The sequence below is a fragment of the Limnohabitans sp. Rim8 genome, assembly GCF_943326455.1.
GTDB lineage: Bacteria > Pseudomonadota > Gammaproteobacteria > Burkholderiales > Burkholderiaceae_C > Limnohabitans_A.
The window spans coordinates 110,184-164,737 of record NZ_CALPTI020000007.1 but is presented as its reverse complement, the minus strand read 5'-3'; the positions used below and the strand labels follow the sequence as shown (position 1 = coordinate 164,737).

At 59.3% G+C, this 54,554-nt stretch carries 49 protein-coding genes and 1 riboswitch (1 of these 50 only partly in view); of the genes, 26 read left to right on the top strand and 23 right to left on the bottom strand.

Annotation, left to right across the window (positions count from 1 at the left end; genetic code table 11):
- On the bottom strand, positions 1 to 1,523 hold a 1,523-nt coding region (locus Q1M54_RS07335), incomplete at its 3' end, for a hypothetical protein (RefSeq protein ID WP_300555754.1).
- A gap of 296 nt (positions 1,524 to 1,819) precedes the next feature.
- Here Q1M54_RS07335 and Q1M54_RS07330 point away from each other — a divergent pair.
- From Q1M54_RS07330 to Q1M54_RS07310, 5 genes are all read left to right on the top strand, one after another.
- Entirely contained in the window at positions 1,820 to 3,223 is a 1,404-nt protein-coding gene (locus Q1M54_RS07330; RefSeq protein ID WP_300555752.1) for a Crp/Fnr family transcriptional regulator, read from the top strand.
- A gap of 64 nt (positions 3,224 to 3,287) precedes the next feature.
- The gene (locus Q1M54_RS07325) at positions 3,288 to 4,292 is read left to right on the top strand and encodes an aldo/keto reductase (RefSeq protein WP_300555750.1); all 1,005 of its coding nucleotides are present in this window, start codon (positions 3,288 to 3,290) and stop codon (positions 4,290 to 4,292) included.
- A 468-nt stretch (positions 4,293 to 4,760) separates the two neighbouring features.
- Positions 4,761 to 5,171 (top strand): hypothetical protein, encoded by a 411-nt coding sequence (locus Q1M54_RS07320; protein WP_300555748.1) that lies wholly within the window; start codon positions 4,761 to 4,763, stop codon positions 5,169 to 5,171.
- Positions 5,172 to 5,538: 367 nt separating this feature from the next.
- Positions 5,539 to 5,937 carry a high-potential iron-sulfur protein gene (locus Q1M54_RS16400; RefSeq protein WP_366146252.1) on the top strand — a complete coding sequence of 133 codons (399 nt, stop codon included), beginning with the start codon at positions 5,539 to 5,541 and terminating at the stop codon, positions 5,935 to 5,937.
- A 38-nt stretch (positions 5,938 to 5,975) separates the two neighbouring features.
- Positions 5,976 to 6,794: a M48 family metallopeptidase gene (locus Q1M54_RS07310; protein ID WP_300555747.1), complete on the top strand. Its 819-nt coding sequence runs from the start codon at positions 5,976 to 5,978 to the stop codon at positions 6,792 to 6,794.
- A 43-nt stretch (positions 6,795 to 6,837) separates the two neighbouring features.
- Here Q1M54_RS07310 and maiA read toward each other — a convergent pair whose 3' ends face one another.
- From maiA to Q1M54_RS07290, 4 genes are read right to left on the bottom strand one after another with little or no spacing between them, the layout of a single operon-like run.
- Positions 6,838 to 7,476 carry a maleylacetoacetate isomerase gene (gene maiA, locus Q1M54_RS07305; protein WP_300555745.1) on the bottom strand — a complete coding sequence of 213 codons (639 nt, stop codon included), beginning with the start codon at positions 7,474 to 7,476 and terminating at the stop codon, positions 6,838 to 6,840.
- Between the two features lie 4 nt (positions 7,477 to 7,480).
- On the bottom strand, positions 7,481 to 8,182 hold the full coding sequence (locus Q1M54_RS07300) for a fumarylacetoacetate hydrolase family protein (RefSeq protein ID WP_300555743.1): 702 nt from the start codon (positions 8,180 to 8,182) through the stop codon (positions 7,481 to 7,483).
- A gap of 18 nt (positions 8,183 to 8,200) precedes the next feature.
- Positions 8,201 to 9,238: a cupin domain-containing protein gene (locus Q1M54_RS07295; protein ID WP_300555741.1), complete on the bottom strand. Its 1,038-nt coding sequence runs from the start codon at positions 9,236 to 9,238 to the stop codon at positions 8,201 to 8,203.
- A gap of 14 nt (positions 9,239 to 9,252) precedes the next feature.
- Positions 9,253 to 10,467 (bottom strand): 3-hydroxybenzoate 6-monooxygenase, encoded by a 1,215-nt coding sequence (locus tag Q1M54_RS07290; protein WP_300555739.1) that lies wholly within the window; start codon positions 10,465 to 10,467, stop codon positions 9,253 to 9,255.
- Positions 10,468 to 10,675: 208 nt separating this feature from the next.
- On the opposite strand from Q1M54_RS07290, the gene paaZ reads away from it, so the two are divergent.
- From paaZ to Q1M54_RS07275, 3 genes are read left to right on the top strand one after another with little or no spacing between them, the layout of a single operon-like run.
- Positions 10,676 to 12,721, top strand: coding sequence for a phenylacetic acid degradation bifunctional protein PaaZ (gene paaZ / locus Q1M54_RS07285; RefSeq protein WP_300555737.1), 2,046 nt, complete (start codon positions 10,676 to 10,678; stop codon positions 12,719 to 12,721).
- 25 nt (positions 12,722 to 12,746) lie between these two features.
- Positions 12,747 to 13,151: a YkgJ family cysteine cluster protein gene (locus Q1M54_RS07280; protein WP_300555735.1), complete on the top strand. Its 405-nt coding sequence runs from the start codon at positions 12,747 to 12,749 to the stop codon at positions 13,149 to 13,151.
- A 3-nt stretch (positions 13,152 to 13,154) separates the two neighbouring features.
- The gene (locus tag Q1M54_RS07275) at positions 13,155 to 13,961 is read left to right on the top strand and encodes an alpha/beta fold hydrolase (RefSeq protein WP_300555733.1); all 807 of its coding nucleotides are present in this window, start codon (positions 13,155 to 13,157) and stop codon (positions 13,959 to 13,961) included.
- An 18-nt stretch (positions 13,962 to 13,979) separates the two neighbouring features.
- Here the strand turns inward: Q1M54_RS07275 and Q1M54_RS07270 are convergent, their stop codons facing one another.
- From Q1M54_RS07270 to rpoD, 6 genes are all read right to left on the bottom strand, one after another.
- Positions 13,980 to 16,607, bottom strand: a complete 2,628-nt coding sequence (locus tag Q1M54_RS07270; RefSeq protein ID WP_300555731.1) for an EAL domain-containing protein — start codon at positions 16,605 to 16,607, stop codon at positions 13,980 to 13,982.
- Between the two features lies 1 nt (position 16,608).
- Positions 16,609 to 17,844: an ABC transporter substrate-binding protein gene (locus Q1M54_RS07265; protein ID WP_300555729.1), complete on the bottom strand. Its 1,236-nt coding sequence runs from the start codon at positions 17,842 to 17,844 to the stop codon at positions 16,609 to 16,611.
- Positions 17,837 to 19,771, bottom strand: a complete 1,935-nt coding sequence (locus tag Q1M54_RS07260) for a glycosyltransferase (protein ID WP_300555727.1) — start codon at positions 19,769 to 19,771, stop codon at positions 17,837 to 17,839. Before Q1M54_RS07260 ends, Q1M54_RS07265 begins: the two co-directional genes overlap by 8 nt.
- 8 nt (positions 19,772 to 19,779) lie before the next feature.
- Positions 19,780 to 21,003 carry an HlyD family efflux transporter periplasmic adaptor subunit gene (locus Q1M54_RS07255; protein ID WP_300555725.1) on the bottom strand — a complete coding sequence of 408 codons (1,224 nt, stop codon included), beginning with the start codon at positions 21,001 to 21,003 and terminating at the stop codon, positions 19,780 to 19,782.
- Between the two features lie 29 nt (positions 21,004 to 21,032).
- On the bottom strand, positions 21,033 to 21,692 hold the full coding sequence (locus Q1M54_RS07250) for a Crp/Fnr family transcriptional regulator (RefSeq protein ID WP_300555723.1): 660 nt from the start codon (positions 21,690 to 21,692) through the stop codon (positions 21,033 to 21,035).
- A gap of 257 nt (positions 21,693 to 21,949) precedes the next feature.
- The gene (gene rpoD / locus Q1M54_RS07245) at positions 21,950 to 24,220 is read right to left on the bottom strand and encodes an RNA polymerase sigma factor RpoD (protein ID WP_300555722.1); all 2,271 of its coding nucleotides are present in this window, start codon (positions 24,218 to 24,220) and stop codon (positions 21,950 to 21,952) included.
- Between rpoD and Q1M54_RS07240 the strand changes: the two genes are divergently transcribed.
- A complete protein-coding gene (locus tag Q1M54_RS07240; protein WP_300555720.1) occupies positions 24,195 to 24,506 on the top strand; it encodes a hypothetical protein in 312 nt (103 codons plus the stop codon). The two genes, rpoD and Q1M54_RS07240, sit on opposite strands and share 26 nt — an antisense overlap.
- A 340-nt stretch (positions 24,507 to 24,846) precedes the next feature.
- On the opposite strand, the gene mog is transcribed toward Q1M54_RS07240, so the two are convergent.
- Complete coding sequence (mog, locus tag Q1M54_RS07235; RefSeq protein ID WP_300555718.1) at positions 24,847 to 25,443, bottom strand: molybdopterin adenylyltransferase; 597 nt, start codon at positions 25,441 to 25,443, stop codon at positions 24,847 to 24,849.
- Positions 25,436 to 26,095: a ribosome biogenesis factor YjgA gene (gene yjgA / locus Q1M54_RS07230; RefSeq protein WP_300555716.1), complete on the bottom strand. Its 660-nt coding sequence runs from the start codon at positions 26,093 to 26,095 to the stop codon at positions 25,436 to 25,438. Before yjgA ends, mog begins: the two co-directional genes overlap by 8 nt.
- Before the next feature lie 103 nt (positions 26,096 to 26,198).
- Here yjgA and pmbA point away from each other — a divergent pair, with 103 nt between their 5' ends.
- Complete coding sequence (gene pmbA / locus Q1M54_RS07225; RefSeq protein WP_300555714.1) at positions 26,199 to 27,596, top strand: metalloprotease PmbA; 1,398 nt, start codon at positions 26,199 to 26,201, stop codon at positions 27,594 to 27,596.
- A 13-nt stretch (positions 27,597 to 27,609) separates the two neighbouring features.
- Positions 27,610 to 28,500, top strand: coding sequence for a DMT family transporter (locus tag Q1M54_RS07220; protein ID WP_300555712.1), 891 nt, complete (start codon positions 27,610 to 27,612; stop codon positions 28,498 to 28,500).
- A 37-nt stretch (positions 28,501 to 28,537) separates the two neighbouring features.
- Here Q1M54_RS07220 and Q1M54_RS07215 read toward each other — a convergent pair whose 3' ends face one another.
- The 5 genes from Q1M54_RS07215 to Q1M54_RS07195 all read right to left on the bottom strand — a co-directional run bounded on the left by Q1M54_RS07215 (position 28,538) and on the right by Q1M54_RS07195 (position 32,382).
- Positions 28,538 to 28,984 carry a GatB/YqeY domain-containing protein gene (locus Q1M54_RS07215; RefSeq protein WP_300555710.1) on the bottom strand — a complete coding sequence of 149 codons (447 nt, stop codon included), beginning with the start codon at positions 28,982 to 28,984 and terminating at the stop codon, positions 28,538 to 28,540.
- A 113-nt stretch (positions 28,985 to 29,097) separates the two neighbouring features.
- Positions 29,098 to 29,310 carry a 30S ribosomal protein S21 gene (gene rpsU, locus Q1M54_RS07210; protein WP_019428257.1) on the bottom strand — a complete coding sequence of 71 codons (213 nt, stop codon included), beginning with the start codon at positions 29,308 to 29,310 and terminating at the stop codon, positions 29,098 to 29,100.
- Positions 29,311 to 29,462: 152 nt separating this feature from the next.
- Positions 29,463 to 30,728: an NAD(P)/FAD-dependent oxidoreductase gene (locus Q1M54_RS07205; RefSeq protein WP_300555708.1), complete on the bottom strand. Its 1,266-nt coding sequence runs from the start codon at positions 30,726 to 30,728 to the stop codon at positions 29,463 to 29,465.
- Positions 30,729 to 30,779: 51 nt separating this feature from the next.
- Entirely contained in the window at positions 30,780 to 31,565 is a 786-nt protein-coding gene (cobA, locus tag Q1M54_RS07200; RefSeq protein WP_300555706.1) for a uroporphyrinogen-III C-methyltransferase, read from the bottom strand.
- Positions 31,566 to 31,692: 127 nt separating this feature from the next.
- Complete coding sequence (locus Q1M54_RS07195) at positions 31,693 to 32,382, bottom strand: substrate-binding domain-containing protein (RefSeq protein WP_300555704.1); 690 nt, start codon at positions 32,380 to 32,382, stop codon at positions 31,693 to 31,695.
- Positions 32,383 to 32,483: 101 nt separating this feature from the next.
- On the opposite strand from Q1M54_RS07195, the gene tsaD reads away from it, so the two are divergent.
- From tsaD to Q1M54_RS07155, 8 genes are all read left to right on the top strand, one after another.
- The gene (tsaD, locus tag Q1M54_RS07190) at positions 32,484 to 33,533 is read left to right on the top strand and encodes a tRNA (adenosine(37)-N6)-threonylcarbamoyltransferase complex transferase subunit TsaD (protein ID WP_300555702.1); all 1,050 of its coding nucleotides are present in this window, start codon (positions 32,484 to 32,486) and stop codon (positions 33,531 to 33,533) included.
- 119 nt (positions 33,534 to 33,652) lie between these two features.
- Positions 33,653 to 34,945, top strand: a complete 1,293-nt coding sequence (locus tag Q1M54_RS07185) for a branched-chain amino acid ABC transporter substrate-binding protein (RefSeq protein ID WP_300555700.1) — start codon at positions 33,653 to 33,655, stop codon at positions 34,943 to 34,945.
- Between the two features lie 68 nt (positions 34,946 to 35,013).
- A riboswitch (TPP riboswitch) is annotated at positions 35,014 to 35,123 on the top strand.
- Positions 35,113 to 36,495 carry a sodium:solute symporter gene (locus Q1M54_RS07180; protein ID WP_300555698.1) on the top strand — a complete coding sequence of 461 codons (1,383 nt, stop codon included), beginning with the start codon at positions 35,113 to 35,115 and terminating at the stop codon, positions 36,493 to 36,495. (Overlaps the previous riboswitch by 11 nt.)
- A 183-nt stretch (positions 36,496 to 36,678) precedes the next feature.
- Positions 36,679 to 38,124, top strand: a complete 1,446-nt coding sequence (locus Q1M54_RS07175) for an aldehyde dehydrogenase family protein (RefSeq protein ID WP_300555696.1) — start codon at positions 36,679 to 36,681, stop codon at positions 38,122 to 38,124.
- 8 nt (positions 38,125 to 38,132) lie between these two features.
- A complete protein-coding gene (locus tag Q1M54_RS07170; RefSeq protein WP_300555694.1) occupies positions 38,133 to 39,875 on the top strand; it encodes a thiamine pyrophosphate-requiring protein in 1,743 nt (580 codons plus the stop codon).
- A gap of 31 nt (positions 39,876 to 39,906) precedes the next feature.
- Complete coding sequence (locus tag Q1M54_RS07165) at positions 39,907 to 40,908, top strand: tripartite tricarboxylate transporter substrate binding protein (protein ID WP_300555693.1); 1,002 nt, start codon at positions 39,907 to 39,909, stop codon at positions 40,906 to 40,908.
- Positions 40,905 to 42,101, top strand: coding sequence for an FAD-dependent monooxygenase (locus Q1M54_RS07160; RefSeq protein ID WP_300555691.1), 1,197 nt, complete (start codon positions 40,905 to 40,907; stop codon positions 42,099 to 42,101). The genes Q1M54_RS07165 and Q1M54_RS07160 overlap by 4 nt, the downstream gene beginning before the upstream one ends.
- Positions 42,098 to 43,771, top strand: coding sequence for an FAD-dependent monooxygenase (locus tag Q1M54_RS07155; RefSeq protein ID WP_300555689.1), 1,674 nt, complete (start codon positions 42,098 to 42,100; stop codon positions 43,769 to 43,771). Before Q1M54_RS07160 ends, Q1M54_RS07155 begins: the two co-directional genes overlap by 4 nt.
- On the opposite strand, the gene Q1M54_RS07150 is transcribed toward Q1M54_RS07155, so the two are convergent.
- Positions 43,758 to 44,717, bottom strand: coding sequence for a tripartite tricarboxylate transporter substrate binding protein (locus tag Q1M54_RS07150; protein WP_300555687.1), 960 nt, complete (start codon positions 44,715 to 44,717; stop codon positions 43,758 to 43,760). The genes Q1M54_RS07155 and Q1M54_RS07150 overlap by 14 nt on opposite strands.
- 30 nt (positions 44,718 to 44,747) lie before the next feature.
- On the bottom strand, positions 44,748 to 45,698 hold the full coding sequence (locus Q1M54_RS07145) for a 4-hydroxythreonine-4-phosphate dehydrogenase PdxA (RefSeq protein WP_300555685.1): 951 nt from the start codon (positions 45,696 to 45,698) through the stop codon (positions 44,748 to 44,750).
- A gap of 121 nt (positions 45,699 to 45,819) precedes the next feature.
- On the opposite strand from Q1M54_RS07145, the gene Q1M54_RS07140 reads away from it, so the two are divergent.
- Together Q1M54_RS07140 and Q1M54_RS07135 are read left to right on the top strand one after the other, a co-directional pair.
- Positions 45,820 to 46,482: a GntR family transcriptional regulator gene (locus Q1M54_RS07140; protein WP_300555683.1), complete on the top strand. Its 663-nt coding sequence runs from the start codon at positions 45,820 to 45,822 to the stop codon at positions 46,480 to 46,482.
- 154 nt (positions 46,483 to 46,636) lie between these two features.
- Positions 46,637 to 47,794, top strand: coding sequence for an MFS transporter (locus Q1M54_RS07135; protein ID WP_300555764.1), 1,158 nt, complete (start codon positions 46,637 to 46,639; stop codon positions 47,792 to 47,794).
- 24 nt (positions 47,795 to 47,818) lie between these two features.
- Here the strand turns inward: Q1M54_RS07135 and Q1M54_RS07130 are convergent, their stop codons facing one another.
- Positions 47,819 to 49,318, bottom strand: coding sequence for a M81 family metallopeptidase (locus tag Q1M54_RS07130; RefSeq protein ID WP_300555681.1), 1,500 nt, complete (start codon positions 49,316 to 49,318; stop codon positions 47,819 to 47,821).
- A gap of 152 nt (positions 49,319 to 49,470) precedes the next feature.
- On the opposite strand from Q1M54_RS07130, the gene Q1M54_RS07125 reads away from it, so the two are divergent.
- A complete protein-coding gene (locus tag Q1M54_RS07125) occupies positions 49,471 to 50,667 on the top strand; it encodes a C45 family peptidase (RefSeq protein ID WP_300555679.1) in 1,197 nt (398 codons plus the stop codon).
- A 16-nt stretch (positions 50,668 to 50,683) separates the two neighbouring features.
- Here the strand turns inward: Q1M54_RS07125 and Q1M54_RS07120 are convergent, their stop codons facing one another.
- Complete coding sequence (locus Q1M54_RS07120; protein WP_300555677.1) at positions 50,684 to 51,058, bottom strand: hypothetical protein; 375 nt, start codon at positions 51,056 to 51,058, stop codon at positions 50,684 to 50,686.
- A complete protein-coding gene (locus Q1M54_RS07115) occupies positions 51,055 to 51,732 on the bottom strand; it encodes a transglutaminase family protein (protein ID WP_300555675.1) in 678 nt (225 codons plus the stop codon). Before Q1M54_RS07115 ends, Q1M54_RS07120 begins: the two co-directional genes overlap by 4 nt.
- 94 nt (positions 51,733 to 51,826) lie before the next feature.
- Between Q1M54_RS07115 and Q1M54_RS07110 the strand changes: the two genes are divergently transcribed.
- The 4 genes from Q1M54_RS07110 to cho form a co-directional block, all read left to right on the top strand.
- Positions 51,827 to 52,720: an MBL fold metallo-hydrolase gene (locus Q1M54_RS07110; protein WP_300555673.1), complete on the top strand. Its 894-nt coding sequence runs from the start codon at positions 51,827 to 51,829 to the stop codon at positions 52,718 to 52,720.
- Between the two features lie 32 nt (positions 52,721 to 52,752).
- Positions 52,753 to 53,568 carry a fumarylacetoacetate hydrolase family protein gene (locus tag Q1M54_RS07105; protein WP_300555671.1) on the top strand — a complete coding sequence of 272 codons (816 nt, stop codon included), beginning with the start codon at positions 52,753 to 52,755 and terminating at the stop codon, positions 53,566 to 53,568.
- Positions 53,569 to 53,739: 171 nt separating this feature from the next.
- Positions 53,740 to 54,171 carry a translesion error-prone DNA polymerase V autoproteolytic subunit gene (gene umuD / locus Q1M54_RS07100; RefSeq protein WP_300555669.1) on the top strand — a complete coding sequence of 144 codons (432 nt, stop codon included), beginning with the start codon at positions 53,740 to 53,742 and terminating at the stop codon, positions 54,169 to 54,171.
- Between the two features lie 21 nt (positions 54,172 to 54,192).
- On the top strand, positions 54,193 to 54,554 hold the start of the coding sequence (gene cho / locus Q1M54_RS07095; RefSeq protein ID WP_300555667.1) for an excinuclease Cho. It continues 514 nt past the right edge of the window; the window shows 362 of its 876 coding nt (coding positions 1-362); its start codon is at positions 54,193 to 54,195; the stop codon falls past the right edge of the window.

Here is a 54,554-nt window from a genome sequence, read left to right as displayed (position 1 = left end):
TTGAGGATGGGCGAACCTGCGTCGATCTCCGCTTGCGTGACCACGTGGCTGGCGGTGTAAGACCAGGTCTCACCCACATCCAGCTCGCCATCTTCAGAAGCGGCATCGATCACCAGGGTGGGGGCTCCGATGAAGGGATCGGACACGACCACACCGGTGAGGGTCTGGTTGCCGGTGTTTTGTACGGTGATGGTGTAGCTGATGACTTCACCCGCCACGTTGGCGGTACCGCCAGGGACTGTGGCATCTTTGACAATGTTGAGCGCAGGCATCAGCTGCTGGTTGCCAAAATCCACATCCATGAATTTGGGGGACATGGCAGTGATCACAATGCCAAGGGGGTTGGGTGTGGTTTGCACCCAACCCGTTTGCTGGACTTCTCGCACCACATAGGCGTCGTTATCAGGGTCCGTTGGATCGGCATCGGGTGTGACCGAGAAGCTGTAACGGCCTTGTGCATCTGTGATGGTGGAGCGCTCGCCAGCGTCCAGCACGCCATCGGCATCCTTGTCTAGGAAGATGGTCCAGCTGGCCATACCGACTTCGTCGTCTGCTGTGCCTGCAACATTGTCGATGCCATCGGCATCCCGGGCGCCGTTACCGTCCATGTCATTGAACTTCATGCCGCTTATTTCGCCATCGATGATGGCGGAGGGCATGAGCTGGATGGATGTGGCCCCTTTGCCGCCGATGTCCACGGTGGTTTGGAGCGAGCCACCGCTCCAGGCTGTGGCACCCAGAGTCGGTCCAAAGCCTTGGGCAGGCACATCTCCGGGCGCGGCAATCATCAGGCCGTACTGGATTTCGGCACCACCGTTTTGTGTGGTGGATCCGGTGTAAGTGAAGGTGATGGTGACTTGGCCATCCATTGTTCCACCCCCTCGGGTGATGTAAGCAACATCACTCACACCGGTGATGTTGGCATTGACCGTCTGGAAGTCACCTTGCATGCCGCCGCCGTTTGAAAAACTGCCGTCGATTGATGTCGAGGCGCCCGCAAAGTTGCTGGGGTCGCGGTCCACATCGGGCGAGGTCATGAACAAAAATCCACCGGCGTTGGTGTTGGCCTGGTAGTAGTTGTAGGTCACATTGAAGGAGTAGCTCTGACCGTTGACCAGCGGTTGACTGTTGCTGGCTTTGTAATAAAAGACGTGGGGAACGACTTCACCCTCGAAGTAATTCGATTTGCTGTCGGACAAGATGTTGTTGTTCCATTCTGCCGATGTGCCCTGCGCAGCATCTCCATCGGCCCAGTGTTGGTAAACCTTGCTGACGTTGGGTGTGGGCAGTGGGGCGGCCAGTGCTGTGCTTGTCAATTGCACAGGGCTGCTTGCAGACGATTCCTGGCTTGCCGTATCCGTCGACACAAATTGCTGGCTGGCCCTGCTCTGAGAAAAGCTTGCGGCATTGTCTTGACTGCTCAATGCATTGACTTGACCGTAAAGCGTGTTCGATGTATTGCCGCTGTCATCGTTGAATTTATCCTGAAAAGTACTTTTCGAGGAAGTGGTTTTCTTAGCCATGGTGAACTCCAGTAGCCAACCATTTGCATGGCCGACATGTGTTGATTTGCTTCCCAAGAGGGAGCTGCAAACTTCTGATTTGCAGACCAACCATGGTGCTGAAACGTCTGGTGATAAGCCATCAATCAATATGTTTGTTTTGATTGACCTGTAGGCCTATTCCAACGATAGGTATCGATCGAGGTGTTTGAAGGCGTGACTTCTGCCACTACCCGTTTGTGTATAGACCGTATGGGCACCACAAACAAACCGTTGGATAAATCGACTTGCTTCGATGATTCTTGGAGCATGAGTCCATGGCCTTGCTGCAATGGTTGCGGCGGCTTCTCGAAATGGAGCAAATCGTGTGGAACTCATTGCATAACGCCAAGACTCTTACATCCCGATTGGTCAGCGACAACGAACTGCAAGCCTTGATCGGCGACCCGGATGAGGAGGTCAAAAATCCCTATGCGCAATCCCTGCCCATGCATGACATTTGGCATGGAAATTCCCGTCGAAATCTTATTCTTGCGGCATTGTCCGAGGACAACTATGACGCCATAAAGGGCAGCTTGGAGGCGGTCAAGCTGAGCGCCGGACAGGTCATTTATGAGGGCGGTCGCGCATTGCAGCATGTTTACTTTCCCACCACTTGCACCGTCTCCTTGTTGTCCAGCACCATGGACGGCGAGACGGTCGAGGTGGCGTTGACAGACCGCAATGGCTTCGTCGGTGTACCGCTTGTTTTGGGTGCAACGTCTATGGCGACCAGTGTTCAGGTTCTGTGTGCAGGGCAGGCTTATCGCATGTCGGCCGATCGCTTTATGTCTTTATTGCGAGATGGCGATCAGCTGCAGCAGTTGGCCATGAGTTATGCGCAGTCTTTGATGATGCAAATGGCCCAGAGCATTGTGTGCAGTCGCCACCATTCCGTCAGCGAACGACTGAGCCAATGGATCCTTCGGAACTCGGACGGGTTGGGCAGCCATGAGTTGATGGTGACCCACGAGACCATTTCCAATATGTTGGGTGTTCGTCGAGAGTCGGTCACACAGGCGGCTGGAAAATTTCAGTCTGCCGGCTGGATCCGAAACAGCCGTGGAAGAATTGCCATCCAAGACCGTTCAGGCCTGCTTCGATCGGTTTGTGAGTGCTATGCGCGTATACAGGACGATTCAGCGCAATATGCGCATCGTTTGGGCCTGTTGTCTGAACGACCCCGTTACAACGGCGCTCAATACGTCATGCACATGGATTCGGAGCCGGTGCACGATGGACAGCAGGATTTGCATAAGTATGTGGATGTCTATGACTTTGCACCCGTGGGCTTTGTGACTTTGAACGCGCAGGCCCTGGTGACACAAACCAACTTGTCTGCGGCGATCATGCTCGACATTCAGCGTTCGCAATGTCAACACAAGCCTTTCCTTGGCTTCTTGGATGAAGCGTCGCGAAATCTTTTCATGGCGTTTCATTGGGAGGTGTTGAGTGGGCAATGTCGCCGGTTTTGTGTGGTGAATTTGCCAGCGACAGCACACCGTGCGGCGATGACCTTGCGCATTGATGCCACGGCGGACGAGTCGGGTGAGGAGAACCGCATGGTGTTGATCGATTTGGGTTCAGATCAACAGAGCCCAGTGCATCACGGAGTGCCGGAGGTTTCGGTTTGGCAGTTCGGTGCCGCGGCCAGGCCTGCATTGGGGGCTTTCAAGGCTTGAAGACTCGGTTCTGACTTTGTGCAGCTGGCATGCTTGGCGGTCTCTGAGCGTCTAAGATAGAGGCATGAAAAAAAGATCCATTGCCTCCTTCGACGTCAGCGCCATCGGCCTGGGCTGCATGAACCTCAGCCACGCTTATGGCGCACCTGTTTCGGCCCAGCAAGCCGAACGCGTGCTGCTCACTGCCTTAGACCAAGGCGTGACTTTTTTTGACACCGCCGCTTTGTATGGCTTTGGCACCAACGAAACCCTGGTGGGCCAAGTGATGAAGCCGCATCGGCAGAAGTTCACATTGGCCAGCAAATGCGGCATGCAAGGGGTTGAGCAAAGCGACGGCAGCAAGGTGCGCGTGATCGACGGCCGCCCCGAGACGATCAAAAAGACCTGCGAAGACGCGCTGCGTCGTTTGCAGACCGATGTGATCGACCTGTATTACTTGCACCGTTGGGACAAGAAAGTGCCGATCGAAGACAGTGTGGGCGCTTTAAGTGATTTGGTGCGCCAAGGCAAGATCCAGACCATTGGATTGTCCGAAGTGTCGGCGGGCACCTTGCGCAAAGCGCACGCGGTGCACCCGATTGCGGCTGTGCAAACCGAATATTCGCTGTGGACGCGCAACCCCGAGATCGCGGTGCTGCAGGCTTGCCGCGACTTGGGTGTGGCCTTTGTGGCTTTTAGCCCCGTGGCCAGGGGGTTTTTGTGCGGCCCTGCTTTGGATGTGTCGGGCTTTGACGCCAAAGACATTCGCCGCAGCATGCCGCGCTTTGCGCCCGACAATGACGCCGCAAACCAAAAGCTCTTGCCCGCCTATAACGCGCTGGCCCAAGAAGCAGGCTGCAGCCCTGCACAACTGGCGCTGGCCTGGCTGCTGCACAAGGGCGAAGACATCATTCCGATCCCCGGCACCACTTCGGTCGATCACCTGCTGGACGACCTGGCTGCGGTGGATGTGAAGCTGGATGCGGGTTTGATGGCGCGTTTGGAGGCACTGATCAACCAGCGCACCGTGGCCGGTGACCGCTACAACGCGCAGTCCAACAGCGAGGTGGACACCGAGGTGTTTGGCTGATTTTGGTTAAGGGGGGCTGGTTAAGGCTGGAAGCGGACGATCACAGCAGGAATGTGGCCTTGTGGTGCCTCTGATGGACAGCAACCACCATCTCTACATCCAAGAGCGTGCTGGTTTTGTGGTCTCGGCCAAGCCCGCGTTCCGGGGTCGGGTCAATCGCAAAGTCAAGGCTCTCCCGCCGGAATTCGTTCATGACTTCTGGGTAAACCGATTCGGTCACTCACACTTCACCGTCGGTAAATGTGCGTCTGAACTTCCCAATTTCTATGGGTACGGCCACCATCATCGGGATAGGAGAGCTGGCGATTGAAATTTGACCAGATACATTGCCCTGCATCTGTTCAACCAACAAGCCTTAGGTGCGCTGAAACACTGAACGATCATCCAATTGCGGCGATGATGAAATTTCAAAAAAGAAAAGGGTTTTATGCCAGCACACCCTGTTGAAAACCATCACGGAGCAAAACCATGAACTTGCCGATCGCCATGACATTTCTGCGCGCCCCGACCCCTTTCCCGCATTTCATGCCTTTGGATCCGGCGCGCACGCAGTTCAGCCATGGCCCAAACAGCCACCCGGGCTCGCTGCCCCGCGTCGCTGTGTTGCACCAGGGGCATGTGGACAACCACCACGCCTTGCGCGCTCAATTGCAAGAACGCGGTTACCCCTTTGAGACCAACAGTGACGGCGAACTCATCGCACACCTGATCGACGCCATCCACCCAGGCAATCCTGTGCAAGCCGTGCAGCGCGCCATGGCCTTGCTGCAGGGGCAAAGTACGTTTGCGGTGCAATTTCACGACCATCCTTATCGCCTGATCACGGCCCAGTCAGGCACTGCTCAAACGCCCAGCCAATTGATTGATATGAGGGGCTGAAGTCTGTGAAAAAGTGTGAGGGAATAGAGACATGACCTGATGTCTCGCATTGCACAAATGCCAAGCCTGGGCACTGTGGTCAGCATGGGTTTTATCCGACCTTTTTTAACCTCGATCTGATCGGCCGCCGGTAGCGGACATCCCTTGGCTGAGGCTGATGTTTTGCGCCTGCCATAGAAGGCTTGGATGGCTGCCTTCGCTGTCGTCCATGACTTCAGTCAGCTGTGTGCACCATCGCATCGACACGCAGCCACTGTCACATGCAATATGTCTTCGTGGATCGCTTGACGTTATCGCGTCAGTCCGTTGGCGGGCCATTGCACTTTGGCACCCTGACGACAAACCCCTCCAGACAAGGAACCCCCAAATGAAAACGCCAACACGCAGACGCTTTATCGAAATCACGCCCTTTGCCGGTCTTGCACTGTTGGCCGCTTGCTCGCCCAAAGTCGAACCACAGAGTGCGCCGGTAGCGACTGCGCCCAATCCCAGTCCGGCGCCCGCGGCCGCACCAGCACCATCAAAGATGACCACCAATCTTCCAATGGTCGAAAAAGGCGACGCCCAAGCCGTGGTTTTTGGCTATGTGGACGACGCCACCCAAGCGGACAAGGTGAAATTCAAAAACCACGTGTCTGGCAGTGCTTGCAGCAACTGCGCCTTGTACCAAGGCAAGGCAGGCGATGTCGCCGGTGGATGCCCTCTGTTTGCCGGCAAGAATGTGGCGGCCAAGGGCTGGTGCACGTCTTGGGCCAAAAAGGCCTGAGCCACTCAAAGATGGTCATCAGTGCCAATCAGACCACCATGACTCATTTGCGCCGCCTTTCCCTCCTTTCGCTGTTGCTTGCGGCGCTGACATTCGGTGGATGCCAAACCACCACCAGTGGTGGCTCGGTCGGCACGGACCGTCAACAGCTCCTTCTGGTTTCGTCCCAGCAGCTTGAACAGATGGCAGCGCAAAGTTACAGCAAGTTGACTTCCGAAGCCGCTGCAAAAGGCACCCTCAATACCGATGCTTCGATGCTTCGGCGCCTTCGTGCGATTGCCCAAAGAATTGAACCCCAGACAAAAACTTTTCGTCCCGACGCGCCTGATTGGAAATGGGAAGTCAACTTGATCAACAGCAGTGAACTCAATGCATTCTGTATGCCGGGTGGAAAAATCATTTTTTACTCAGGCCTGATCCGGCAACTGAATCTGACCGATGAAGAAATAGCCGTGGTGATGGGGCACGAAATTTCGCATGCATTGAGGGAACACTCACGCGAAAAGGTCTCGCAGGCCTTGGCTGCACAATCTGCAATAGGACTGGGCGCTGCACTGTTCGGCTTTGGCCAAGGTTCTGCCGACATTGCAGGAGTCCTGTACCAGTCTCTCGTTGCAACCCGCTTCAGTCGGACCGATGAGAATGAAGCCGATCGAATGGGTCTGGAACTCTCAGCGCGGGCTGGTTATGACCCGCGCGCAGGGGTCACGCTGTGGCAGAAAATGCTCAAAGCCAACAGTGGAAGCACCCCCCTTGTATTTTTAAGCACTCACCCAACAGAGGCCAGCCGCGTGCAGCAAATCGAAGAATTGCTGCCGACTGTCTTGCCTTTGTATAAAGCTGCGCGTCGAGACTGACATCACAAGGGCCCCGAAGGGCCCTTGCTTTTGTGGGTGTCGCTCAGCCCGCGTCAGGCTGCTGTCCCGGCGCAGCTTTTTGAAAGGCTTCCAGTTCCATGCAGGCTTTTTCCACCGCCATGATGTGTGGCCATTTCGTCAGGTCCACATTGAAGCGGCGAGCGCTTTCAACCTGGGGGGCCAGGTACACATCGGCCAGCGTCGGGGTGTCGCCAAAGCTGAAGCGGCCACGTCGTGAATCGGTCGCGATCAAGGCTTCGTAGGCGTCAAAGCCAGAGCTGATCCAGCTGGCGCACCAGGCGTTGATGGCTTCTTCTTTGGCGCCGAATTGTTTGCGCAGCGTTTGCAACACGCGGCGGTTGTTGAGGGGGTGGATGTCACAACCCACCATCGCCGCCAGCGCGCGCACATGGGCGCGGTCGTCCGCGCCTGCAGGCAGCAGGGCGGGCGTGGGGTGTTTTTCTTCCAGCCATTCGATGATGGCCGGCGATTGGATCAGCACCTGTTTACCGGTGTCGAGCGCGGGCACCATTTGCTGGGGGTTGACCGACTTGAAGGCTTCGCCTTGCTGTTCATCGACACGCAGGTCCACCGCCACGTAGTCTGTTGCCACGCCTTTGAGGTTCAGCGCAATGCGCAGGCGGTGAGAGGTGCCGCTTCTGAAAAAACTGTAGAGTTTCATGGGTTTACTCCGCTGGGCCTATGGTCAATGCAAGTTCGGCCACGCCTTCAACGCGGCCAGTGATTTTGTCACCACTCACCACGGCGCCCACGCCTTCGGGGGTGCCGGTGTAGATCAGGTCGCCAGGTTGCAGGTGGTAATAGGTGGACAGGTCGGCAATGATTTCACGGATGTTCCAGATCAGCTTGTCCACGTTGGACGACTGCTTGGTAACCCCATTGACTTCCAGTGCAATCGCACCGTTCTCGATCACCATGCCGGGCATGGGCACGATCTCGGAGCAAACCGAACCTTGCTCGATGTCTTTGCCCGTGTCCCAAGGGCGGCCCTTGTCGCGTGCCACCAGTTGCAGGTCGCGCCGGGTCATGTCCAGGCCTGCGCCATAGCCATAGACCAATTCGTGCGCGTTGGCTTCGCTCACGCGAAAGCCTGCTTTGCCAATCGCCAGCACCAGTTCCATCTCGAAGTGGTAGTTGTTGGTGCGGGGCGGGTAGTCGACGGTCGTGCCGCTTTCGACCAAGGTCTGGGGCGACTTGGTGAAGTAGAACGCCTGCTCGACGCTCTTGTCGACAGGGCGGCCCATCTCCACGGCGTGGGCATGGTAGTTGCGGCCCACGCAAAAAATGCGGTTGATGGCAAAACGCTGTTGTTGGCCACGGATGGGCAGAGAAGGAACGGCGGGAGGGGTAAAGAGGTAAGTGGTCATGTTGTGGAGAGTAAAAAATCAACCGCGGTTTTCGTACACACCCAGCTTGCGGTGCAGGGGCGATTCATCGGCAATGAAGAGAAAGGCGGGCTTGTCCGATTGCAGGTTTTTCAGCGTCACAGCTTCGTAGCCGGGCGCGCAGCAGGTGTCGGCCTCAAGCAGTGTGAAGGTGCTGGCCACGATCTGTGCTTGCACTTGGCCTTCAATCACATGGAACACCTGTGCGGGAGAGCGAGCGGGCAAGCGCAGGGTCTGGCCGGGGCGCAGCATCAGGGCGTAAAAGCCCAAGATGTTTTCTGCATCGCCGCCCGTTTCGGGGTTGGTGTAAGTCACTTGCACCTGTTCCAAACCGGCATCGTCAGAGGCCAGCGATTCAAGCGCGGCTTTGGCGTCTTTCCAAGCGTAGCGCAGCATGGGGTAAGCCTTCTTGCTGCGCTCAAACACATGTGAGGGCACCACGCCGCCACGGGCGTATTGTTTGTCGCCTTGGCCGGGCACCACGGTCTGCCGGTCGCCGTTGATGTGGTAACTGGCCTCCATGTAATAGACCAGGGGCAAGTCCAGCACATCCAGCCAGATCACAGGCTCGGTGCCGTCGTGGCCGTGTTCGTGCCACAGGCCCGTGGGCGTCAGGATCAAATCGCCTCGGCTCATGGGGCATTTTGCGCCGTCCACCGTGGTCCAGGCGCCTTCGCCTTCTACGACCATGCGCACCGCATTGGGGGTGTGGCGGTGGCTGGGGGCCCATTCGCCGGGCATGAGCAGTTGCATGCCCAAGTACATGGCGGCGCTGGCCTGCATTTTGTCGAGGCCGTGGCCGGGGTTGGCCAGCACCAGCACGCGGCGCTCGGCTTTTTCAATCGGGGTCAGCTCGCCCGCCTTGAGCAGCAGCGGCTTGATGTCTTTGTAAGCCCAGCAAGTCGGCTGGGTCTGGCGCGTGGGCACCTTGGGTGGCAGCACGCCGCGCAGGCTGGGCCACAGCGGCACCAAGTTCACGTTGCGCAGGTCTTGCACATAGTCTGGTGGAAGGTCTTCGATTCGGCCGAGGTCGTTCATGGAGTGTCTCCTTTTTATGCGTTGTGTTTTGCTGCGTCGAGGCAGTTGCCCACGTTCCAGCCATAGAGCCATTCCATCGCATCATAAAAGCGCTCGGGGCTGCGGCCGCGCCACAGGTCATTGCGCACCAGGCGCTCGACGCCCTTGGCGTGATAGATGCGGCCCATCTCGCGGCTCGACAGCACGATGCGTGCGGTGCGGGCCACGCGGGCGCGTTGGTACATGTCCAGCGCTTGGGGCCAGTCGTTGCCGTGTGTGCGCAGCGCTTCGCCCAAAGTGACGGCGTCTTCCATGGCCATGCAGGCGCCTTGGGCCATGTATTGCGTGGTGGGGTGCGCTGCGTCGCCCAGCAAGGTCACGCGGCCATAGGTCCACTGGCCAATCGGCTCGCGGTCGGCGGTGGCCCAGCGCTTCCAGGTCTTGGGCAGGTCAATCAATTGGCGCGCCTTGGGGCTGATGCCTTGAAAGTAGCTTTGCACTTCTTCCTTGCTGCCGTCTTTGACGCCCCATTCCTCTTGCTCGCGGCTGTGAAAGGTCACCACCACGTTGTATTGCTCACCGCCGCGCAGGGGGTAGTGCACCAGGTGGCAGTTGGGGCCGACCCAAATGGCGGCGGCGTTCCACTGCAGGTCTTGCGGAAAGTCTTTTTTCTCGACCACGGCGCGGTACACCACATGGCCCGTGACGCGGGCCGGGTCGCCCACAAACTGCTCGCGCACCACCGATTTGACGCCGTCGGCCCCGATCAGGGCGCAGCCCTTGAAGGCTTGGCCGTTTTGGTCCCACACGGTCACGCTGTTGTCGTCTTGCTCGATGCGCACCACGCGGGTGCTGGTGTGAAATTGCACTTGCCCTGTTTCTTGCGCGGCTTCGAGCAATGACAAATGCACATCGGCGCGGTGGATCACGGCATAGGGATTGCCAAAACGCTGGCGGAATTTCTCGTCGGTGGGGATCTTGCCCACTTGGTACTCGTCGATCGCGTCGTGCATCACCATGAAGTCGGTGTACACGGCGCGGCTGCGGGCTTTGTCACCCACGCCCAAAGCGTCAAACGCATGAAACCCGTTGGGGCCAATTTGGATGCCCGCGCCAATCTCGCCGATTTCGGGGGCTTGCTCCAGCACCGTGACCTGAAAGCCTTGGCGCACCAGGGCGAGGGCTGCGGCCAAGCCGCCAATGCCGCCACCTGCGACCAGGACGGGAAGTTGAGTGGGTGCAGTGCTCATGGGAGTTCCAGCCAATGAAGTTGAAAAAGTGACGAGATTATATGCATGCATATTAATTATGCAAATCGTGTCAGGTCGCTTTCTGTCGCGTGAAAACTCGAGGGTGAATTGGACAGATCACCGGCAGTCAAACCGACTAGAATTATCCGACCGCCCGGTTGGTTAATTCAAGCAGACCGGGTTTGAACTTCTCAGAAAGCGTTGACCCATGTCCCAAGTCCTGCAAAGTTTCATCGGTGGCCAGTGGATCGGCCAGCAAGGGGCGCAAGCTCTGCGCAGCGCCATTACTGGTGCCACCTTCTACCAAACCCATGCCGAAACGATTGACTTTGGCGACGCGGTGCACCATGCACGTACCGTGGGACTGCCCAATTTGCTCAAGCTGGACTTTCAAGAACGCGCCCAGCGCCTCAAGGCTTTGGCCAAATATTTGGGCGAACACAAAGAACAGCTTTACGCCATCTCGTCCCACACCGGTGCCACGCGTGCCGACAGCTGGGTGGACATCGAAGGCGGCGCAGGCACGCTGTTCGCGTATTCGGGCATGGGCAGCAACGAGCTGCCCAGTGGCAATCTGATCCACGAAGGACCGGCATTCCCTTTGGGCAAAAAAGGCGGCTTTGCGGGCACGCACATTCTGGTGCCGCGCGGCGGCATCGCGGTGCACATCAACGCCTTCAACTTCCCCATCTGGGGCCTCTTGGAAAAGTTTGCGCCCAGCTTTTTGGCGGGAATGCCCTGCATCGGCAAACCCGCTTCGTCCACCAGCTACCTGACCGAAGCCATGGTACGTCTTGTGGAGCAATCGGGCATCTTGCCTGCGGGTGCTTTGCAGCTGGTGATTGGCTCGACCGGTGACCTGCTCGACCGCCTGAACGGCCAGGACGTGGTGACGTTTACCGGCTCGGCCGACACCGCCGCCATGCTGCGTGTGCACCCCAATGTGGTCAAGCACAGCATCCCCTTCAACGCCGAAGCCGACTCGCTCAACTGCGCCATCCTCGCCCCCGATGTCTCGCCCGATGACGAAGAGTTCGACCTGTTCGTGAAGGAAGTCGCCCGCGAGATGACTGTGAAAGCGGGCCAAAAATGCACTGCGATTCGCCGCGCCATCGTGCCGCGCCAGCACTTGGACGCTGTCGCTGAAAAGCTCAAGGCCCGTCTGGCCAAAGTGGTGGTGGGTGATCCGTCTGTCGAGGGCGTGAAGATGGGGGCACTGGCCTCGCATGCGCAACAAGCCGATGTGGCCGAGCGCGTGGCCCTGCTGCGCCAAAGCGCCGAACTGGTGTTTGGTGGTGGGGACGATTTCCAGCCGGTGGGGCAGGGCGTTGAAGGCGGTGCCTTCTTCCAGCCCACGCTGCTCCTGTGCCAAAAGCCTTTGCACACCGACAGCGTGCACGATGTGGAGGCCTTTGGCCCCGTGAGCACGCTCATGCCTTACGACGGCATCGACGAAGCCCTGCAGCTGGCCGCGCGCGGCCAGGGCAGCTTGGTGGGCACGCTGGTCACCAAAGACCCGCAAATCGCAGCCCGCATGATCCCGGTGGCCGCCGCATTGCATGGCCGCCTGCACATCCTGGACCGCGAAGCCGCGGTCGAATCCACGGGCCACGGCTCGCCGCTGCCGCCGCTCAAGCACGGTGGCCCCGGCCGCGCGGGGGGCGGTGAAGAACTCGGCGGCATCCGCGCCGTCAAGCACCTGATGCAGCGCACCGCGCTGCAAGGCTCGCCCACCATGATCGCCGCCGTCACGGGCGAATACATGCGCGGCGCCAAATTGATCGAGACCGAGGTGCACCCTTTCCGCCGCCACTTTGAAGAGCTGCAAATTGGCGAGAGTTTGTTGACCCACCGCCGCACGGTGGGCGAGGCCGACATCGTGGCCTTTGGCGGTCTGTCCGGCGACTATTTCTACATGCACTTCGACGAGATCGCCGCCAGGGACTCGCCGTTTGGCAAGCGCATTGCGCACGGCTACTTTGTATTGTCGGCCGCTGCGGGCCTGTTTGTATCGCCCGCGCCTGGCCCGGTGCTGGCCAACTACGGCTTGGACACCCTGCGCTTCGTCAAGCCCGTGGGCATTGGCGACACCATCCAGGCGCGCCTGACGGCCAAGCGCAAGATCGACCGCCAAAAGAAAGACGCCAACGGTGTGGGGCAGGGCGTGGTGGCTTGGGACGTGGAAGTGACCAACCAGTTGGGTGAAGTCGTGGCCAGCTACGACATCTTGACGCTGGTGGCCAAGAAGGGCTGAGGCGCATGCGGGGATAATCACCGCCATGAGATCCCCCATTGCCGTTGTTGACGTTGACCGTTGCGAAACCTGGACCCGCTACAAAGCCGGTTTGTGCGACACCTGTGCGGCCAACTGCTGCACCATGCCGGTCGAGGTCAAGATGGCCGACTTGGTGCGGTTGGGCATGGTGGACCCGTTTGAGGCCGAGCACGAAGACCCCAAACAGATCGCCAAGCGTCTGACCAAGGCCGGACTCATAGAGCATTTCAACTTCAAAAACAGCATCTTCAGTCTGGCGCGTCGCGCCAGTGGTGACTGCCAGTTTCTCGATGCCAAGACGCGCCGATGCACGGTGTACGACAAGCGCCCCAACACCTGCCGTTTGCACCCGCAAGTGGGGCCGCGCCCCAACCACTGCCCTTACGGCAACAAAGCGCAATCGCGTTGATCGATGACAAAACACACAGGTCATTACGCCGAATTCACTTCGCCAGACCAGCACCGTTTCCGTGCGTTTGTGGCGCACCCCTCCAGTCCCCCACGAGGTGCTTTGGTTCTGTTGCATGAGATGGATGCCAGATCGCCCAACCGCGTTCATTCCATGGCCCCATCCAACCCCATGCCCGGGCTGAGCCAGCGCATTCGGGCCTTGGCCAGCGAGCATGCGGCCAGAGGTTATCTGGTGGTGGCGCCATCGCTGTTTGGCAGAGGCCGGGCAGGCCAGGGTCATGGTTACCACTACCAGATGGGTTTCTCGGGCGAGCAATTGGTGAAACCTTTGCAGCCGGTAGACTCAAGCCGCATCATGCTGGACGTCCAGACCGTGGTGACTTGGGCCCAAGGGCAGGTGGCTCAGGGCAAAGTGGGCCTCATGGGATTTTGCTGGGGCGGCTTGCTCGCTTGGCAAGCCGCGTGCACCATGCCGCAAATTTTTGCAGCCGCTTCTTTTTATGGCGGGGGGATGACGAACCCGGAGGTGCGCGGGTTGCGACCGCTCTGCCCGGTGCTGGTTCATCTGCCTTCCAATGGCGCGTGGATGACGCAAGAAGCCATGGATGAATTTGTGGCTGTGCAGCGAGATCACTTTGCCGCCCACGGGGCGGTCAGCCCGGGTCAAAAAGGGCCGATGGTTCAGATCGAGCGCTACGATGCGGCCTATGGCTTTGATCATGCCGGCAGCCGACAGTTCGATGCGATGGCATCGCAGGTGGCCAGACTGAAAACCACCTCTTTCTTGGACAAATACCTGAATGTTTAGGCGCATCCAAAGGCGCTGTCAAGAGACCGTCTGTGGCGTTAGGTGGGTGGGCAGTGCGAGCAGATCCTGAAGCTTCAAGGGCTTGGAAAAAAAGTAGCCTTGTGCTTGTTGGCAACCGAGCTTGATCAAGGTGTCTTGCTGAAAACGGTTTTCCACGCCTTCAGCCGTCACCTCAAGCCCCAGCGATTGCGCCAAGGCCAGAATCCCTGAAATGATTTTGATGTTTTCTTCCCGCTCCATACCGGCGATGAATGACATGTCAATTTTCAATTTTTGAATGGGCATGCTTGCAAGGCGCGACAAAGAAGAATAAGACTTGCCAAAATCATCGATGGCAATGCGCACACCCAAGCCCATGATGGCCTGTAGTTGACCGACCAGTTCTTGTTGGCTCAAGGTGCAATTCGTTTCAGTCACTTCCAGAACAAAACCATCCAAACCGTTTTCAAGTTCTGCTGCTAAGTTGGAAAGGATCGTCAAAAGACGCTTTCCACACATCAACTGGGGGGACGAATTCAAGGCGATCGTTGCATTGGGAAAGTGGGCGCGGATCGCGTGGCTGTCTTTGACCACTTGGGTAAACATGTGCTCTGTCAGAGGGTCTATGGCGCCAGATTGCTCGGCCAATGGAATGAATTCTGCCGGGCTGATCCAGCCCAATTCTTCGTCATGCCACCGTGCCAAGGCCTCAAATCCGATGACTTTTCCGGTCAGCAGATCCACCTCGGGTTGGTAATGCGGTTGGATTCGACCTTCCCGAATGGCCGCAGTCAGCTTGCTGTCGACTTTGTTTTTTCGGGTGGTGGCCGCCATCATCTGGACATTGAGCCACTGGATCTGATTGCGACCGGCTTCCTTGGCGCTCAGCAAAGCGGTGTCTGCATAAATGAGCAGCTGGTTGATCGATTCCGAGTGATCGGGAAACAAAGCAGCCCCAGCGCTGAAGGTGGCTGTGACCTGCACGGTATCGAAGTGATGGACAGTGAAAACTGCAGGCTTGAAAATCAGTTTCAATTTGTTCTTGAAATCAGCGATCGGTTCATCGACATCCAGCACAGCAATGAATTCGTCCCCTGAGCGTCGGCACAAGAAATTGCCATCGGGCAATATGGCCTTGAGATGTTGCGCGATCTGCCGAATGACTTCATCGCCTTGATCGTGACCAAAGGTGTCGTTGATGTTTTTGAAATTGTCCAGGTCAATGAACAAGATCGCAAAGCGAGTGCCATCCACTTTTTTCTGGGTGTACTCCAAAAATCGCCTGTAGTTGGGCAGCCCTGTCAAAAAATCTTCTTGCAGAAGGTCTTGAAGTTTTTTTTCTGCTTCACGAATCGCCCTGATATCCGAAAAAACGGAAACATGGCCTTGATTCACGCCTTGGGAATCCAGCAAGGTGGACACCGACAGCAACACAGGCAACTGGGTGTGTTGTTTGCTTAAAAAATAGGTTTCGCCTCGCCAAACACCCAGACGGCGGACAGCATCGGCAATGACCGACAAGTCAACGCCCTTGTGGTCTTGGATGTAGAGCCGTCCGGCAGGTTGGTGCAGGAGCTCTTCTTTGGTGTAGCCCGTCATGTCTGTCAATGCGGCGTTCACATCCACGACCAAACCTTGCTTGTTTGTGATCAAAATGGCTTCGGCCGCAGTCTCGAAGACCCTGGAGAAAATCGCTTGCCTTTGGGTGGCCCGTCGTTGATTTCGCAGCATGCTTTGCAAGACGTTGGACACCTTGGCAATTTCATCTCCGGTGTTGTCACTGAATGCCTCATCACCGCGACCCTGCACTGTGTCAGAGGCCAGTTGCACCAGATCATCCAGTCGGCGCGTGGTGCGTTCTGAAAAAAGTCGGGTCCAGCGTCTCAGACCCAGGAACAGCAAGCCGCCACAGAGCAATGAAACTGTCAAACCCGTCATCACAAACAGAAATGCGGACAAATAGCTTTGTTGGAGTTGAATATGAAGGGTGTGGTTTTTTCCAGCGTAGTCCCATTCAAATTTGAAGGCTTCACTGTGTTTGGAAAGATCCGACGCAGAGTCTAAAAATGGGGTCAGGCTGTAATTGACTTTCAGATCTTTTGGGAAATTCAGCATGGTCATGACCTGGCCCAGATCAAGTTGAAGCCAAATGATGCCGATGGTGCTGTCTGTGAAATTGGGCGTGACAGGCACGCTGGCTGACAGATACTTAGATTGTTCGATGGTGATCAGATCCAGGTGGGTCTGGCTGTCCCCGATGGTTTTTGTGATGTTGTCCGGGACATCCTTAAACCAACTCGCTGAACTACCGCTCTGGATGAAAAATCGGCCGAGGTAATCCAGCAGTTCAAACTGGTGAAATTTGCTTTGATTGGCTTTTTCCAGAAGTGGCAGGAGATACGTTCCCCGTCCCTCCGAGTCCGTCAGTCCGGTCCAGACCTCTGTCGAATGGGCCAAGTCATTGGCCTGGCGGAAGGAGTAGCTGATTTCGGAGCTGAGACGCGTGGCAATCAGCGCCTTGTAATGTTTGAACTCTTCTTGCTGATAGAAAAAAATACCGTACAGGGCCAACAGCATGCACAGCGATGTCACCCCTAAGACGTAGGCTCCAAAGAGCCTGAAAACATCATGTCTGATCTGTGCTTTGAGCGATTTCAATCGTCCCATGTCAGTCTTGCGGTATCAGGTGACCTGAGGGTGTCAATTTGACAAACAGAACTTGCGATTTGTCCAAGGCATCGTGCCGATGTGGGGTGAAGGGCTTGTTGTAGTGCCGGACGGCGCCATGGAATGCGGGCAATTTTTCCAAGGCATCTCTTATTTTGTGGGGCGATGTGGTTTTTGCGGTGTCAATGGCCTTGGCCAGAAGATGGACCGTGTCATAACCATGTGCGGCGCCAACGGGGCTGGGAATGTCTTGTGTGCTTTTCAGGCCATGGTTTTTCATAATCCAATCGGCGAGGTAAACGGCACGAGGGCGCTGGTTGTTGATGAAGGTGAAGGTCTGGATGAAATCGATGCGCACCTTGGGCAGTTCTTCAGTGACCAACTCGTGCAAGGTGCCCCCCACAGCGCCCCAATGGGCCACCACGGGCATGCGCATGGGCGGGTCCTGTGCGGCGATTTCTTTGACCAACATGGCGCCTTCCTTTTCATTGCCGACAAACAGCAGGCCTTGGGTGCGTGATTCCAGGCAGGCACGGTACTGATCCTTGAGCGATGGGTCACCCCAGTTATACCAACGCACCACTGGAAATTGGGCCGTGTCTTTCCCAGATTTTTCTAAAATCACTTTTTCTGCTGAACGACCCCAGGCCGTGTTGGGCAAGATGGCACAAGCTTGCCGAACCCTGTATTTCGAGGAGAGTCGATTCATCATCGCTTCGACGCCCCACTCGTCCTTGAGTGAGACCCTAAACGAGTAGGACGGTTTGTGGTCGTGATCGGTGATGGGATCTGCTGAACCCCAGACGCTGATCAAGGGGACCTTCAGTCGGTGTGCCTCGGGCAGCATCTCTACGCTGATGGGACTGAATTTACCCGTCAAGACGGCCACCATATCTTGGGCAGTCGCCAATCGGACAAAATTGTCTTTGCCCATGGCTGAGATGCCTTTGTTGTCGGTGGTCATCAGTTTCAGTGGGCGTCCATTGAGCACGCCGCCATTGGCGTTGATTTTTTCCAGCGCGGCTTTGATGCCCCATTCGATGGCCATCGCGGAGGTGTTGGTTTTGAGGCTGTAGGCGTCATCAAACCCGATCCACACGGGCGGTTTTTGGGGCTGGGCTGGGGTTTGTGCCCAGGTCTGTGCGGCACAAGTACAGACGAAGGCTGCAAGGACTTGGACTTTGCAATGCAGCCCCCTGCGGGCGGTATTCAAAGGCATCAAGAGGGTTTTACCCATGGAACGTTTTCTCCCATAAAGACGACATCAACAGACGGGTTGAACTGCTCGTGGGGGCCACTGTGCTGTAACGCCCCGAAAAAAGTTTGCAGATCATGGCGTGGCGCTGCGCCTGGCTGCTGTATTCAAAAGTGGCTGCCAGCTGGCCGTGGTGTTGCCGCACGGGTTGTATCGTCACGCGTCCAACGCCTTGCACTGTCAAGCTGGTTTTGTCTTTTTTGAAAAGGCCATTGGCCGTCTCAGGCAGCGCCAATTTGCAACCACCGACGCTGGCATCGATGAGCTCAACCGGGATGCTGGTTTCGCCATCGTGGACGGTGGCCGGTTCGGCCATCCAGAAGCGCTCTTCCTTGCGCAAACGTGGGCCTTCAAAACAAAGCAAAGCGGCCAATCCCAAAGTCACCACGTTCAGCATGGACCAGAACATGGCAATGGGGAAAAACTCGTCGTGCGGCACCACCGCCAACTCGGGCACGACGTTCATCAGCAAGCCCACCAAGGTCAGGGCCATGCACGTCAAAATCATGCCCAGACTGAACAGGTCCACCTGACGGCCTTGGACGGCGTCCGAGCCTTTGGGGGTGACTTTGAACGGTTGACCAAAGGGTTTGATCAGCGATGCCAGCACGGTTGGGCCCAATCTGAAACTTGCAAACACGCCGACGGGGCCAGAGACCAGCGGTGAAAAATGACCGCCGACCAGCCAGCGCATGGCCAGAAAAAACGACAAGAAAACCGGCAGTTGGTAAAACACCATGTCTGCCGAGTCCGTGAAGTGAAAAGGCAACCATCCCAACAGCAGATACGCCAGAGGAATGGCGATCAGCATCAGCCGAACGGCGTACTGCGTGAGCCAACTGGTGGGAAAAAAAAGGATGCGCTGCATGACGCTCAGACCGGGACCCAAGGGGCCCGCTGGCAAAAACAAGGACTGAATGGCCCCACGGCACCAGCGCTCGCGCTGCACGAAGAAGCCTTCGATCGATTCGGCCGCCAGCCCCATGCTCAGGCGTTCATTCAGGTAAATGGTCTGGTAGCCTTTGCGCAGCATGACCAAGGTGGTGAGCAAGTCTTCGGTGATGCTCTGGGTGGGAATACCGCCGATGGCATCGACCGCTTTGCGGCGCATGATGCTGCACGAGCCGCAGCAAAACGCCGCCTGCCAGGCATCGCGGGAAGCGGCCATTTGGTCAAAAAACAAGCGTTGCTCGTCCGGGTAAGCCTGCATCAGGCCCAGGTTGGTTTGGATCGGGTCTTGGTTGTAGAAGTGTTGGGGCGTCTGAACGATGCCAATAGTCGGGTCTTCGAAAAACCCAAGAGTGCGATGAATGAAGTTTTTGGCGGGGACAAAGTCCGCGTCAAAGACAGCGATGAACTGGCCTTGGGCATGGGCCAATGCATGGTTCATGTTGCCCGCCTTGGCGTGCGAATTGTCGGCTCGGGTCAAGTAGCGAACGCCAGTCTCTTCACAAAACTGGCGCAGCCAATCGCGCTTGCCATCGTCCAGCACCCAGACGGTTTTGTGCGGGTAGTCCACTGCGGCTGCAGCCACAATGGTTTTTTCCAGGACGTCCAGTGGCTCGTTGTAGGTCGGAATGAAAATGTCGACTTCGGGCAAGGGACTGGGCATGCGGTGTTGGTCGGCTTGTGCGCTTCGGGTGTTGGTTCGGCTCATGATCAACAAGAAGACCGCCACCTCGATGAAGGCCAAAATTTCAACGCCCCAGACACCCCAGATCCATGACTGAGACCAGTCGCTGTCGCCTTGATCAGGCCACACGGTGCTGAACAAGCGCCAGGCCAAATACTGCAAACACAGCAGCACGGGAAGCAGGCACACCATCTGCCTGACCCTGAGGTCGGTTCGCTGGCTGTCCCACACCAGCAAAAAGAAAACCGTGACCACCAACAACGGGACGTAGGCCATGGCGGAGATCAGGTGAACAACGCGCTGACTCGGCTGAGCCAGACCGAGGGACGCCAGTCGCGCGGCACTTTGACATCGACTTTGCGACCGACGTAGCACAAGTTTTCTTGGGCTTTGTCCAGGTCAGCAGACGCAATCTTCACGAAAATCCGGGCATCCTTTTTTTCACGTTGCAGTTGCGCGACCAAGGTCACGTCTTGCAAGTTGTTGCCACTGCCCGTCACAGCATCAATGTGGCCCGTCAACCAGGCGGTGCTGCCAATCAGTCGGTACTGAACCGCTTTGCCCACTTGAAACGATTCGAGCGATGACTCCGGAACGGCCACATCCAGGAACAGGTTGTCGCAAGAGATCACATGGGCGAGGTCTGTGCCGATCACGACTTCGGTGCCGTTGCTGCCGAATTTGCGCCACAACACGCCTTGGCTGGGTGCGAGCATGCGCACTTCGCGGGCCAAGGCCATGCTTTCTCGCTCCTTGTCGATTTGCAATTGAACATCCGAGCTGCGCCGCTCGTTTTCGCGCAGTCGGGCGGCAACGTCGGTGATTTGCAGGCGCACGTCATCCAAGCGTTGCTGTGTGTAGGGGACGTCGTTGCGCCCTTCGCCCAGGTAGACAAAGCGTTGGACGGCTTGCTTTTCGGTTTCCAGCAGCCGGATGCGGGCTTGAAAAATATCGAGTCGGCTTTGGGTGACTTCGAGTGCGTATTGCGCGGCCTCGTTTTGAGCCGGAGAGATGAAGTTTTCCTTGACCAGCAGCGCGTTGCGCTGGGCCAGCAACTGTTGTTCACGGATCAGGCTTTCCTGGGCTTTCTTTTCGGCTTTGGCTTGCGCGAGCTGCTCTTCTAAGCGGAGAAATTCGTGGCTGCGGTGAACAGCGACCCGGGTTTGCAACTCTTTTTGCAGTTGCTGAAGGTTCTTCAGGTGTTGCTGAAGGCCCAAGCTTCTTTCATTCAGGGTTTTTTGCTCCACCTCCATTTCATTGACGGCACTCTCTTTGAACCGCAGGTTGCTGATCCTGACCAGTTCCTCCCCTTGCGCAATGGGCTGGCCAGACATTTTGTTGAAGCCGTCCAGGGCGCCCTCTATGGGGGACTTGATGACCATGTAATGGGTGTTGACGATGGCGTTGATGCTTTGAAAGTTGGCCAAGGCCGGGACAAGCACCACCGCCGCGATCAGTGCAATGCCCACACCGATGGTGCGTTTGGCGTTTTTCAAGGAGGTCAGCATGTTCAAGCTCTGAAGTGGTGGGTTCTTGTTCAATGCTTTTTGGCGGGATGCATCACGCGATAGCACTCGCAAGCTCTGGCGGCCAGCCCGGGGCGGTCCAGGACTTCCAATTGACCGCGTGTGACGTTGATCAAGCGCTCATGGCTCAATTTGCCGGCAGTCAAGGTGACCGATTCGCGCCGAATGCCCAGAACGTCTGCAATTTCCTGGTGGGTGACCTGAAGGGTGTGTCCTTGGGTTTTGTCCAAGGTGTTCATGATCCAGCGAACGATTTGTTGTTCGTTGCTGTGTTTGCCGCTGCAGACGGTGGGCATGGCGATCTGCAAAATCATTTGCCGTGTCGCGGCCATCCAGATCTTCAGGAAGGCGCTGTCCTGGGCCAGCTCAGACTGGAAAACGCTCAAGGGCAATTTGTAGGCAAACCCCGAGAACTTCACACGGGCCCTGCTGAAGTTTTGGTTGCCGCCCATCACACCACTGCCGACCATGCCTTCTTTGCCAATCAGGACAATGTCCGCCGAGGAGCCGTCCGAGATGTCGATTTGCATGGCGATGATGGCGCTCACGGGGAAAACAACGAATTGAATCGCCTCGTGAGGCCGAAAGATCAACTGCCCCGTTTCAAGGCAAGTCAACTGAAAGTACGAAATGAGTTTTTCGTATTTTTCGGCATTCAACTGCTCGATCATCAGATTATTCAATGGACTTAACATTTTTAGCCCTTTTGTTAGAACTGATGATTACTGTAATTTTCCGCAACGAATCTGAATGTTCGTTATCGAACATTGTGGGGCCTTTATTGGCAAAAGTAATAAATTTAAAAATTAAATAAAAATTAAAAAAATTGCTTGGCTGTGGGTGTGTTCACAAAATACTGAAGGGCGCAACAAAAAAGCCTCCCGACTTTCCAGTCGGGAGGCTTTGTCTTGTGCAGAACTGTGCAGATTTACATCGTGTCGATGAAGCTGCGCAGTTTGTCAGAGCGGCTGGGGTGCTTGAGCTTGCGCAGCGCCTTGGCCTCTATTTGACGGATGCGTTCGCGGGTCACATCAAATTGCTTGCCCACTTCTTCCAGGGTGTGGTCGGTGGACATCTCGATGCCAAAACGCATGCGCAGCACTTTGGCTTCGCGGGGTGTCAGGCTGTCCAGGATGTCTTTGACCACATCGCGCAAGCCCGCTTGCAGCGCCGCGTCCATCGGGGCGGTGTGGGTGTTGTCTTCGATGAAGTCGCCCAAGTGGCTGTCGTCATCGTCACCGATCGGCGTTTCCATGGAGATTGGCTCTTTGGCGATCTTCATGATCTTGCGGATCTTGTCTTCCGGAATCTCCATCTTCTCGGCCAGGATGGAGGCATCGGGCTCAAAGCCAAATTCCTGCAGGTGCTGACGCGAGATGCGGTTCATTTTGTTGATGGTTTCGATCATGTGCACCGGGATGCGGATCGTGCGGGCCTGGTCCGCAATGGAGCGGGTGATGGCCTGGCGGATCCACCAAGTGGCATAGGTCGAGAACTTGTAGCCCCGGCGGTATTCGAATTTGTCCACCGCCTTCATCAAACCGATGTTGCCTTCTTGGATCAAGTCGAGGAATTGCAGGCCGCGGTTGGTGTATTTCTTGGCGATCGAAATGACCAGACGCAGGTTGGCCTCGATCATCTCCTTCTTGGCATCACGGGATGAGCGTTCACCGGCGTTCATGCGTTTGTTGATGTCTTTCAGCTCATCGAGCGGCACAACCACTTGCGATTGCAGGTCGGTCAGTTTTTGCTGCAGGTCTTGCACCGGCGGGATGTTGCGGCCCATGACCGCGCTCCAGCTCTTGCCCGCAGCGGCTTGCTTTTCAATCCACTTGAGGTTGAGCAGGTGGGATGGAATGCGTTTGCCGTTCTTGTCACGGCCACTGAAATCGGCAATGAAGTTGTCTTGGGGGTAGCCGCACTTGTCCACAATGATGCGGCGCAGTTCGCGCTCTTTTTTGCGCACATCGTCGACCTGGCCACGCACCATGTCGCACAGCTTTTCAATGGTTTTGGCCGTGAATCGGATGGTCATCAGCTCTTCAGACAGGGCCGATTGCACCTTGATGTAGGCGGGTGTGCCCCAGCCTTCTTTGTCGTACACCTTGTGCACTTTTTCGAAGTACTCGGTGATGCGGTCAAAGCGTTCGAGGGCTTGGACTTTGAGCTCTTCGAGTTTTTTGGTCAGGGCTTTGGAGCCGCCTTTGCCATCGTCGTCATCGGCTTCGTCGAATTCGTCGAAGTCTTCTTCGGCCACGTAATCGTCGGCTTCGTTCAGGTTGGCAAAGCCATCCACCACAGTCGAGATGACGATCTTGCCTTCGCGGATTTCGTTGGCCAGGCGCAGAATTTCGGCGATGGTCGCAGGCGATGCGCTGATCGCGGCCATCATGTCCATCAAGCCGCCTTCGATGCGTTTGGCGATTTCGATCTCGCCTTCGCGTGTCAGCAGTTCCACGGTGCCCATCTCGCGCATGTACATGCGGACCGGGTCGGTGGTGCGGCCGAATTCGCTGTCCACGGTGGACAAGGCGGCTTCTGCGGCTTCTTCGGCTTCTTCTTCGGTCGAGCCTGTGGGGGCGTTGTCCGTGATGATCAGGCTTTCGGCGTCAGGCGTTTGCTCGTAGACCGCCACACCCAGGTCATTCAGGGTGGCGATCACCACTTCCAGGGTTTCGGCATCGACCAATTTGTCGGGCAAGTGGTCGCTGATCTCGCCGTTGGTCAGGTAGCCGCGGGTCTTGCCCAGCTTAATCAGGGCTTTGAGACGGTCGCGGCGCTGTTTCATTTCGGCTTCGGTCAGGACGGTTTCGTCCAAACCAAATTCCTTCATCAAGGCGCGCTCTTTGGCCTTGCTGATCTTCATGCGCAGAGGCTTGACCTTTTCGCCCGTCTCCGACACGTTGTCGGCGACAGGTTCGCCTTGCAGGTCTTCTTCAAGGGCCGCCAGTTCGAGTTCTTCCTCAAGACTCGGCTCGGCGATGCTGCCTTTCTTTTTGGGGCCACGTTTGGCGCCCGTAGTGACTTTGACCGGAGCGGCTTTGAGTGGAGCGGCTTTTTTGGCCGCGGGTTTTTTCTCTTCTGCTGGCGCAGCGACTTTGGCTGCTTTGGCCGTTTTTTTCACTTCCACTGCAGGTGCAGCTTCTTTGGCTTTGGCGACAGGGGTTTTTTCAATGGCTTCAGATTTCTTGGCGGGCACGGATGCAGCTTTCTTCACAGGCTTGACAGGAGTCGCCGGTTTCGCCGATGTCTTGAGCTTGCTGGGGACCGCTTTGGCTGCCGGTGTTGCTGCGGGTTTTGCAGCAAGCTTGGCAGTTGCTTTGGCCTTGCTCACCACAGGGGCGGGCTTTTTGGCCGGTGCTTTGGCGATCACCTTGCTGGCAGCTTTGGGCACAGCGGCAGGCGCGGGTGCTTTTTTGGCAGCGGAAGCTTTGACAACGGTTTTGGATTTGGCAGCGGCCTGGGCAGGCTTCTTCGAATTTTGAGCAGGCATGAACGAACACCTCAGAACATCAAAACAAACAAGGAAACGGACACAGTCTGCGCCAAATACATCCCGGCGCGGGCGTGGGTTTAAGACACAGATCTAGGCCTGTATTGGCGTTCAATCTGCTATGGCAAGGTGGTGGGCGAACATTTGGTGTGCAGTCCTTGCGGAACGGTGACCTGCCCACATGGGGGCATTGCGCTGATGGCGGTGGTCTAGCCGGAGGTGCTGCTGTCGCTCTTGCCGAAAAAATGGATTATACCCAAAGACCGATGGACAGTGCTGGGTAACGGGTAGTTTTAGGCGGAGGGTTTGGGCCTCAACTTGAAAGTCGGTGCTCAGCGGGCAGGCCGAATGGCGGATTTGGGTCGAAACGCTTGGCAGACCTCGTCCTTGGTTTCCATGTAAGGGCCGCCAATCAAATCGATGCAATAGGGCACGGCCGCAAAAATGCCATGCACCACCGGTTTGCCGTCTGCGCCTTTCAGGCCTTCCAGCGTTTCAGCAATCGATTTGGGCTGCCCCGGCAGGTTGATGATCAGGCTCTGGCCCCGGATGACGGCCACCTGGCGTGACAGGATCGCGGTCGGCACAAACTTCAGGCTGATCTGGCGCATTTGTTCGCCAAATCCGGGCATTTCCTTGTCGGCCACAGCCAGTGTGGCTTCGGGGGTGACATCGCGCAGGGCAGGGCCTGTGCCGCCGGTGGTGAGCACCAAGCTGCAACCTGCATTGACCAGTTCGATCAGCGTGGCGCTGATGCGGTCTTTTTCGTCGGGGATCAGGCGCGGCTCGAAGCTGATCGGGTTGTGCAGCGCACGGGTCAACCAGTCTTGCAATGCAGGCAGGCCTTTGTCTTCGTACACACCCGTACTGGCGCGGTCACTGATGGACACGATGCCAATCTTGATGGGATCAAACTGGGATTCACTCATCTTCCGATTCCTCTTCAGGGGCCTCATCGCTTTGGCCGTCCGTCAGCACACTGCGCACCAGCTTGAAGAGCTCGCGGTAGGCACGGCCTTGGCGCGGTGCAAGGCCTTGAGAGACGGCCGCGTTGGTCACGGGCACGGCGTCCTTGCGGGCCTGGCGCACCAAGGCACGCAGTTGCTGGATGTCGGTTTGGGGGTGGTGCGCCAGCCATTCGCCCACGGCCGCGTCGTCGGCGATCAGGCGGTCGCGCCAGGCTTCGGCCAGGTGCAGGGCTTGGGTGTCTTTGGCGCTGCCCAAACGTTGAATATCGAGGGCTTCGCGCACGGCCTGCAGGGTTTCGGGGCTGAGCAGACGCATTTGCTTGCCGATGAACTGCATCTGACGGCGCTTGCCTTCAAAGTTGGTGATGCGTTTGGCTTCGGCCAGGCCATCGACCAGTTTGTCGGGCAAAGCGAGGCCATCCATCAGATCGCGGCGCAGGGTGAGCAATGCGGTACCCAGTTCTTGCAGTTCGGTGCTTTCGCGCTTGAGTTCGGTGCGGCTCGGACCATCCAGGCCGCCCTTGAGCTCGCGCTTGTACTCCAGGTCGAGTTCGCTGCCTTCGGCAACAAACTGACCGCGGACGAAATAGCCTTTTTTGGGTTTACGGGACATGACTGGGGAAACTCGTTCTTGTATGCAGCGCAAGCGGCTGGGTGACAAGTATCATAGCGGCCACTGCGGGCCCAGCGTCCGCCATTTTTTCGAGATTCTTTCTGTGAATAAAAACGCCCCCGCCACCGCAACACATGCGCATGCCCACGACGGTTTCAGTTACTCGCGCGACCATTTTGAAGACTTGGTCGACACCGCCTTGGCGCATGCCAAAAAACTGGGTGCCACCAATGCAGGAGCCGAGGCTTCAGAGGGTTGCGGTCTGTCGGTCAGTGTGCGCAAGGGCGAGCTGGAAAACGTGGAGCGCAACCGTGACAAGTCGCTGGGCGTGACGGTGTATGTGGGCCACCGCCGGGGCAATGCCAGCACCTCGGATTTCTCCAAGGCAGCCATTGAGCGGACTGTACAAGCGGCCTATGACATCGCCCGCTTCACCGCCGAAGACCCGACTGCCGGCTTGCCCGATGAGGCCGACATCGAAACGAACCACCGCGATCTGGATTTGTTCCATCCTTGGAGCATCAACAGCGAAGAGGCCGCTCGCATTGCTTTGCAATGCGAAGCCGCAGCGCTCAAAACCAGCCGCCGCATCACCAACAGCGACGGCGCGGCCGTATCGGCCCAGCAGAGCCACTTTTTCAGCGCCCACACGCATGGCTTTCGGGGTGGTTATGCCAGCTCGCGCCACAGCGTCTCGGTTGCACCGATCGCCAAGTTGCCGGGCCGCAATGCCGAGATGCAGCGCGATGCCTGGTACACCTCGATGCGCTCAGCCGACGAGTTGGCTTCTGTGGACGCGGTGGGCCGTTACGCCGCAGAGCGCGCCTTGTCCCGCTTGGGGGCGCGCAAGATCGCCACCACCGAATGCCCGGTGCTGTTTGAGTCGCCTGTGGCGGCAGGCTTGCTGGGCGGTTTTGTGCAGGCCGTGAGCGGCGGGGCGCTGTACCGCAAGAGCAGCTTTTTGCTCGACTCCTTGGGCAAAAAGGTGTTCCCCAAGCACATCGACATCGAAGAGGACCCTTTCATCTTGCGCGGCAAAGGCAGTTCGCCCTTTGACGACGAAGGCGTGCGCTCGGCGCGCCGCCAAGTGGTCAAGGGCGGCCGTGTGGAGGGCTACTTTTTGTCGAGCTATTCGGCCCGCAAATTGGGCATGAAGACCACGGGTAACTCGGGCGGTTCGCACAACCTGTCCATGACTTCGCGCCTGACACAACCGGGTGACGATCTCAACGCCATGCTGCAAAAGTTAGGCACGGGCTTGTTCGTGATCGAGCTGATGGGCCAGGGGGTGAACTACGTGACCGGTGACTATTCACGCGGGGCCAGCGGCTTTTGGGTGGAAAACGGGCAGATCGCTTACCCGGTGCACGAGATCACCATCGCGGGCAACCTCAAAGACATGTTCATGGGCATCGAGGCGGTGGGCGCTGACACCTACAACATGGGGGCCAAATCCACCGGCTCCATCTTGGTCAACCGCATGAAGCTGGCAGGCAGCTAAGGCCTGCCGCGCTGTGCAGGCCGAACTTTTGGCGGCACTGGCCGCTTTGTCGTGGGCGGTGGGCAGTTTGTTTTCGGCTGCGGCCTCCAGCCGAATGGGTGCGTTTGCCTTCACCCGCTGGCGCTTGTTTTTTGCGCTGACCTTGCTGTGGGCGCTGGCGCTGTTCACCGGGCAATGGCGCAGCTTGGATGCCTCAAGCGTGGCCTTGCTGGCCTTGTCGGGCTTGATTGGCATCTTCATTGGCGACACCGCGCTGTTTGCCTGCATGAACCGTTTGGGGCCCCGCCGCAGTGGCGTGCTGTTTGCCACACATGCCTTGTTCTCGACTTTGCTGGCCTGGCTGTTTTTGGGCGAGACCCTGTGGGGTTGGACTTTGGTGGGTGGCAGCTTGCTGGTCTCGGGCGTGATGGTGGCGATTGTGTGGGGCCGCCGCGAGAGCGAGACCCATGCTTGGGAAAACACCCAAGGGTCTTTGTGGACAGGTGTTGTGCTGGGGCTGGTGGCGGCCTTGTGCCAGTCGGTGGCCACCTTGATGATCAAGCCCTTGATGGCCTCAGGGGTGGATACGGTGTCGGCTTCGGCGGTGCGCACCTCGGCCAGTTTCTTGGCGCACTTGGCGCTGCTGTGGGCCGGGGCTCAAGTGGCCAAAGTGCAAAACCCGTTGGATGCGAAGACCTTGTTCAACACCTGGGCCAGTGCCGCGGTGGCCATGGCACTGGGCATGACCTTGATCTTGCAGGCGCTGCATACCGGGCAGGCCAATTTGGTCGGCATTTTCTCATCACTCACCCCCATCTTGCTTTTGCCGTTGCTGTGGGGTGTGTACCGCCGGCGCCCAGCTTGGGGGGCTTGGGGTGGGGCGGTTTTGGCTGTGGCCGGGGCTGCGCTGATTTTGCAGGCCTGATTGCCTTCAGAGCCCATCCATCAGCCCCCTTGGCGCATCAGCCTGCCAGCGCCGCCTTCACCGCTGCGGACACTTGGCCCATATCGGCCTTGCCCGCCAACTGGGCTTTGACGGCGCCCATCACCTTGCCCATGTCACCTGGCCCTTTGGCACCCAACTTGGCCACGATGGCCTGCACGGCCGCTGTGACTTCTTCGGCCGACATGCGTGCAGGCAGGTAAGCCAACAACACAGCCATTTCGGCTTTTTCTTTGTCGGCCAAGTCCTGTCGAGCAGCTTGTTCAAAAGCGGCGATCGAGTCCTTGCGCTGTTTGATGAGTTTGTCCACGATGGCCACCACGGCCACATCGTCCAGTTCGATGCGCTCGTCCACTTCCTTTTGCTTCATGGCCGACAGCAGCAAGCGGATGGTGCCCAGACGTTCGGCGTCTTTGGCCCGCATCGCGGTTTTCATGTCTTCGGTGATCTGTTCTTTCAGGCTCATGAAAGGCTCCAAGAATGGCAATTTAAAAAAGGAAATCAGAAACAACAAAGCCCGCCTGAGCGTCCTCCAGCGGGCTTGTTTGCAGACCTTGTCAGGTCGTACAAATCAGAAGATCAATACATCTTCTTGGGCAACTGCATGCTGCGCACGCGCTTGTAGTGGCGCTTGACGGCGGCCGACTTCTTGCGCTTGCGCTCAGTGGTGGGCTTTTCGTAAAACTCGCGGGCACGCAGGTCGGTCAGCAGGCCGAGTTTTTCGATGGTGCGCTTGAAGCGACGCAGGGCAACGTCAAACGGCTCGTTTTCTTTCACGCGGATGGTGGTCATTGAATCAAAGTTTCCAAAAATGTGCCGGCTGCGCAAGCAAGGGAGATCGGGCCCTTGAAAGCCAGTTACGGCGGATCCCCGTCACGAACTAGTATTTGGCAGACGGGGGTTTGCCAGCAAAGCCTGTGATTATAGCCATGAAATCCCAAAATTCAGGCGTTATTGGCCTTTGAAAGGGGTAAAGCACCCTCTGCCAAGGCCTCTGCGCACGCATGGCCACTGGCCCAGGCCCACTGAAAGTTGTAACCGCCCAGCCAACCCGTCACGTCCATCACCTCGCCAATGAAGTAGAGGCCCGGTTGTTTGGACTCCATGGTTTGCGATGACACATCGCGCGTGTCCACCCCGCCCAACGTGACTTCGGCCTTTTTGTAGCCTTCACTGCCCGTGGGCGTGAGCGTCCACTTGGACAGTGCTTCGGCCAGTTTGTGCAAGGCCTTGTCGGGCACATCGGCAGCAGTGCGTTGCAAGGCCGGCTCTTGGCTCACCCAGGCTTCGGCCAAGCGGCTGGGCACGAGGGTGGCCAGCTCGTTGCCCAACAACTTTTTGGAGCGCAATTTGGCCTCTTGCAGACGCTCTGGCAGGTTCATGTCTGGCGCGAGGTTCAGGCGGATTGGCGTGCCTTCTTGCCAGTAACTCGAGATTTGCAAAACGCCCGGCCCGGACAAGCCCCGGTGCGTGAACAGCAGGTCCTCGTCAAAGTGCATTCGGGCCTTTTTCTCACCCGTCTCGATGCCCACGGGCAAGGCCAGACCGGACAATTGTGCATAGGGCGCCCAAGCGGCGCCATCAAAAGTCAAGGGCACCAGCCCGGGGCGTTGCGCCACCAGGCGCAGGCCAAACTGGCAGGCGATGCGGTAGCCCCAGTCGCTGGCGCCGATTTTGGGGATGGACAAGCCGCCTGTCGCCACCACCAAAGACGTGGTCTGCAGGTGGCCATCGCTGGTGGCAAGGGTGTACCGGGTGCTTTCACCCGAAGGTGCAGGTTCACCAGGTTCGGCTTGTACCGATTGGACGCTGCAGCCTGAGCGGATGTCTACGCCGCCTGCGGCACACTCGGACAGCAGCATGCGGATGATGTCTTCGGCCGTGTGGTCGCAAAACAGTTGGCCTTTGTGTTTTTCGTGGAAAGCGATGCCGTGTTTTTGCACCAGATCGATGAAGTCTTGCGGTGTGTAGCGCGACAGTGCCGAGCGGCAAAAGTGCGGGTTCTGGCTGATGAAGTGCTTTTGCGGGGCCGATGCGTCGAGCAAACGGTTGGTGAAATTGCAGCGCCCGCCGCCTGAAATGCGGATTTTTTCGGCGATTTTGTCGCTGTGGTCAATGACCAACACCTTCAGCCCGCGCTGGCCCGCCAAGCCCGCGCAAAACAAACCGGCAGCCCCGGCTCCCACGATCACCACATCCCATGTACTCATGGCGAAGGAGTGTAAGGGGGCAAGCGCCCACAACCCACGACGTCTGCAGGATCAGGCGACCCGCTGCACCGAGGGGTTGGAATCAACCCGTTGCCAAGCCCGGGCCCCTTGCACCACATCGCCCACCACAATGATGCTGGGGCTTTGCAGTCGTTCGCTTTGTACGTTATGCACCAGTTCACCCAGTGTGGTCAGGACCTCGCGCTGCGTGGGCAAGCTGGCGTTTTGCACCACTGCCACAGGCGTTTGGGCAGGCAAGCCGCTGAGCAAGCCCTGGCAGATGTGCTCGAGGCTGCTCACGCCCATGTAAATGACCAGCGTGAGTTTGGCCTGCCTTGCGGTGGCCGCCAGTTGGGGCCAGTCGGTGCCGCTGTCACCAGGTTTGGCGTGGCCTGTGACGAACACCACGCCGTGGGCGTGTTCACGGTGTGTCAGCGAAGCGCCCAAGCTGCTCAGGCCCGCCAGGCCCGCGGTGATGCCATTGACCACCTCCACATCGATGCCGGCGGCACGCAGGTGCTCCACCTCTTCGCCGCCCCGGCCGAAAATGAAGGGGTCGCCACCTTTGAGGCGCACCACGCGTTCTCCCTCGTGCAGGGCGTTGATCATCAGTTTGTCGATGAAGGCCTGAGGCGTGCTTTGGCAGCCGCCACGCTTGCCGACGTGGACAATGCGTGCGGTGGGTGAGGCGTGGGCCAAAACAGCATCGTTCACCAAGTCGTCCACCAGCAACAAGGTGGCGTTGGCAATCGCTTTGACGGCTTTGAGGGTCAGCAGTTCAGGGTCGCCAGGACCGGCTCCGACCAACGTGCAGCGGGAGGCAAAGTGAGGGCTCATGTGCGTTCAAAAATCAGATCAGTCAATCAATCGATCCAATTTTCTGATCTAACAATGCTTGCGCCAAATACTTTATTGGCATAAAGCAAATGACGCAGGCCGTTGGCGGGCCCAGCTGTGGCGACCTTCAGGCGGCTTGCATGCCGTGTTCTTCTTTCAAGGTTTTGCACGCTGGCGATGTCCAAAACGCCAACAAAGCCCGCATGGCTTCGGTCTGGGTGCTGCTGGTCGCCACCGAGCCCGAAAACGTGGTGGTGATTTGTACCGCCTCGGGCAGGGGGCCCAGCACGTTGATGCCTGCCACGCCCCGCATCTCGCTGAGCTGTTGAAAGCCCAGAGCCACTTCGCCTTGTGCCAGCAGGGCGCCCACAGGCACGCCGGGTTGGGCTTGCACGATGCGGTCTTTGATCTGCTCGGTGATGCCCCAGACCTCAAATTGCTTGGCCAATTGAACGCCACTGGGGCCGGTCGAAACCCCCAAAGATGGGGCAGCCAAAATGGCCGCTTTGAGGGCCGCTTCGGTCGAAATGTCAGGCAGCGCTTGACCTGCAGGCACGGCAACCGCCACGCCCGACAGCACCAAATCCGCCCGGCTGCCGGTCAGCACATGACCACTGGCAATCAGTTTGTCGATGGCGTCGCTGGCCAGCACCACGCCGTCAAAAGCCTCACCCGCCTGGACGCGTTTGGCCGCGTCAACCCCGCCCACCGATTCAACCAGAACCTGCACATCCGGGTTGTGCTTTCGGTACAGCGCCACCAAGTCGGCCAGCAGCGGTTTGGTGGCCATGGAGGAAATCAGTCGGAGTGTGGTCATAGGGGGGCAGGGGTTGATCGAAGTAGGGCGGAGGATGCGCTGAGTCATGGATTATGGCCAAGCGGCAAGCCATCTGGGGTGCCCCGCTTAAACTACAGAGCATGCAAATTTTGGGTATCGAATCCTCCTGCGACGAAACCGGTGTGGCCTTGGTCGTGACCACAGGCGATGCTTTGCCGCGCCTCTTGTCGCACGCACTGTACAGCCAGATCGAGATGCACCAGGCCTATGGCGGTGTGGTGCCCGAGCTGGCCAGCCGTGACCACATTCGCCGTGTGCTGCCGCTCACCCGCCAAGTGCTGGCCGAGGCCGGTGCCACCTTGGCCGACATCGACGTGGTGGCCTACACCCGGGGCCCGGGTTTGGCCGGCGCGCTCTTGGTGGGTTCGGGCGTGGCCTGTGCACTGGCGGCCTCTTTGGGCAAGCCGGTGCTGGGCGTTCACCATTTGGAAGGCCATTTGCTGTCGCCGTTTTTGAGCGTTGACCCGCCTGAGTTTCCGTTCATTGCTCTGCTGGTGTCGGGCGGTCACACGCAGCTCATGCGGGTGGACGGTGTGGGCCGTTACGAATTGCTGGGCGAGACGATCGATGACGCCGCAGGCGAAGCCTTTGACAAATCGGCCAAGCTCATGGGCTTGCCTTACCCCGGTGGCCCAGGGTTGTCGCGTTTGGCCGAGCAGGGCAACCCGGCGGCCTACAAGCTGCCACGGCCTTTGCTGCACAGCGGCGATTTGGATTTTTCTTTTGCCGGTCTCAAAACAGCGGTGCTCACCCAAAGCCAAAAAATTGGCCCCGCCGCGCATACTGAAGGCGCGCCCGAGCGGGCTGACTTGGCGGCATCCACCCAGGCGGCGATTGTCGAAGTGCTGGTTAAAAAATCGATGACTGCACTCAAAACCACCGGCATGAAGCGCTTGGTTGTGGCAGGGGGCGTGGGGGCCAACCGCGAACTGCGCGCGCAGCTCAACGCTGCTTGCGCCAAAGCGCAGGTGCGCGTGCACTACCCGGAGTTGCACCTGTGTACCGACAACGGCGCCATGATCGCCATGGCCGCCGCTATGCGCTTGCAAGCCGGCACTCAAACCGCCGAGGCGCGTTACAGCTTCGATGTGAAGCCGCGCTGGCCGCTGCACGATCTGGTCGGCTCTTGATGCGCCTCGACGCAGGCTGAACAAGCCCTGCACGAATACGGGTTAACCCTAGTTTGCGCCACGCCACTGGTTACACTCCGCTTCTTTTTTGTGTGTGCCGGTTTCCGGTTCTTTTTTCCATGCATTCATTGCTCTTTATTTCGCGCCGCACTTGGATGGCAGGTTTGACTGCCTTGTGTTTTGTTCCCGTTTTAGCGCTGGCCCAAGCCCAGACCCCCGCGCCCATCAAGCTGGCCATGATTGAGGGTCTGAGTGGTCCGTTTGCCAACACCGGCGAAGCGGTGGTGCGCAACATCGCTTGGGCGGTCGAGCGGGTGAATGCGCGAGGAGGCGTCAAAACGGCCCAAGGCTCGCGTTTGATGGTCCTGGAGCGTTACGACAGCAAAGGGCAGAGCGAAGAGGCTTTGTCGGCCCTCAAGTCGGCGATTGACGATGGTGCCCACGTGGTCTTGCAAGGCAACTCATCGGCCAACGCGGCAGCTTTGATCGACGCGATCAACAAGCACAACGAGCGCGAGCCGGCCAAGCGAGTCTTGTTTCTGAATTACTCGGCGGTAGACCCGATTTTGACCAACGAAAAATGCAGCTTTTGGCACTTCCGATTTGACGCCCACGCCGACATGCGCATGGCGGCTTTGATGGAGGTTCTGAAAGGCGACACCATGGTCAAGTCGGCGTATTTGATCGGTCAGGACTACAGCTTTGGCCAAGCGGTCTTGCGTGAAGCGCGCAGGCAACTGGGGCTGCAACGGCCTGACGTCAAAATTGTGGGTGATGAGCTTCACCCTTTGGGCCGTGTCAAAGACTTTTTGCCTTATGCGGCCAAGATCAAAGCCAGTGGCGCACAGGCTGTCATCACCGGCAACTGGGGCAACGACTTGACGCTCTTGGTCAAGGCCGCGCGTGAAGCCGGATACGAGGGCAAGTTCTACACCTTTTACGGCAACGCTTTGGGGGCGCCCGCTGCCATTGGCGAATCGGGTGTCGACCGGGTGATTGCCGTGGCCGACTGGTTGCCCAACGTGCCGGGTGCGACCAGCGAGCAGTTTTACCAGTCGTTTCGGCAGCGCTTTCCCAAACCGTCTGAGGACTATGTGCATGTGCGCATGCAACTGATGATCGAGGCCTTGGCCCAAGCCTTCGAAAGGGCAGGGAACACCGAACCGGTGGCCGTGGCCTTGCAACTCGAAAAAGCCCGTGTCAGCATCGCTGGACAAACAGGCACGATGCGGGCCGAGGACCACCAGTTCCAGCAACCCTTGGTGGTGGGCGTGATGGCCAAGCAAGGCACACCCGGCGTGCCCTTTGATGTCGAAGGTTCGGGTTATGGTTTCAGGGTGGTGCGCCAAATCAAAGCTGAGCAAGCCCGCATGCCCAGCACCTGCAAGATGGCGCGCCCCAGCGGCGCTTGAGTCTGGCCCGACCGACATGACCTAGAATCCACCGTCCCTTCAAAAGGGACATCTCATCATTTTTATCAACCCGTCGCCAGGGGAGTTCCGAAAGGAGCTGAGATTGCGTCTGTCTCGACGCTGACCCTGGAACCTGATCCGGCTCATACCGGCGGAGGAAGCGCGACATGCTGTACGCCACTGCGGCCGCAATCTTTGCGGCACTTGTCTTTTTCATCTGGGTCGCCCTGCGCGACCGAACCCCTGTGGCCAGTCTTGACGACTACCTCACCGCCAGGGGCTCGCAAAACTCTACGGCTTTGGGCTTGTCATTTTTGGCATCCGGCATGGGTGCGTGGATTTTGTTTGTCCCGCCCGAGATCGGCGCGTTTGTAGGGCCCATCGCTTTGGTGGGTTACGCGCTGTCTGCGGCGTTGCCGTTTTTGCTTCTGGCTTGGTTAGGGCCCGCCATTCGCCAACAAATGCCCCAAGGCCGCACCATTGCCGAATTTGCACAAGAACGTTTTGGCCAAGGCTTGCGCCTGTGGGTCACAGCTTTGTCGATCTTGTACATGCTCTGTTTCATCACCGCCGAGCTGACAGCGATTGGCGCCATCACGGGTTTGCTGTCGCAGTTGCCCGGCAGCGTGGTCATCGTCGCCGTGGCGGTGACCACCTTGATCTACACCACATGGGGCGGACTGCGTGCCAGCATGGTCACCGACCGGTGGCAGGCTTGGTTGCTGTTGGCGCTGCTGGGCATCGTGATCGGTGTCACGCTGTTCAGCTTGCCCCAAAACGCCGTCACACAGCCGTGGCCTACAGCGCCGATTGAGGTGTCCATCAACGTGGCTTTGACACTGCTGATCGCTGTCACAGCCGCCAATATTTTCCACCAAGGTTATTGGCAGCGTGTGTGGTCGGCACGCAGCGACAAAGAGTTGCGCAAAGGGGCTTTGTTGGGCGGCCTGCTCACCCTGCCGGTGATGTTGGCCATGGGCGCTTTGGGCATGCTCTGCATGGCCATGGGCAAGAACCCGGGCTCTCCACCCATTCCCTTCTTTGCCTTGTTGTCCGATGCACCGTCTTGGTTGGCTTTGCCCGTGCTGGTGCTGGCTGTGGCCTTGGTGGCCTCATCGGTGGACACACTGCAAAGCGGTATTGCTTCTTTGGTGGTCACGGCCCGGCCACAAGTTTCGTTGGGCGCTGCCCGCTGGATCACCGTGCTGCTGATGCTGCCCGTGGTGTGGGTGTCGCTGCAAGGTTTGTCGGTGCTGCGCCTTTTCTTGATTGCCGATTTGCTTTGCGCCACCGCGGTGGTGCCGGTTTTACTGGGCCTGTGGCAGCGCATGACACCCACAGCGGCCATCGCAGGCGCGGTGGCGGGGCTGTTGGGCGCCGTGTTGCCCGGCTGGGTCAGCGGGGGCAGTTTGTCTGCAGGCCTTTTGGCGGCCAGTTTCCCCACCAGCGTGCCCACCCTCGCCCCGTTTGCCGGGGCCTTGTTGGCCTCAACCATTGTGAGTTTGGTGTTGGCTGGGTTGCGGCCTCCAACGCACAAGCGCTTGGCTTGAAGCCGGCCCACTTGATCAGGGTTTAACCCTAGCCACGCTCGGGCGTGGGTTGCTGGTGTTCGTTTGAAAAATTGATTAGCATGCTAACTATTGCCGGTGCCACTGGGGTGCCGGTTGCTCAAACCTGACCGTCTGGCCACCCATGGGGGTGCTGCCGGTCTGTCACATGGAAAGCCTTGCGCCATGCAAACTGCTGAAAACTACATCCACGGTCAATGGGTCAAGGACTATGCTGCCCAAATGCGGGGTGACTCGATCGACCCAGCTACCGGTGAGGTGGCGGCGCATTTTGTGGCCGCTACGGTGCAAGAGGTTGACGCAGCCATTGCCAGCGCCCGTGCTGCCTTTGAGGGCACCTCATGGGCCCAGCAACCCAAGCTGCGCTCCGATGTGCTGCGCTTGTTTGCAGACCGTTTGGAGCAGAACAAGGCGCAAGTGGTGCAGACCTTGGTACAGCTCAATGGCAAGTTGCAGCGCGAGGCCGAGGGCGAAGTCATGGCCGGTATATCTGAGTTGCGTTACTACGCCGGACTGGCGCGCAACCTGTTCGGGCGTGTGATCGAAATGGAGCCGCAGGTCTATTCGCACATCGAACGTGAAGCCATCGGTGTGGCTGCGATCATCGTGCCATGGAACGCCCCTGTGACTTTGTTGGTGCGATCTTTGGCCCCGGCACTGGCAGCGGGGTGTACGGTGGTGATCAAGGCCGCACACCAAACCGCGTTGGTGCATGCCCAGGTCATGGCATGCTTGGTGGCCGATGAGCGCATTCCGGCTGGCGTCATCCATTCATTTGTGGAGCAGGGCAGCGAGGCCACGCAGCACCTGTGTGCGCACCCCGAGGTGGACGTCATCAGTTTCACCGGATCGACCCATGTGGGCAAACAAATTGCCTTGTCAACGGCTAAGAACCTGACCCGCTTGTCGCTGGAGTTGGGGGGCAAAGCACCGGCCATCGTGCGTGCCGATGCCGACATTCCCGCCGCTGTGCGCGGCATCGTTGCTGGTGCGTGCGTCATGGCCGGGCAAATGTGCACGGCGATCAGCCGTGTGCTGGTGCACGAGTCGATTGCCGCTGATTTTTCGGCCCAACTGGCGCAAGCCCTGTCCAGCGTCAAGGCCGGCCCGGGTCATTTGCCGGGCTCGGCCATGGGGCCCCTGATCGACGTGCGAAACCGGGACCGTATCTTGGGTGAAGTGCGTTCGGCCAGCCCAGACTGTCGCATTTTGTTGGCCGGTATGGTGCCCACCGATACGCCGCGCGGTGGTGCTTTCATCACGCCGAGTTTGGTGGCCACGCAAGACCTGAGCAGCCACTATGTGCAGGACGAAATCTTTGGCCCACTCATCACATTGGAACATTTTGAGTCGGATGACGATGCGGTGCACCGCGCCAACGCCACCCGATACGGTTTGGCCGCTTCTGTGTGGACGCGGGATTTCCGGGCGGCCCGCAACGTGGCGCGTCGCATCAAGTTTGGCAACGTGTGGGTCAACACGCACAACCGCTTGTTTGCCGAAATCGAAACCGGTGGCTACCGCCAAAGCGGATTCGGTCGTTTGCACGGCGTGGAGGGCTTGAACGACTTCATGGAAACCAAGCATGTGTTCATGCCTTGTAACGACTGATCGCGCCAATGACTTCGCCGACAAACGCCACCCCACACAGCACCACGGCCCGCTTTTTCTTAGAAGGTTTGCAAGAAACGGGCATCCGTTATTTGTTTTCCAATTTGGGAACCGACCACGTCACCTTGATTGACGAAATGGCCCGCTTGCAAGCCGAAGGCCAGCCCATGCCGGAGGTGGTGCTGTGTCCGCACGAAAACGTGGCCATCCACATGGCGGGTGGTTATGCGGCCGTGACAGGGCAGGGACAGGGCGTCATGGTGCACGTCGACGCTGGCACTGCCAATGCGGCCATGGGCATGCACAACCTGATGCGTGCCCGTTTGCCGGTCTTGCTCATGGCGGGCAAATCGCCCTATGCCTTGCACGCCGAAGTGCCCGGTGCGCGTGACAACTATGTGCACTATGTGCAAGACCCCTTTGACATCGCTTCTTTGGTGCGCCCCTACGTCAAGTGGGAGTACAACCTGCCTTCTGGTGTGGTGGCCAAAGAGGTGGTGCGCCGCGCGCACAGTGTCATGCACACCGAGCCTGCCGGCCCGGTTTATTTGACGCTGCCGCGAGAGACCTTGATCCAGCCTTGGGCGCATGAACAGGTCAAGTCTTACTCGGCCGAGCGTTATGGCGCGGTGCGCATGGGGGCCTTGCCTGCCGAAGCCACTTTGCAAATCGCGCGTGAACTGATGGCTGCCGATAACCCCTTGGTCATCACCTCTTATTTAGGACGCAAGCCTCAGGCGGTGCACGCCCTCGAGGCATTGGCGCAGTTGTGTGGCATCCGCGTGGTGGAGTTCAGCCCGAGTTGGCTGTGCATGTCGCGCGACTCGCCTTGCTTTTTTGGCTTCGACCCGACCCCACTCTTGCCGCAGACCGATTGGGGTTTGTTGTTGGACATCGATGTGCCTTGGTTGCCGCACCAGACGCGCGCCAGAGAGGACACACGCTGGGTGCATATCGATGTTGACCCCATCAAGAAAGACTTCCCGAGCTGGGGTTTTGCCAGCGATGTGCGCTGGCCAGCTGACTGCGCCCAAGCCTTGACAGACTTGCACAAGGCAGTTGTGGCGTTGGCCGATGAGGCTTTCCACCAGCGTGTGGCCCAGCGCATGGCCGCATGGCCCGCGCAGCACAAGCAGCGTTTAGGCAAGGTGGCGGCCGCTGCCCAAGAGCCTGGCCAAGTCGATGCCTTGAACCCTGCATGGGTGTGCGCTCAAATTGGCTTGCAACTGCGCCCTGACGATGTGGTCATCAACGAAGCCATTCGCAACTCACCCGCGGTGTTGCAGCAAATTCCGCGCACGCAGCCGATGAGCTTTCTGGGCGGTGCGGGCGGTGGCTTGGGTTACAGCGCTGGCATGGCGCTGGGCGTCAAGCTGGCCAGGCCCCATGACCGGGTGGTGCACATAGAGGGCGATGGCGGTTTTCATTTTTCAACCCCCACATCGGTTTATGCGGTCGCGCAAGCCCAAGGCTTGCCGATCTTGACCGTGGTGCTGGACAACGGCGGCTGGCAAGCCGTCAAAGAAGCCGTGCTGCGCGTGCACCCCGATGGGCCTGCGGCACAAGCCGGTGATTTCCAAGCCCGACTCAAGGGTTCAAAACGTCAATTTGAACAAGTGGCCCAAGCCTTTGGTGCGCATGGTGAGCGCGTCTCTCGGCCAGAAGACTTGCCTGCGGCCATCGGCCGCTGCCTGCAAGCCTTGGACCAAGGTCGAGCAGCCTTGCTGGTGGCTTCGGTCGCCAAGATTTGATTTTCATTGCCCATAAAACAGGAGACAACCCATGAAAACTCGTTACAACATGCCTTCACGCCGTCAGCTTCTGGCCACAGCCGCCTTGTCTTTGGCCGCATCGTTCGCTGCATTGGCCCCGGCTTTGTCCTGGGCACAAGCGGCTTGGCCGAACAAACCCGTGCGCATTGTGGTGCCCTATGCGCCGGGTGGGGCCAATGACATTTTGGCCCGCGTGGTGGCTGAAAAATTAGCGCCCTCTTTGGGACAGCCCGTGTTGGTTGAAAACAGACCCGGTGCTGGTGCGGCCATCGGAACCGAGTTTGTGGTCAAAGCGCCGGCCGATGGCTACACCTTGCTGATGGCGGCGAGCGGCCCGATTGTCTTCAACCCAGCTTTGGTGGCCAAGTTGAGCTACAACCCCATCACCGACTTGGTGCCGATTTCGATGGCCGGCTCTTTTCCCATGATTTTGGCCGTCAATGAGGCCTCACCCGCCAAGACCTTCAATGAGTTGGTGGCTCTGTCCAAAGCCAACGCCGACAAAACCAACTACTCCTACCCCTCGGCATCCTTTCAGTTGGTCATGGAGTTGGTCAAAGCCAAATCGGGTCTGAGAGCCCTCAACGTGCCCTATCAAGGCAGCGCCCCATCCATCAACGCGGTGCTGACCCAAGAGGTGCAGATGACCTTGATCGACTCTGGCCCGATTGCGGCTTTGGTCAAGTCGGGCAAGCTGCGTGCCTTGGCCGTCACCTCCGAGCAGCGCCTGGCCAGCTACCCGCAGGTGCCCACACTCAAGGAGCAGGGCATCGATTTGGCGGTGAACTTCTGGAGTGGTTTGTTGGCTCCGGCTGGTACGCCTGCGCCCATCGTGAAGCGCTTGCAAGAAGAGATGGCCCGCATCATGGCCTTGCCCGATGTGGTCGAACGCATGGCCAAACTCGACATCCGTCCGGTGGGTGGCACCAGCGCCGAATTCGCGCGGACCATTGCCACCGAAATTCCTTTGTGGACCCAAGTGGCCAAAGACAACAACATCAAGGCCCAATGAGCATGCCAAAGCGCATCGCCATTGCCGGGGCGGGTATTGCAGGTCTGACCACAGCACTGGCTTTGCTCCAGCAGGGCTTCAAAGTCGATGTGTTCGAGCAAGCCTCGCAACTGGGTGAGCTGGGTGCAGGTTTGCAAATTTCGCCCAACGGCTCTCGGGTTTTGCAGGCGCTCGGCCTGGAGTCGGCTTTAAAGACCTGTGTCAGCCAAGCGCAGGGCAAAGAAATCCGGATGTGGAACACCGGCCAGCGCTGGAAGCTTTTTGACTTGGGCGAAGACTGTCTGGCCCGCTTTGGTGCGCCGTATTGGATGGTGCACCGGGGTGACCTGCACCGGGTGCTGGTGGATGCCTTCAATGCCCGCTCGGACCAGCCTGTTCGCTTGAATGCTCGGGTGGTTGCAGCCCACAGCACAGATTCTGAGGTGAGCTTTGAGTTGAACGACGGCTCGCAGCACACCGCCGATGGATTGCTGGCGGCCGACGGGGTGCATTCTGTGCTGCGCGAGCAATTGCTGGGAGAGGACAAGGCACAGTTCACCGGCTTGCTGGCTTGGCGTGGCTTGGTCCCGGTGGAACGTCTGTCCGTGCATTTGCAAGCGCAGGTCGGGACCAATTGGGTCGGGCCGGGGGCACACGTCATCACCTATCCGGTGCGCGGCGGGCAGCTGATGAACGTGGTGGGCATCATCGAGCGCGAAGGATGGCGCAGCGAATCCTGGAACGAGCGCGGTACCCACGCTGAGCTATTGCAAGACTTTGGCCACTGGCATGCCGATGTGTGCGAGTTGATGTCGGCCATCGAGCAACCTTTCAAGTGGGCCTTGCTGGGCCGCACCCCGCAACCTGGCTGGGCGCAAGGCCGTGTTTGTTTGTTGGGAGATGCCGCGCACCCCACCTTGCCGTTTTTGGCGCAAGGGGCCAACATGGCCATCGAAGACGCTGCAGTCATGGCCCGCTGCTTGGCCTTGGACGCCTCGCCTGCCCAAGCTTTTGTGCGATTTGAAAAACTGCGCTGGCAACGCACGGCCGACATCGTCAACCGTTCTCGTGACAACGCCCAGCGCTTTCATAACCCGCAGCTGTCGGACCCTGCCAAAGCGGTGGATTACGTCAACAGCGAATGGGAACCCGAAAAAGTCCGTCGCCGCTACGACTGGATGTTTGAATACGACCCCTTGAAAGTACCGCTATGAGTCTGAGTGCCCCTGTGCTGGTGGTGGGCGCGGGCCCCGTGGGGATGACCATGGCCCTGTGTTTGGCGCGTCGCGGCATTGCTTGCACCTTGGTCGAGATGCGACCGGCCGATGCGCTGCCCGATGTCAAATGCAACCACATCTCGGCACGCAGCATGGAGCTGTTTCGCGCCTTGGGCGTGGCCGCTGATTTGCGCGCGGGTGGTTTACCTGACGATTACCCGCACGCGGTGTCTTACCGCACCAGCACGCTGGGCCAAGAAATTGCACGCATCCACATTCCCGGGCGCAGCACCCGCCTGACCGACCACAGCGGTCCGGACGGCCATTGGCCTACGCCCGAGCCACCGCACCGCATCAACCAACGCTACATTGAACCGATCTTGGCATCGCATGTGGCCCAGCAGGGTTTGATCACCACTTTGTACCGGCACCAAGTTCTGGACTTTGAGCAAACTGACGATGGGGTGAATGTGCGCATTCAAAACCTGCAGTCGCATGACGCGCCGCTGCTGCGCCTCCAAGCGGCTTATCTGGTGGGCTGCGACGGTGGCCGCTCGGCGGTGCGCAAGGCCATTGGGGCCAAACTGGTGGGCGACGAAGTGGTGCAGCGCGTGCAAAGCACCTGCATCCGAGCGCCCGATTTGATAGGGCGCTTGCAAGCGCCAGCAGCCTGGGCCATGTTCACCGTCAACCCCCGGCGCAGCGGCAACATCTACGCGATTGACGGCCGAGAGGTCTGGCTGATTCACAACTACTTGCGTGACCATGAGCTCGACTTTGACGCGGTGGACCGCGACTGGGCCATACGCACGATCTTGGGGGTGGGCGATGACTTTGAATACGAACACATGAGCCGCGAAGACTGGATAGGTCGCCGCTTGGTCAGCGACAAGTTGCGAGCAGGTCGGGTGTTTCTGGCCGGTGACGCCGCTCACCTTTGGGTGCCCTACGCCGGGTATGGCATGAATGCGGGCTTGGCCGATGCGGCCAATCTGGCTTGGCACCTGTCCGCGCAAATCGAAGGCTGGGCTGCCCCAGAGGCCTTGGATGCTTACGAACGTGAGCGTCACCCGATCACCGAACAAGTCTCACGCTTTGCCATGGACCATGCGCATGCCATGAGCCAGCGCCGCCGCGAGATTCCTCTGAATCTTGAAGAAGACAGCGCCGAGGGCCAAGCCGCGCGTGAGGCGTTTGGCCAAAATTTGTACGACTTGAACGTGCAGCAATACTGCTGTGCGGGCCTGAACTTTGGTTATTACTACGACCAGTCACCCGTCATGGTGTACGACAGCGAAAAAGCGCCCGACTACAGCATGGGCAGTTTCAAGGCATCGACAGTGCCGGGGTGCCGCGCGCCCCATTTTTGGCTGGGTGAGGGGCAGTCGGTCTATGACGCTTTGGGGCCTGCCTACACTTTGCTGTGTCTGCAGCCAAACCAAGGAGATGCGGTGGCGGCTTTGCAGGCAGCGGCAGAACACCTGGGGATGCCGCTGCGTGTGCTGGATGTGTCCGGCGTGAAGGATTTGCCAACCGAATACCAACACCCTTTGCTCATGGTGCGGGCGGATGCCCATACGGTGTGGCGTGGGCATGGTCTGAATGAAGAAACGGCCACCACTTTGGTGGCCCGTTTGTGTGGCCGCGCAGACCTCACTCCAGCTTGATGTTGGCTTTTTTGATCAAGTCACCAAACCGATCAAATTCTTGACGGTTCATTTGCGCAAACTGCTCGGGCGTCAGGTTGCTGGGCTCGCCGCCCAAGCCTTTGAGTTTGGCCTGAATGTCGGGCATTTTCACAATTTTGGCCAACTCGCTTTGCAGCCGGGCAATCACGTCCGGCGGTGTGCCGGTGGTCACAAACATGCCGTACCAGGTGCTCATTTCAAAGCCGCGCACACCGGCCTCTGCCAATGTGGGCACTTGGGGCAACTCGCTGCTGCGGGTGGCCGTGGTCAAGGCCAGAGGTTTGAATTTGCCCGCTTTGATCTGGCCCATGGCCGAGGAGGTGGTGTCGAACATGATCTGCACGTTGCCGCCGATGATGTCCAGGTGTGCCTGGCTGCTGCCCCGGTAGGGCACATGGATGCTCTTGACGCCCGCAGCCAGGTTGAAGCCCTCGCCCGCGATGTGCTGGGTGCTGCCCACGCCTGAAGACGCGTACTTGAATTCGTTGGGCTTGGCCTTCATCAAAGACACCAGTTCGGCGACGTTATTGGCCGGCACGTTGGCCCCCACCACGAGCACGTTGGGCACCGTCACGATCAGGCCTACAGGCGTCAAGTCTTTGATCGGGTCGTAACTGAGTTTGATCAGGTGCGGCGCAATGGCCTGTCCGGTGTTGGTGGCCACCAGCAGGGTGTGGCCGTCAGCGGGGGCTTTGGCGGTCAGATCGGCAGCAATCGTGTTGGATGCGCCGGGCTTGTTGTCCACCACAAAGGAGCCTTTGAAGGCCTCGCCCATTTTCTCGGCCAGCATGCGGGCAATGATGTCGGTGCCGCCGCCAGCGTTGGCCCCCACCATGATGCGCACAGGTTTGTTGGGGTAGTTTTGCGCCAAGCCCAGCAAAGGCGTGGCCAGCAGGGCAGCAAGCAGGATTTTTTTCAGCTTCATGACAAGGTCTCCTTTAAGTGGGTTGCGTCGTTATGGGGTGACGTGTTGGCGGTGGGCGGTGGCCATGCGGGCGGCCAGTTCAAAAGCATTGGTCATGGCTTGTGGGTTGGCCACACCTTGGCCCGCAATGTCATAAGCGGTACCGTGGGCCGGCGTGGTGATGGGGCAGGGCAGGCCGCCGTGCACCGTCACGCCTTGCTCAAACCCCATGAGCTTCATGGCGATCTGGCCTTGGTCGTGGTACATGGTCACGACTCCGTCATAGCCCCCTGGCACGCGAATAGCCCGCACAAAAGCGGTATCGGCCGGGAAAGGGCCGTCGGCTGCAAAACCCATGTCGGCAGCCTGCTGCACACCCGGCGCGATGATCCGACCCTCTTCGTCGCCATAGTTGCCGTTGTCGCCGTTGTGCGGGTTCAGGCCGCAAACGGCGATGCGGGGTTTGGCCACGCCGGACGCTTGCAGGGCCTGCGAGATCATGCGAATCGCATCGGCCACTTTGTCCGGGTTGAGCAAGGAGGAGACTTCTTTCAGAGGCACATGCGATGTGACCCGGGCCGTCCACAGGTTTTTCAGCACATTGAGTTCGCCACACACGCCGCGGTAGTGCATGTGCTCGGCAAACCAGCGCAGCTCGTCCTCCTGTGTCATACCGCCTTGGCGCAGGGCCGATTTGTTCAGCGGGGCAAAACAAAAGGCATCGGCTTGGCCCGCCATGACCAGATCTACCCCAGCCGCCAAGGCCTCGATCATGTAGCGGCCGTTGAGGGCGGTGGCCTGACCGCACTCAAAAGTGGGGGCTCGGTAGCCAGACCAGTCGTGCCAGCGCACATCTTGGGGCACGCTGATCGTGTCCTTTTGACCGATCAAGATGACCCGTGCTTGTTGTCTCCAAGTGGCGTTTTGCAGCATTTTCTCGACCAACTCAGGGCCTATGCCTGCCGGATCACCGGTGAAAAGAGCCAAGGTGGGCAGAGACATTTTGGGAGCCTTTGATGAATCAACGTTGACGGGTAAGGGATTCGTAATCCGTAATTACGGATAATGCTAGGCAGTCGTACAGGGCCGGTCAAGCTCTGGTTTTCCCCCATACTTGGACGCTATGCTTTCACAAGAATCCTCCAATTTGATTGAGCGCGTGCCGCTTCATGAAGAAGTCACGAACCGTTTGCGCGACATGATCGTGTCTTTGCGCCTGCGCCCGGGTGAGCGCATCCAAGAGCTGGAAGTGGCCCAGCTGTTGGGCGTTTCCAGAACCCCAGTGCGCGAAGCCATCAAGGTGCTGACGGCTGAGGGGCTGGTCGAACTCTTGCCTTTGCGCGGGGCCATCGTGAAGGCTTTTTCGGCCAAAGACGCCCGTGACATGCTCGATGTGATCGCGCTGGTGGAGTCTTATGCCGGGGAGCGGGCCTGTCAGGCCAGCCAAGAAAAAATCGACGAGATCTTGGCCTTGCACCAGCAAATGCAGGTGTTTTTTGAAGCCCAACAAAGGCCCGAGTATTTCGCGTTGAACCAGCGCATTCACGATGCGCTGATCGCCTTGGCCGACAATGAAACCTTGAGCATGACCCATGCCACCTTGAGCAAACGCATGCGCAGCCTGCGCTACAGCGGCAACTCAACGCCCGAAAACTGGCGTGCGGCCATGGCCGAACACGCGCAAATGATGGCGGCTTTGGCCGCCCGCGATGGGCAAGCCCTGTCGCGCATCATGGGTGAGCACATCCGCAACACCTGGCCACGCATCAAAGATGTGGTGAACTGAAGCGACAAGCCCGTGGCGCGCTGCCTGCTAACCTGAAGACATGAGCACTCCCTCGGACACATCCTCTGGCACGCCATCCCGCACAAGCGCTGCTGGCGAACACCTGATCGACTCGGCCTATGCCGCGCGTCGATTGTTGGTCACCTTGGCGCTGATGACGCTGGGCGGCTCTAGCATGTACGTGGTGGCCGTGGTGTTGCCAGCGGTTCAAGCCGAGTTCGGCGTCGGCCGGGCCGATGCGTCTTTGCCCTACACCTTGATGATGATTGGCTTTGGTGTGGGCGGGTTGTTCATGGGCCGTTGGGCCGATCGCGCGGGGGTGCATGTGCCCTTGATGTTGGGTGGTTTTGGCACGGGCTTGGGGTTCATTGCTGCCAGCTTGTCGGGTAACATTTGGTGGTTTGCGTTGGCGCATGGTTTGCTCATGGGCCTGCTTGGCAGCTCCACCACTTTTGCGCCTTTGTTGGCCGACACCTCGCTGTGGTGGAACAAGCGCCGGGGCATTGCGGTGGCGGTGTGCGCCAGCGGCAACTATGTCGCGGGTGCGATTTGGCCGCCTTTGGCACAGCACGGCATAGAAACCATGGGCTGGCGCAACACCTATTTGGCGCTGGGTTTGTTTTGTGGCATCGGCATGGTGCTGCTCAGCCTGCTCATGCGGCAAAGGCCACCGCTTTTGCAAACGCCAGTGGTGGGCAGCGTGCAGGCCCTGCAGTCGCAACGCCCTTTTGGGTTGAGCCTGAACAAAGCGCAGTTCTTGTTGTGCGTGGCCGGCGTGGCTTGCTGCGTGGCCATGGCCATGCCGCAGGTGCACATCGTGGCGTATTGCACCGACTTGGGTTTTGGCGCGGCGCGCGGGGCCGAAATGCTCTCGCTCATGTTGGCATGCGGCATCGCCAGCCGTTTGATTTCGGGGGCCATTTGCGACCGCATTGGTGGCCTGCGCACACTGGTTTTGGGGTCGGTCTTGCAGGGTGTTGCCTTGTTGCTGTTTTTACCCTTCAACGGCTTGGTGTCGCTCTACGTGATCTCAGCCATGTTTGGCCTGTTTCAAGGTGGCATCGTGCCGGCTTACGCGATCATCGTGCGTGAGTACTTTCCGGCAAAAGAGGCCGGTTCGCGGGTGGGGGCGGTCATCATGGCCACGTTGCTGGGCATGGCCTTGGGCGGCTGGATGTCGGGCAAGGTGTTTGACCTCACCGGTTCCTACCATGCCGCATTCATCAACGGGGTGCTGTGGAACGCACTCAACCTGAGCATTGCCTTGTGGTTGTTGTGGCGCGTCAAGCGGGCGGAAAATCAGCCGGCTTGAACACTCAGCTGGAATGGCCTGGGCTCAGCCTTCAGGCGTCCAGTTGACCGATGGATCCAGCGGGTAAATCGGGCGGCGCAGCTTTTTGAACTGCAGTTCGCTGTAATCTGAAGTGCAGGCACCAGCCCCAGCGCATTCCACCGTGGCGCGGGCCAGATGGCCCAAGCCTGCACGCCAGTGCACACGGCTCTTGAGCAGTACAAACTGTTTTTGTGTCGGGTCAAGGCCCAGGCACAGCAGGGCGTTCACGTCAAAGGGCTCGACATGGCGCGAGATCAGTGCCACTTCGACACCGCCCGTGTCGATCACCACCGCTTGCCCCATGTTTTGCCGGGCCCCTTGGCTCATCGGGCCTTTGTTGCGGTATTGGCCGTTCGAGATCAGCTTGACCACACCAGCCAGTTCAATCGGTGCGCTTGGGTGTGGCATGAGCGGCATGGCCATTTTGCCGCCCACTTGCAGGCGCACTTGTGCACCGATGCCCGCTGCGATGGCTTCTTGCACCGCTTGGGGGTCAAAAATCGCAAACACGGCCACGTTGCGCAAACCTTGGCGCAGCACCTCGGCCAGCACGGCGGTGGTGTCCATGGTGCCGCCCGAGGCCGCGTTGTCGTAATGGTCCAGCAACATGACCGGAAACTCGGTCAGTGTTTTCGCGCGAGACACCGATGTGGCCAGTGGCTCCAGCTCGTAAACCCATTGAGCGCGGCTGTCCCAAGCCATCTGCATCAGTTCGTCGCGCAGGCGCTGCGCCAACGCCGGGTCGTTGTCGGTGACCACCACGACCGACATGCCCGCGTTTTCGATGTCGGCATGCGGGAACCCGGTGAACACGCTGGCGCACAAAGCGCCTTCTTTTTCCATCTGTTGGGCGCGTGCCTGTATGGCGCGGTTGGGCTCGTCCAGCGAGCTTTGCCGCATGATGTGCGGAATCATCGGCAAGCGGCCCCAGGCCTTGGTGGGTTGCGCTTTGCCCTGAAGCAGCTGGATCAAGGCCGAACCCGCCCGCACCCCGGTGCCATACATGTCCACATGGGGGTAGGTCTGGTAGCCCGCCACGGTTTGCGCCAGCTCCACCATGTCGGCGTACACGTTGGCGTGCATGTCATAGGCCACACCAATAGGCGTGTGTGGGTCGATGGCGCGGATGCGGCGCAGCAACTCGCCTTCGCCGTCTTCGTGGCTTTGGCTGACCATGGCGCCGTGCAAGTCCAACAAGATGCCGTCAAATCCGCCTCGCGCCACGGCTTGCAAAATCGCTCCACTCATGGCCTCGTAGGCGTCGTCGTGTACCAGCCCGCTGGGCGCGGCGTGCGCAGCCAGTGCCACTTCGTATTCGGCACCCGCCTTCTCTGCGAGGTCGATGAAAGCCCCGGTGGCCGTGCCCGTGCCGCGAAACGCCGCAATGGCCGCTTCACCACTCGGCGGCGCTTCACCTGGGCCGAGCGCAAAGCGCTGCAGGTCGGTGGGCACCGGCGAGAAGGTGTTGGTCTCGTGCATCATCATCGCGATCAGCAAACGCATAGGGCCTCCAGTCGATAGAGTCGCCATGATGGCCTCGCTGCACTGCTGTGCACAGTCACCGAAGTGCCAGTGGAGGCCTTGTTGGACGGCGGATCTGCTTGACAGGCCATGCCATCGGTTTGAGACTGGTTGCCCCATCCGGAGGTTTTGGCATGTTCCCTTGCATCAACACTTTGCACACCACATCGGCCTATGAGCGAGGCCAAATTTATGGCCAGGCAGCGAAAGACCAGATCCAGCACAGCGTGGTCACCTATGCCCGTTTGTTTGCCGCTTGCGGCATCGACTGGGCCAATGCTTGCGAACGGGCCATGCGTTTTGAAGGCGTGATTGCGCAGGTCGACGCAGACTTGATGGTCGAGCTGAACGGTATCGCCCGTGGCAGTGGCCAGAGGTTGGGCAGCTTGATGGCGCTGAACTGCCGGACAGAAATTTTGCCCGCCACCTTTTTCAGCGACGAACCCCAGTTGGCCCATGCAGCCATGGCCGCTAACCGCGCCGCAGGCCTGCCCGACTGGCTGGCCGACGCGCCCTGGGATCTTGCTTTGAAAGACGGCGAATGCACCGCCATGGGTGTGACGGCAGCTGCCAGCCGCACAGGCCAAGCCTGGCTGGCGCAAAACTGGGACTGGATGGGCCGCCAGCGACAAGCGCTGGTGGTGCTGCACACCCAAGGCCCCAGCGGCCAAAGCATCACCACCCTGACCGAAGCGGGCATGCTGGCCAAGATCGGCATCAACCAATCTGGCTTTGCGCTGGGCCTGAACATCTTGCGATCCAAACGCGACGGCAGCCGATTGGGTGTGCCGGTGCATGTGCTGCTGCGCCATTTGCTCGATTGCCGCTCGGTGGCGCATGCGCGTGAGCGTCTGCAGGCCCTGCAAACCGATCTGGGGCTGGGCTTTGGTGCCGCGTCTAACGTGCCGTGCGCCGATGCCCAGGGCCAGGCCGCGTGCTTTGAAGTCTCGCCTGCAGGCTGGGCCGAAGTCACGCCCACCCGCGGCGTGGTGGTGCACACCAACCACTTCGTGTGCGAATCGCTGTTGGCCGAACAAGCGACCATAGGACCAGTTTTGTCGAGCCACCAGCGCCTGGAGACCGCAAACCAGTACGCGCTGCAAACGCCTGTGGGTCAGGCTGAGCTGGAGCGTTTTTTGCGGGACGAATCCGACGGCTTTTTGTCCATCTGCCGCAGCCCCGACCCCAGCGTGCCGCCCGAAAGCCGCGTCGAAAGCGTGGCCGGTATCGTCATGCACACCCAGCCGCCCGCCATGTGGGTGGCTTGTGACGTGCCCAGCCGCGTGGCGTTCGAGGCCGTGCCCTTGGCCAGGCAGACCGTGCCCGCCTGAGCACGGCAAGAGGCGCTCAGCCGCCCAGGTGCCGCACCGCGTCTGAAACGCGCATACCCAGCTGCAGGCCATGCGCCAGAGCCAGCGCGTTCAAGCCGTTGACCACGCCGTTGTCCAGTCCGTCTTGCGCTTCGCCAATGCGCGCCGAGGTGTGGGCGTACAACATCGCCAGTACGCCCACCGTCTGCAGCTCGCGCAGCGCCACACGGCCTGCATCGTCCTTGCCGCCACCGGCGTCGTTGAAGGCCACCGCGAAAGGTTTGTGGGTTTGTGCGGTCACAAAGTGCGAGGCCGACAGGCCCCCGTGCGAGCCCGACACGATCACTGCGCCGGCATGGCTGGCGTTGACCAGCGCAATCGAATCCAGCAACACCAGTTCGCGCAGGGTCATCGCGTTTCCTGGTCAACGTCTTGCGCAAAGCTGGCGTTTTGCAGCGGGTCGTTCTCGGCCATCCATCCCCGGTAGACGGTTTTGAAATCGGTCACGATTTGCGGCAAAGGCATGTCGTCAAAGGTGCCGCGCTGGTTCACGTACTCCATGTGCCGGTTACCGGCCTTGTCAAAGGGGTGGTAAATCGAATCGTTTCGCCCGTCAAACTCCAGCGGCAGCAAGCCGAATTTGTCGCACAGCTCGATGTTGAAGGCGGGCGTGGCCTTGACCCACTGGCCGTACAACCAGATGTCGGCATAGCCGTGCCAGATGAACACATCGGTCTGCATGGTTTGGCGCAAGCGCTCGGTGCTCAGGTGGTTGCGCACATCGGCGTAACCCAGTCGAGCGTGCAGGCCCGCCGCGCGGCAAGCGGCCGCCATCAAGGCCGCCTTGGGCACGCACCAACCCGAGCCCTGGGCGATGACCGAGCTGGCCCGCATGCCTTGGGGTGACAGGTCGATGCGGTACGGGTCATAGCGAAATTGGTCGCGCACCGCCAGGTACAGCGACACCGCGCGCTCGCGGTCGGTGGCGCCTTGCGCATGCTGGCGCGCCAAGGCGATCACATTCGGGTGGTCGCTGTCGATCAAGGCCGTGGCGGCCAGCGTGGCGGGGGAGGGCAGGTCGTTCATGTGGCTCACTGTAGCCTGCGTGCCAGCGCCGGGCTGTCACGCTGGCTATAGTGCTTTGATGGTGCTTTGCGGCACAACACAAGGAGACACGGGCATGGACTCGGTTTTGAATTTCGGGGCGGTGCGGGTGCACCTGGGCGAGAAGTCCGGCAAATATCCCGACGGGAACCAGCTGATCGTGCAGGGGGCCGACATGCGGGTGGCCTTTGACACGCCCGAGGTGGCCAACCGCATCGGTCCCGAGTTGGACACGGTGGACCTGGTCATCCTGGGCCATGTGCACGAAGACCACATGGCCGGGCTGCACCGCCTGATGCACGCCCCGGTGCAGGTGCACGAGGCCGACCTGGCCGCTGCCCAATCGTGGGACGGCATGTGCCAGCACTATGGCTATCCGCAAGACGTGCTGGATGCGATGCATCAGATTGTGCAAAAGGATTTTCATTACCAGCCCCGGCCTGATGCCACCGGCTACAGCGACGGCGCGCTGTGGGACTTGGGCGGCGGCGTGCGCGTGCGGGCGCACCACTTGCCGGGCCACACGGCGGGGCATTGCGCCCTCGTGGTGGAAAGTGAAGGGCTGGCCTTCATTGGCGACATCGACCTGAGCGGTTTTGGCCCGTACTACGGCGACGCCACCTCCAACCTGAGCGACTTTCGGCACACTTTGAAAAAAGTGGCCGAGCTGGACGCCCGCATTTGGGCCACCTCCCACCACAAGGCCGTCATCACCGACCGTGCGCAGTTTTTGACCGATCTGGCCCGCTTTGCCAGCAAGATCGATGAGCGCAGCGCGCAACTGCTGGGTTATTTGCAGACCCCACACAGCCTGGATGAGCTGGTGGACCGCCGCCTGCTGTACCCACAAGGCTACGACGTACCCTTTGTGCCTTGCGCCGAGCGCCACACCATCGGCATGCACCTGGCCGAGCTGCTGGCGCAGGGACAGATCCAGCCCTTGGAAGATGGCCGCTTTGTGGCGGTGTGAAGCCTTTTCACCATTTCATCAGGAGACCCCACATGACCCCCGAACAACTCTTGCAGCACCACGACCAAGCCCGCTTGTGGGGCCAGGCGCCCGGTGCGGTGGGCGGCCCTGACACGGCCGCGGCCTACCAAAAAGCCCTGGCCGTGCGCCAGTTGCGCCAGCAGCGCGGCGAAGTGCCCAAGGGCTACAAGATTGGCTTCACCAACCGCACGCTGTGGCAGCGCTACGAGGTGTTTGGACCCATGTGGGGCACGGTCTGGAACACAGGCCTCGGCTTTGCCCAGCCTGCCGCATCGGGGACGGCCGAGGGCAGCATCGACCTGACCCACACCTGCCAGCCCCGACTGGAGCCCGAAATCGTCTTCGGCATGAAGGCCACGCCACCGGCCAATGCCAGCATGCAGCAGCTGTTTGAAGCCATCGACTGGATTGCTCCGGGTTTTGAAGTCGTGCAGTCGCACTGCCTGGACTGGAAGTTCACCGCCACCGACACCATGGCCGACAGCGGCTTGCACGCCCGCCTGCTGGTGGGCCAGCGCCTGCCGGTTCAGCAACTGGCTGCCGATGCACAGACCTTGCACACCCTGCTGGCGCAGGCCCAAGTGACGCTGTTCAAAAACGAGCAGGCGGTGGAGCAGGGCAGCGGCACCAACGTGCTCGACAGCCCGCTCAATGCCTTGCACCACTTTTTGAAAGAGCTGCGCCAATGCCCCGGCGCGGTCGACCTGCAAGCGGGCGACGTGATCACCACCGGCACCTGGACCGACGCCTGGCCCCTGCAGGTGGGCGAAAGCTGGCGCGCCGAGTTTTCTGCGCCCTTGGGCAGCCTCAATGCCCAGATGCGCTGAGCGCCGCCGCTGTCCGAGCGCCCAAAAAAACGCCCCGAGCCGCAAAGCCCGGGGCGTAAATCAACAAAAATGTCAGGCAACTGCAAGAAGCATGACAAGCTCAGTATACTGTAAATATAAACAGTATTTTGACCTACCCACAGCTGCACCTGCAGCCCAGGCTTTCCCCTTATGCACGCCCTCGATATTCCCCAAGCCCTGCCACCCGGAAACTGGTGGTTGCAGGCCCTGCCCGCCAGCATTGCCGCAGGCTTTCCCTCGCCCGCCGAAGACCACCAAGTCGAGCGCATCGACCTCATGCAGCAATTGGTCAAACACCCGCAGGCCACGTTCTACATCCGTGTGCGGGGCGAAAGCATGCGCGATGCAGGCATCCTGGATGGCTCGGTGGTGCTCGTGGACCGCGCCATCACCCCGGCCGATGGGCAAATCGTGCTGGCGGTGATCGACGGCGATTTCACCTGCAAAACCCTGCGCTTGCAGGGCGAGAGCATCCGATTGCAAGCGGCCCACCCCGATTACCCCGATATCGTGCCCAAAGACGGCCAAAGCGTGGACGTCTGGGGTGTGGTGGTCGCGACCATTCACCAGCACCAAACCTGACCCGTCTCCATCACCTCCGACATGGCCACCATCTCCCCACGCCACCGCCGCGACGACTTCGAGGCTGGGCGCGTCTACGAATACCCCCAGCACCTGCGCGAAGCCATCGAAGATGCGCCCACCGGGGCGGGTGTTTACATTTTTCACGGCCAAGAAGGCGACTTGCCGCTGTACATCGGCAAAAGCATCAACATCCGTGCGCGATTGCTCTCGCACCTGCGCACGCCCGACGAAGCCCGCATGCTGCGCCAGACCCAGCGCATCAGCCACATCCGCACGGCGGGCGAGATCGGGGCGCTGCTTCTAGAGGCGCAAATGATCAAGGCCCAGCACCCCTTGTTCAACCAAAAACTGCGCCGCAACCAACAGTTGTGCAGCTTGCA

What these genes read in the sequence shown, in the direction of transcription:
- Q1M54_RS07130 (WP_300555681.1), bottom strand. Translation starts at nt 49,318, where the DNA reads ATGCGTTTGCTGATCGCGATGATGATGCACGAGACCAACACCTTCTCG.
- Q1M54_RS07135 (WP_300555764.1), top strand. Translation starts at nt 46,637, where the DNA reads ATGACGCTGGGCGGCTCTAGCATGTACGTGGTGGCCGTGGTGTTGCCA.
- tsaD (WP_300555702.1), top strand. Translation starts at nt 32,484, where the DNA reads ATGCAAATTTTGGGTATCGAATCCTCCTGCGACGAAACCGGTGTGGCC.
- Q1M54_RS07310 (WP_300555747.1), top strand. Translation starts at nt 5,976, where the DNA reads ATGACTCATTTGCGCCGCCTTTCCCTCCTTTCGCTGTTGCTTGCGGCG.
- Q1M54_RS07255 (WP_300555725.1), bottom strand. Translation starts at nt 21,003, where the DNA reads ATGCTGACCTCCTTGAAAAACGCCAAACGCACCATCGGTGTGGGCATT.
- Q1M54_RS07215 (WP_300555710.1), bottom strand. Translation starts at nt 28,984, where the DNA reads ATGAGCCTGAAAGAACAGATCACCGAAGACATGAAAACCGCGATGCGG.
- Q1M54_RS07125 (WP_300555679.1), top strand. Translation starts at nt 49,471, where the DNA reads ATGTTCCCTTGCATCAACACTTTGCACACCACATCGGCCTATGAGCGA.
- Q1M54_RS07150 (WP_300555687.1), bottom strand. Translation starts at nt 44,717, where the DNA reads ATGAAGCTGAAAAAAATCCTGCTTGCTGCCCTGCTGGCCACGCCTTTG.
- mog (WP_300555718.1), bottom strand. Translation starts at nt 25,443, where the DNA reads ATGAGTGAATCCCAGTTTGATCCCATCAAGATTGGCATCGTGTCCATC.
- Q1M54_RS07105 (WP_300555671.1), top strand. Translation starts at nt 52,753, where the DNA reads ATGACCCCCGAACAACTCTTGCAGCACCACGACCAAGCCCGCTTGTGG.
- umuD (WP_300555669.1), top strand. Translation starts at nt 53,740, where the DNA reads ATGCACGCCCTCGATATTCCCCAAGCCCTGCCACCCGGAAACTGGTGG.
- Q1M54_RS07275 (WP_300555733.1), top strand. Translation starts at nt 13,155, where the DNA reads ATGACAAAACACACAGGTCATTACGCCGAATTCACTTCGCCAGACCAG.
- Q1M54_RS07140 (WP_300555683.1), top strand. Translation starts at nt 45,820, where the DNA reads ATGCTTTCACAAGAATCCTCCAATTTGATTGAGCGCGTGCCGCTTCAT.
- Q1M54_RS07180 (WP_300555698.1), top strand. Translation starts at nt 35,113, where the DNA reads ATGCTGTACGCCACTGCGGCCGCAATCTTTGCGGCACTTGTCTTTTTC.
- maiA (WP_300555745.1), bottom strand. Translation starts at nt 7,476, where the DNA reads ATGAAACTCTACAGTTTTTTCAGAAGCGGCACCTCTCACCGCCTGCGC.
- Q1M54_RS07165 (WP_300555693.1), top strand. Translation starts at nt 39,907, where the DNA reads ATGAAAACTCGTTACAACATGCCTTCACGCCGTCAGCTTCTGGCCACA.
- Q1M54_RS07280 (WP_300555735.1), top strand. Translation starts at nt 12,747, where the DNA reads ATGAGATCCCCCATTGCCGTTGTTGACGTTGACCGTTGCGAAACCTGG.
- Q1M54_RS07265 (WP_300555729.1), bottom strand. Translation starts at nt 17,844, where the DNA reads ATGGGTAAAACCCTCTTGATGCCTTTGAATACCGCCCGCAGGGGGCTG.
- rpsU (WP_019428257.1), bottom strand. Translation starts at nt 29,310, where the DNA reads ATGACCACCATCCGCGTGAAAGAAAACGAGCCGTTTGACGTTGCCCTG.
- Q1M54_RS07195 (WP_300555704.1), bottom strand. Translation starts at nt 32,382, where the DNA reads ATGACCACACTCCGACTGATTTCCTCCATGGCCACCAAACCGCTGCTG.
- Q1M54_RS07110 (WP_300555673.1), top strand. Translation starts at nt 51,827, where the DNA reads ATGGACTCGGTTTTGAATTTCGGGGCGGTGCGGGTGCACCTGGGCGAG.
- yjgA (WP_300555716.1), bottom strand. Translation starts at nt 26,095, where the DNA reads ATGTCCCGTAAACCCAAAAAAGGCTATTTCGTCCGCGGTCAGTTTGTT.
- Q1M54_RS07290 (WP_300555739.1), bottom strand. Translation starts at nt 10,467, where the DNA reads ATGAGCACTGCACCCACTCAACTTCCCGTCCTGGTCGCAGGTGGCGGC.
- Q1M54_RS07160 (WP_300555691.1), top strand. Translation starts at nt 40,905, where the DNA reads ATGAGCATGCCAAAGCGCATCGCCATTGCCGGGGCGGGTATTGCAGGT.
- Q1M54_RS07250 (WP_300555723.1), bottom strand. Translation starts at nt 21,692, where the DNA reads ATGATCGAGCAGTTGAATGCCGAAAAATACGAAAAACTCATTTCGTAC.
- Q1M54_RS07115 (WP_300555675.1), bottom strand. Translation starts at nt 51,732, where the DNA reads ATGAACGACCTGCCCTCCCCCGCCACGCTGGCCGCCACGGCCTTGATC.
- Q1M54_RS07240 (WP_300555720.1), top strand. Translation starts at nt 24,195, where the DNA reads ATGGCTTCAGATTTCTTGGCGGGCACGGATGCAGCTTTCTTCACAGGC.
- Q1M54_RS07325 (WP_300555750.1), top strand. Translation starts at nt 3,288, where the DNA reads ATGAAAAAAAGATCCATTGCCTCCTTCGACGTCAGCGCCATCGGCCTG.
- Q1M54_RS07320 (WP_300555748.1), top strand. Translation starts at nt 4,761, where the DNA reads ATGAACTTGCCGATCGCCATGACATTTCTGCGCGCCCCGACCCCTTTC.
- paaZ (WP_300555737.1), top strand. Translation starts at nt 10,676, where the DNA reads ATGTCCCAAGTCCTGCAAAGTTTCATCGGTGGCCAGTGGATCGGCCAG.
- Q1M54_RS07120 (WP_300555677.1), bottom strand. Translation starts at nt 51,058, where the DNA reads ATGACCCTGCGCGAACTGGTGTTGCTGGATTCGATTGCGCTGGTCAAC.
- Q1M54_RS07170 (WP_300555694.1), top strand. Translation starts at nt 38,133, where the DNA reads ATGACTTCGCCGACAAACGCCACCCCACACAGCACCACGGCCCGCTTT.
- Q1M54_RS07145 (WP_300555685.1), bottom strand. Translation starts at nt 45,698, where the DNA reads ATGTCTCTGCCCACCTTGGCTCTTTTCACCGGTGATCCGGCAGGCATA.
- Q1M54_RS16400 (WP_366146252.1), top strand. Translation starts at nt 5,539, where the DNA reads ATGAAAACGCCAACACGCAGACGCTTTATCGAAATCACGCCCTTTGCC.
- Q1M54_RS07270 (WP_300555731.1), bottom strand. Translation starts at nt 16,607, where the DNA reads ATGGGACGATTGAAATCGCTCAAAGCACAGATCAGACATGATGTTTTC.
- Q1M54_RS07330 (WP_300555752.1), top strand. Translation starts at nt 1,820, where the DNA reads ATGGCCTTGCTGCAATGGTTGCGGCGGCTTCTCGAAATGGAGCAAATC.
- Q1M54_RS07185 (WP_300555700.1), top strand. Translation starts at nt 33,653, where the DNA reads ATGCATTCATTGCTCTTTATTTCGCGCCGCACTTGGATGGCAGGTTTG.
- Q1M54_RS07300 (WP_300555743.1), bottom strand. Translation starts at nt 8,182, where the DNA reads ATGACCACTTACCTCTTTACCCCTCCCGCCGTTCCTTCTCTGCCCATC.
- Q1M54_RS07155 (WP_300555689.1), top strand. Translation starts at nt 42,098, where the DNA reads ATGAGTCTGAGTGCCCCTGTGCTGGTGGTGGGCGCGGGCCCCGTGGGG.
- cobA (WP_300555706.1), bottom strand. Translation starts at nt 31,565, where the DNA reads ATGAGCCCTCACTTTGCCTCCCGCTGCACGTTGGTCGGAGCCGGTCCT.
- Q1M54_RS07260 (WP_300555727.1), bottom strand. Translation starts at nt 19,771, where the DNA reads ATGGCCTACGTCCCGTTGTTGGTGGTCACGGTTTTCTTTTTGCTGGTG.
- Q1M54_RS07175 (WP_300555696.1), top strand. Translation starts at nt 36,679, where the DNA reads ATGCAAACTGCTGAAAACTACATCCACGGTCAATGGGTCAAGGACTAT.
- Q1M54_RS07205 (WP_300555708.1), bottom strand. Translation starts at nt 30,728, where the DNA reads ATGAGTACATGGGATGTGGTGATCGTGGGAGCCGGGGCTGCCGGTTTG.
- Q1M54_RS07295 (WP_300555741.1), bottom strand. Translation starts at nt 9,238, where the DNA reads ATGAACGACCTCGGCCGAATCGAAGACCTTCCACCAGACTATGTGCAA.